Genomic DNA, 50,948 nt, shown 5'->3' with positions numbered 1-50,948 from the left:
CGTGCGGGGGGGGGGGGGGGGGGCCCCCCCGCTAAACCCCCCCGCCCCCTGCGGCAGCGGCGGGGCGGCCGGCGGGGGGGGGGGGGGGGGGCGGGCGCCCCCCCCCCACCACGTTCTTGATCTAACTCGTGTAACCTCGGAGATGGAAGAAGGCACGACAGCAGGCTCGAACCCACCGCAAGGAGCGTCAAGGGACGTCATGGCAGAAGAAACCCCCGTCCCCGCCTCGATCACGAGCGCCGATGTGGCGCGCCTCGCCGGGGTGTCCCGCGCCACCGTCTCCTTCGTACTCAACAACACCCCGGGCCATCGGGTCAGCGAAACCACGCGTGCCCGCGTCCTCGACGCGGCCGACCGGCTCGGATACGTCCCGCACGCCGCCGCCCGGTCCCTGCGCGCCGGTCGCAGCAATCTCGTCCTCATGCCCGCCTCGATCTCCGCGATCGGCCGACTCGTCAGCGACTGGGTCGACGACCTGCACAGCGAACTCGACCGCCACGGCTACACGGCCGTCCTCCACGCGGGACGCTTCAGCGACCCCGTCGACGCCGCCCGCGCCTGGGCGGAACTGCGCCCGGCGGCGGTCGTCGCCCTCGACGGCGACCGTCTCACCACGCAGGCCGCCGAGCTGCTGCGCCGCGCCGGAGTGCGCGGACTGCTGGCGTTCGCGTCCCGCCCCGTGCCCGGCGTCCACACCATCGGCTTCGACCACGCCCTTATCGGCGCCACGGCCGCCGAGCATCTGATCGCCCGTGGCAGGAGCCGTATCGGCGTCGTCATGCCCCAGGAGCGCGGCCTCGACGCCTTCGCCCGACCGCGCCTCGCGGGAGCCGAGTCGGTTGCTGCCCGGCACATGGCCACCGTCACTCCGGTGGAGCTCGCGTACACCAGGGAGTCCGCGGCCGCGCTCGCCGGCCGCTGGGCGAGCCTGGACCTCGACTCCGTCTTCGCCTACAACGACGAGTACGCCGCACTGCTCCTGCACGCGCTCAAGGTCGAGGGCATCGCCGTGCCGGACGAGGTGGCGATCGTCGGCTCCGACGATCTCGTCCTCTCGGCATTCCAGCAGCCCGCGCTGAGCACGATCCGCCTGGACCTGGCCTCACCGGCTCAGATCGCGGACGCCCTGCACGAGCTGATCGAGACCGGTTCGACCGCGCCGCTCCCCGCCATAGAGGCCGTACTCGTCCACCGCCAGACCTCCTGAGTTCCATCCCCGCCAAGGACCTGCGGCCCCCTGTCCGCGGCATCATCTCCGCCGGGCCGGGCGGAGGCTCACTTGAAATGCGGCGGCTCCCGGTCCGTGGGTTCACGGGCCGGGAGCCGCCGCATTCGGCTACGGCACAGCAGGTGCTGCGTCCGGGGTGGTCGCGGCCGCCCCCCGGCGGTCGCGGAGCGATTCCCGGGCGAGCGCGGGTGCGCAGAGCCACCACGCCAGCAGACCCGCGCCCGCGCCGGCGGCCGCTCCGGCCGCGGTGTCGGTGAGCCAGTGCGCGTGCAGCCAGGTACGGCTCCACATCATGGCCAGCGTGAACACGGTGCCCCCGAGCCACCAGGCCCGTCGCCGCGCGGCCGGGACCAGCAGTACCCCGACGAGTACGACGAGCAGCGCCGCCCCCGCCGCATGGCCGGACGGGAACGAGCCGTGGTCGACCCGGACCAGCGGGTTGGCCGGACGCGGTCGGTCCACCAGGTGCTTGAGCCCCTGGACGACGAGCAGATTGCCGGCGAAGTAGACGCCGAGCAGAAAACCGACCGAGGCCCAGCGCCTGCGCAGGAGCAGGAAGAACAGCAGGGCGAGCGGTACGACGACGCCCAGCGGGCCGCCGAACCAGTTCAGGGCCGCGGCCAGTACGGCGTACGGCCCGTCGTGCGGGCCGCCCATCCAGGCCAGCCACTGGTCGTCGAGGCCCTGGAACGGCGGGTTCGTCGGGTTCGGCCGGACGACGAAGGCCGGCAGCGTGGCGATGCCGAGCAGCAGGAGCCCCGCCACGAGGACACCGGTGCGGCGGCGTGGGGCCGCCGTGGAGGCGGGCGGTCTTTCGGTGAGGGGGGAGGGGGTGGCCGAATTCGTGGACATGGGTGCCTCTCGCGACCGCGGGGGATGGGTCCGCGGGCCTTGGATGGTCGACGTACCCGAGGGGCCCGGACGGGCCGGGCCCCTCGGCGGAACGGGACTGCGACAGAACGGGACAGCGACGGAACTGGAGCGCGTCGGAAGGGGGGATGGAGCCGGCAAGGGGACCGGCTGTGGGTGGGGGAGCGGGGGCAGGGGCCGGGCGGGAGCCTCAGACCCCTGGGCTCAGGTGCCGGGCCAGGAACGCGACGCTCTCCGCGACGATCTCCGGGATGTCGGGGGAGCCCAGGAAGATGTGGTCGGCGTCCTCGACGGGCCGCAGGGTCACGTCTCCACCCGCGCCCACCAGGGCTTCGGCGAGCACCTCGCTCTGGCTGAACGGGACCAGTCCGTCCCGCGTGCCGTGGATCAGCAGGAACGGCGGCGGGGTCGAGTCCTGCGCGTACGTCACCGGGCTCGCGGCCAGGGCGAGCGCCGGGCGCTCCGCCTCGGTGCCGCCGAGCAGAGCGTCGTACGGGTCGGGGAACTCGCCGCCCGGGGGCATTCCCGGCAGTGGGTGCCCGGCCAGGGCGGGGAGGTCGGAGACCCCGTACCAGTCGACGACGGCCCGGACGCCGGTGTCTCCGGTGGCCACCCCGTGCGCGCCCTCCAGCGCTTCGGCGTTCGCACTGCCCGGGCCGACGAGGCCGGCCAGTGCCGCCAGGTGACCGCCCGCCGACTCGCCCCAGACGGCTATCCGGTCCGGGTCGATGCCGAGTTCGCCGGCGAAGCGGCGGACGTACCGGATCGCGGCCTTCACGTCGTGCAGCTGGGCCGGGAAGGGGGCTTCGAGGCTGTGCCGGTAGTCGATGGAGACGAGCGCGAGCCCGGCGGCCAGGACCGATCCGTGCAGCAGCGCGGCCGGCACGGTCGGCGGCGGGTAGCGCCGGTCGCCGTCCAGCCAGCCGCCGCCGTGGATCCAGACGACCGCGGGGAACGGCCCCTCTCCGGCCGGGACTTGGACGTCGAGAAGCCGGGGACGGTAGCCGGGTGTGGTGGCGTAGGTGACCCCGTCGAAGCGGCGCACCCCGTGCTCGTCCGTCACTGGCGGTACCGGGGGGTGGTAGGGCGGGGGCGGCCAGGTCATGTCGGCCAGATCGAGCTCGGCCGGGTGGGATTGCGTCATTGCGGCCCTTCTGCCGGACCCGGGGTTCGTAGCGCTTTGTCCGAAATGCTTGCGCGTGGCGCCCGGGGAGACGTAACGTGTTACACGTGTTATCAAAACTCTAGCGACGCATTTCCGCTGACGACAAGCCCGACAGCTCTCTGATTCTTGGGTTAGTTACACGAGTGACCAGGCGGTTGCGTCGCGTGTCCCCCTCTGGGAGCGCGTCATGCTCACCGCCACCGCTCATCCCGCACCCCATGTTCCGGTCCCTGCGCAACCGTCGGCCTCGGGCTGCGTCCAGGGGTGCGGCGCGGATCACGCTCCGGTCCCAGCTCCCACCCGGGCCTTCGTTCGCTGGGTGCCCGAGCCCACCGCGGCAACCGTTCCGCTGGTCCGTACGCGCGTCCGCGTCCTGCTCGAGGGCTGGCGGATCGCCGCCGACGTCGCGGACACCTTCCTTCTGGCCGTCAGTGAGCTCGTCGGCAATGTCGTCCAGCACGCCGCTGCCGCGACCGGTCGGATGCGAGTCGGCGTCACCTGCGGTGGGGGCTGGCTGTGCCTACAGGTCGCCGACGGGGTGGCTGCCCTGCCTCAGCTGCCCGATCCCGCCGTGGAGGTCGATCCGGATGCCGAGGGCGGTCGAGGTCTGCTTCTGATCGAGCTGATGGCCGCCGAGGTGGGCGGTGAACTCGCCGTACTAGCACATGGGTTGGGCAAGTGCGTGCGAGTGCGGGTCCCCCTCGCCTGAGCTGTTCGGGTGGCGCTGCGGGACTTCGAGATATCGCGGAAATTGGCGGCCGCCAAATTATCGAGATACTTGCCTCATCTCCCCGCTGCTCCCTGATTGAGGTGCCGCCCCAGGGAGCTCTCCCCTTCGGCGCATGCCGATTCCTTCTGACGTGACCGGCTTCCCGACTTCGCCCTCTGGCCTCAACTCCACTTCGATCTGCTGGAGTTGGACTATCCCGACCGGATCAACTGCGCCCGCCGCCTGCTCGACGACGCCGTCGAGCGCTGGGGCCCCGACCGTCCCTGTCTGCTGACCCCGACCGAGCGCTGGACCTACGGCGAGCTCCAGCAGCGCGCCGACCAGGTCGCCCAGGTGCTCACCGAGGACCACGGGCTCCGGCCCGGAAACCGCGTCCTGCTGCGCGGCCCCAACAACCCCTGGCTCGTGGCCGCGTGGTTCGGCGTTCTCAAGGCCGGCGGTGTGACTGTCACCGCTATGCCGCTGCTGCGCTCCACCGAACTCGCCGAACTGTGCGAGATCAGCTCTCGCCATCGTCATCGGCCGCACCGCCTCCCGGGTGAGCGAGGAGGACGCGTACGACCACATCTTCGGCTTCAGCATCGTCAACGACATCAGCGCACGCGACCAGCGCCGCTCCGGCCAGTGGTTCTTCTCCAAGGGGCAGGATTCGTACGCGCCTTTCGGCCCGGTGGTCGTCACCGCCGACGCGATCCCGGATCCCATGACCCTGGACCTCTCGCTGCGCGACAACGGCGTCACGAAGCAGAAGTCGAACACCCGGCACATGCTCTTACCTGGACCCGGGTCTGCCCACCGAACTGCTCCCGACGGACTGGAACGCGGTGGCGGCCCGCCAGGTCTTCCAGCAACTGCACGGAATCCTGCTCGACCCGAGCCTACGCCACGTGGGCGAGGTCACGGGGCTGCGCGCCTAGCGCCCGGGGCTCCGCCGCCGCAAGGCGCTGCCGACCTGGGGACACTCGGGTTCCTCCGTATGCGGGGTGCGCGGCGTACGGAGGCGGCGCGTCGGGGTGCGCAGCGTCGGGTGGTTGGTGAGACTGGAGCCCATGACGATCATGGCGGCACTTGTGGGCGGGCCGGACGACCTGGCGGAGCGGGTCGTGCCGGTGGCCGAGCCGGGCGAGGATCTGAAGATCCCACACCGTGGCGGATACGAACACTTCAAGGCCACTTCACGGGTTCAGAACGGCCCGGAAGGTGAGCTCTCCGTCTACGAGTGGTGGGAGCGCACGGAAATCGCCGAGTGACAGCGGCGACTCCGGGGGCAGGGTCCGGGCGCGCCGCTGGTGGTGGCGGGTAGAGCGGCGTCGCTCGAGCCAGGGCTGGTCGTGCCGGACTCCGCGCTCGCCTCGGAGCCGATCCCATCGACAACCGTACAGGCACTGAACCACCAACTCCCGCTGTCGCGGGTCGACTTGGCCGGCCTCGAACACGCTGCGCAGGAGTCGTGCGCGCTCGGCCGGTCCGGGCAGGCCGTGCCCGCGCTCGTACCGGCCCCGCCGTCAACGTCGCGGTCACCAGCATCCCCACCGGCGTCGCGGTCATCAAGCGTGCCTAGTCAGGCGTTCGAATAATGCGATGCCGCGCCGGTCGGTGGGCGTGCAGACTCGCTTCATGGTGGACATGTGGGCGTTCCGGGATGCGGTCGATCGATGGGCGGCGGGCGGTCCCGGCGGACCGGCGAGTGAGCTGGCCAGGCAGCTGGGGCTGCGGACGGCGGTGCTGCTGGAAGGGCTGAGTGACCTCGCGGCCGTCGAGACGCTGGCCGTACGGCGTGGCCGGGACCTCGCCGCCGAAGGAGTGTGCGTCGTGTCGATGGGCGGGGCGATGAACGTCGGCCGCTACGCCGGCCTTCTCGGGCCGCCCGGTCTCGGCCTGCGTTTGACAGGACTGTGTGACGAGCGCGAGCAGCGCTATTACGAACGCGGCCTGGAGCGGTCCGGGGCGCCACGCGCGGGTTTCTTCGTGTGCGTGGCCGACCTGGAGGACGAGCTCATCCAAGCGCTCGGTACGGCGAGGGTCGAGGAGATCATCCGGGCCGAGGGCGACCTGCGCCCTTGGCAGACCTTCCTGAGCCAGCCGGCACAGCAGGATCGGCCCCGTCACCAGCAGTTGCGGCGCTTCCTGGGCACGAAGAAGGGTCGCAAGATCCGCTACGGCGGTCTCCTGGTGGAGGCCCTCGGCCCCGCGCAGGTACCGGCCCCGCTCGACGACCTCCTCAAGAGTCTTTGACCTCCCCCTCGGGCGGGACCGCTGAGGGCCGGTCGCCTTTGTGTGCGAGGTCGCCCTGGTTGTGCGAAGAATCGTGCGGAACGGCTGTTACGCAGGCCCCTCCGCCAGTTGGGGGAGTGTGCCGGGCGACGCGGCGGTCCGCGCTCCGGAGCCGGTAAGGGCTTGCCGTTGATCATTGAACGGGTGGGTGTAGCGGGCAGCGAATGCCAGGGCCACTCTGCGGCATTTGCGTGCTCTGTGAATCTGATAGTTACAGAAATGTCCGCATTTGGTAACTGGGTCCGGTCGGCCTGTCGACGTGTCCGAAAAGGCCGCAGAGTTCGGGTCCTCGGCCACACCGGACCGAGACAACCCAACCGCATCCACCAGCTCGAATGGCTGGTGGGGCACTGCTCTTGAGGGGACATCACCCATGTCTGCTTCTTCGACCACCCGCCGCATCGCGGCGACCGCGCTGGCCGCCGGCGCCATCGTCTCGGCCACAGCTCTGCCGGCCGTCGCCGCTCACGACGACGACCGCCACCGCCAGCAGCCGAAGGTCGAGATCAGTCGCGTGCAGGCCGACAGCCCCGGACGCGACAACCGCTCCAACCGGTCGCTGAACGCCGAATGGGTCGAGATCACGAACAACAGCCGTCGCGCTGTGAACCTGGACGGCTGGACCCTGCGTGACAACGACGGCAACCGCTACCGGTTCCGCGACGTCCGCCTCGCCGGCCGCTCCACGATCCGGATCCACACCGGCGAGGGCCGCGACAGCCGCACCGACCTCTACCAGGACCGCCGCAACTACGTCTGGGACAACGACCGCGACAAGGCCACCCTCCGCGACGACCACGGCCGCACCATCGACACCAAGTCCTGGGGCAACCACCACCACGACCACCACCGCGACCACCGCCGCGGCTGACACCACCCGCAGGTGACGGTCCGCCGGACGACGGTGGCCAGGCACCTGGAAGGGACCCCTGAACGGTGTGCGCCGGGCTACTTGACCCGCTCGGCGCACGCACCCCTCCGCTCGCAACCAGGCGATGCGGCAGGGTGGTGACAAGCATGACGAAGCGCCCCTCCCAGCCAGGTGAGGGGCGCTGCTCGTGTGACAGTGCGGCGGTGCAGCTTCGCCCGAAGTACAGGTGGCGTGACCGGACATCCGGTCGTACGTTCGCCTCGGCGTAGAGCCGTACCGCCGTCACCTGGTCGCACGGTCAGCACCCTGGAACGCGTGGCGTCCCTCGGGATCCGGCTCCGAACGTGAACCCCTACGCGACCCAGCAGTACACGTCCTGGCCCCGGCGCCGGGCAGTGCTGACGAGAGCGGCCAGATCCCCCAGGATCACGCGGGCGATCTCCGTGTCGATGACCTCACCGTCTTCCGCGCGCTGCAGGGACCACGCGACAGCCACGTTCTGCAACCTGGAGTGATCGGCTTCGGCGAGTGCGGCGGACAGACGTGGCGAAAGGGCGAAGACGACGCACCCGCTGTCGTCCTGGGCGACGCTGCGAGGCTCACCCGCCTCGACGAGTTCCTCGAAGCTGCCGTGCGCGAGAAGGCACTCCCACTCGACCACAGCTTCGTCGGCATCGAAGTTGCCGAAGGACAGCGACTCGAATGCGCGTCGTGGCCCGGTCCGAAGGGCCAGAGCCGCGGACGCGTCATCCGGCGCCACGAAGAACTCAACGATGCTGCTCACCCAGGCATCATGCCTGACCGTCCGTGATCAAGATCGACGGGGCGGAAGCCTCGATGCGCCGGCGCTTGCCCGCAACGCCCGCATCGCGGTGGCGGCGTTTACCGCGCACGCTTCGACCGGGCCGTCGGCGAACTCGCTGCCGCGCTTCAGCGCTCAGTGTGCCGGGGTGGCTGAGATCCGATGCATGAGGTCCGTACGAGTTCCACGAACGCCACGGATGGATAGGCTCGGTACATGGCTGGTGACGGTGAGTTCAAGCGGGACAGGAACTACATCACGACACGGATCACGGCCGACGGCCGCGACGGCTATCCCGTGGAACCCGGGCGCTATCGCCTGATCGTTGCCCGGGCCTGCCCGTGGGCGAACCGGGCGGTGATCGTCCGGCGCCTGATGGGCCTCGAGGACGTGCTGTCGATGGGGGTCGCCGGGCCGCTGCACGACGAGCGGAGCTGGTCGTTCCATCTGGACCCGGGCGGCAAGGACCCGGTGCTCGGCATCGAACGGCTGCAGGAGGCGTTCTTCGCGCGTCAGCCCGGCTACCCGCGTGGCATCACGGTGCCCGCGATCGTCGACGTCCCCACCGGTGAGGTGGTGACCAACGACTTCGTGCAGATGACGCTCGACCTGGGGCACGAGTGGGCCGCCCACCAGCGGGACGGCGCGCCGGACCTGTACCCGGACAAGTGGCGCGACGAGATCGACGACGTGGCCGGCAAGGTCTTCCAGGACCTGAACGACGGTGTCTACAAGTGTGGCTTCGCAAGCTCGCAGGAGGCGTACGACAAGGCGTACCAGCAATTGTGGGAGCGGCTGGACTGGCTGGAGGAGCGGCTGAGGAGCAGGCGCTACCTGGTGGGCGACACCATCACCGAGGCCGACGTCCGGCTCTTCCCGACACTGGTCCGGTTCGACGCCGTCTACCACGGCCATTTCAAGTGCAACCGGCAGAAGCTGACCGAGCTACCCGCCTTGTGGGCCTACGCGCGGGACCTGTTCCAGACGCCCGGATTCGGCGACACGATCGACTTCGAGGAGATCAAGGCCCATTACTACGTGGTGCACCGCACCATCAACCCCAGCGGGATCGTCCCGAAGGGCCCGGACACCAGCGGCTGGCTGACCCCGCACGGTCGGGAACACCTCGGCGGGCGGCCGTTCGGTGATGGCACACCGCCCGGTCCGCCACCGCAGTCCGAGCGGGTGTCGTCTCTCACCTGATCCGACCGGCATCGGCGGCCCGTCGGATCTGGTGCCAGGAGGTTCCTTCCGCCACCGACGACCCTCGTGCCGAGGGCGATCCGAGCACCTTCCCGGTGCGGCGGGGCAGCGCCCCGTCGGGCAGGAGCACGCCGGCACGCAGGAGCCGGGCCGGGTGGACGGCCCACGCAGGAGCCGGGCCGGGTGGACGGCAGGCTCCTGCGTGCTCCATGTCGGATGTCAGATCCGGGTCAGCAGGAGTTCGACGGCTTCTGCCGTGGCGGGGTGACGTCCCACCAATGCCGATCCGGAGGGAGCACTCGTGGCCGGCTCCCAAGGCCCCTCGCACCCGAGCAGCGCGGCGACCGCATCGCAGGTCGCGGGATGGGCGTCGAGCAGGATCGCGCGGTCGCCGCCTCCCGGGGCGGACGTGGCGCGGTTGCGGACCGGCTGGGGCGTCTCCCGCCACGGCGGGATCCAGCTGTCCAGCGCCCCGAGCCGTGAGGGGAAGATCCGTCCGGCCTCGCGGATGAGGAGCGGGGCCAGCTCCGCGCCGCTGGATCGCAGGGTGGTGATCAGGGTCGGCAGCCAGGGCAGGAGTACCGGGTCCGGAAGCCGGCCGAAGGCGTTCGACACCGCTTCCACGACGAAGTCGGTGAGGCCGGGCGCGGGCTCCAGGGCGTGGAGGAAGCCGCTGAGATAGCGGGGGTACGTCGGCAGGGCCAAGGGGTTGGTGAGGAGGTCGTCGCAGCGCTCCCTGAGCTCGCTCCGGCTCATGGTTCCGAGCTGGGTCTGCGAGGCCCACAGGAGCGCGGTCTTGGACGGGTCCTCCGGGTGGGACTGGGCGACCGCGAGTTCGAGCTGGGTGCGGTCGCAGCCCAGGGACAGCGCCAGTGACTCCATGCTGAACAGGAAGCCGAGCATCGCGGCCACCTGCCGCACGCCCGCGTCCTCGTCGGCGAACGCGGTCGGCAGCAGTGTGCAGTAGTGCGCGTAGCCCGTTTTCACGAAGGATTCGATCCATGGGGGCAGCACCGGCTCGCTCGTCCGGTAGTACGCCAGGAGCCGGCGCACGCGGCGGAGTACCTCGGGCGCTCCGTCGACGCTCCGCTCGGCCGCGAGCACCTCCAAGGCGCGCGTGCCCAGTTCGTCGGCGAGGCGACGGCTGCGCAGATGGAGGGTCGCGTCCTCGACGGCCTGGAGAACGGTGGCGGCGGTGGCCTGCGGACCGTACGCCGCGCGGCGCAGTCGTTGTTCCAGGACCTGTTCCACGCTGACGCCCTCGTAGCCGAGTTCGATGAGGGCGCGTTGGTGGGTGCCGAGCGCGAGGTCCCACGACTCCTGGATCGGGCGTTCGCCGAGGGTCCGCTCGCCCATGATGGGGCGAGCGGCTCCGTGGGGCATCAGGTACCGCAGCATCCACAGCACATCGGAGCAGCGCTCCAGCTCGGGGCGGCCGGCGATGTCCAGCAGCGCCCGCTTCACCCCTCGTGCCTCGAGCTTCAGCCCGAGCGGAGCGAGACGGTCGTGGACGTCGCGGGCGAGCGGCGGCAGGGCTTCGTAGCCGACCTGACCGATCCGGTCCCCGCCCATCATGATCTCCACGAGGCGGCGCACGTCGCGCCGCCCGGGCACGGTGTCCTTCTCGATGCAGGTGACGGCCGCGTCCTGGAAGTCGTACGGGGTGGGCTTGGCCCGGTCCCGCATCCCGGCGAGCAGGATCGACGTCTCGAAGACGGCGATGGCGTCGGCGGTGGAGGCGAGGTATCCGTTACGGCGGGCGGCGCGCACGATGTCCACGGACCAGCCGAGCAGTTCGGCCTCGTCCAGACGGTCCAGGACCGGCGGCCTCCGAAGGAAACCGGTGAGCATGTCCGCCGGCTCGGCACTCGTCACGCTCGCCACGGCCGAGGTCTTCTTCGGCCGCGTCTTCTTCGCTCCTGCCTGTCCCGCCAGCCGGAAGGGCTCGACACGCGTGCGCTTGAGGTTCTTCGCCCACACGGTCGCCGCGATCGACACCGAGCCTGCGGCGAGCCCGAACTGCGCCTCGATCGCCGCGTGGCTCGAGGGGATCAGGCCGTACTGCCAGGTGGTGCCGGTGCGGGGGCTGATCTCGAAGGTGTCGCCGCCGTCCACGCCGAACTCCGCCACGCGGCTGGCGGCGTGGAAGGCGCCGCAGACGTACATGCAGTCCGCCGGGTCCGTGCCGGTCGCGGCCAGGTGCTCGCGCATCCGCGTCCACATGTAGCGCTCGCGGTCCTCGTCGACCCGGACGCGCTCCGCGTCCCCGGGGGCCAGACGCCGGAAGAGGCTCCCGATGAGGAACATGGCCTGGCGGTACGTGTCGTGGTCGCTGTCACCCAGCGGCAGTTCGACGTACTGGTGCCACCACTCCGACCAGTGCCGCACCCTGCCGTGCCGCAGCAGGTGCTCCTCGAGTTCGGCGAACCGCGGCCGCAGGTCGCCGATCTCCACGCCGACCGCATCTCCGTGCAGCGCGGCCTCCTCCTCGGCCGTCGGCGCGTCCGCTTCCGCGTTCTCCGTCCGGCCGCGGCGCGTGTCCCACTGGAAGACATGATCCGAGGAGCGGTCCACGAGGACGAGCTCCACCCCCGGGGTGTCCAGCGCGTACGCGATCGCCTGGTACTCGGCCGACGCCTCGGTGATCGGGGCGACCACGGACAGCGGTGCCCACTCCTCCGGGAAGCCGTCGAGCCGGGACGCGAACGCCTGGACCGCGACGGGGAGCCTGCAGTTACGCAGTTCGGTGAGCAGGGGGGTCATGTCCTCGCACAGCTCCAGGTACACGACCTTCGGCTGCTTCTCCCGCAGCCGGCGTGCCATCGCGAGCGCGGAGGCGGGGGAGTGGTGGCAGACCGGGAAGATCTCCAGCGGCTCGCGCGCGGCGCGGTCGACGTCGTCGACGAGGCCGAGAAGGATGCCCTCCAGGGCGGCCGGTCCGTCGGCGAACGCGGCTGCTGCCTCCTGGAGTTGGACGCGGAGTGCCTCGAAGGTTCCTTCCTGGTGGCCGCTCACGACAGGCTCGCGATCGCGTCGCGGCCGCCGTCGAGGAACTCCGGCCACAGGCCGCCTTCCTCCTTGCCGCGGGGCTCGACGACGCCGTGCAGGTACTTGTTGAGGATGGCCAGGTCCTCGGGCTCGCGGCGGGCGAGGGAGCCGACGAGGGAGGAGGCGAGCGTGCGGGCGGTGAGGGCGCGCTCGCCGAAGAAGTTGGAGTGCAGGATGGCGTCCTCCAGGACGCCGATCTGCTCGGCGGTGGACAGCGCGGACTCCAGCTTCTCGTCGTCGCTGGTGGCAGCGGTCGCCGAGGCGCGCAGGTCGGCGAAGCTCTGCAGCAGGACATCCAGCAGGTTCGGCGGGACGTCCAGTTCGATCTGGTGGCGGCGCAGGAGTTCCTCGGTGCGGAAGCGGACGATCTCCGTCTCGCTCTGCTTGTTCGTCACGACCGGGATTCGGACGAAGTTGAAGCGGCGCTTGAGCGCCGAGGAAAGGTCGTTGACGCCCCGGTCGCGGCTGTTGGCGGTGGCGATGATCGAGAAGCCGGGCTTGGCGAAGACGATGTTCTCGCCGTCCGCGCTGTCGAGTTCGGGGACCGAGATGTACTTCTCGGACAGGATCGAGATGAGGGCGTCCTGTACGTCGCTGGTGGAGCGGGTGAGCTCCTCGAAGCGGCCGATGGTGCCGGTCTCCATCGCGGTCATGATCGGCGAGGGGATCATCGACTCACGCGACTGGCCCTTGGCGATGACCATGGACACGTTCCAGGAGTACTTGATGTGGTCCTCGGTCGTGCCGGCCGTGCCCTGCACGACCTGAGTGGAGTTCCGGCTGATCGCGGCGGACAGGAGTTCGGCGAGCCAGCTCTTGCCGGTACCGGGGTCGCCGATGAGCAGCAGGCCGCGGTCGGAGGCGAGGGTGACGATGGAGCGCTCGACGAAGCTGCGGTCGCCGAACCACTTCTGCGGGATCTCGCGGTCGAGGCCGTCGGCGCGCTCGGAGCCGAGGATGAACAGCCGGACCATCTTCGGGGACAGCCGCCAGGAGAACGGCTTGGGGTTGTCGTCGATCGACTCCAGCCAGTCGAGTTCCTCGGCGTACTTGATCTCGGCGGGAGCGCGCAGCAGGTCGGACATGTTCGGTGCCTTTCGTGCAGGTCTGAGGCGGCGCGGGGCCGCAGGTCTCGGGGCGCGCCGCCGTCGTGCGGCGCAGGAAGAAGTGGTCAGGTGAGGAAGGTCTTCAGCTCGTGGACGAGCTTGCGGATGTGGCCGGAGAGCACGGGGGTGCCCTGATCCTTGAAGCGCTCCCGGAACCACGGGTTGACGCTGCCTCGGCCGGCGCTGGTCACCGAACCGACCGGGATGAACTTGGCCCCGGAGCGATGCACGGCCGCCATGGAGGCGAAGAGTTCCTCACCGCGCCATTCGTAGAAGTCGGAGATCCACACCACGACGGTGTTACGGGGCTCGGCGATCTTCGGCTGGGCGAGCGCCATGGCGACAGTGCCGTCGGTGCCGCCGCCGAGCTGGGTTCGCAGAAGGGTCTCGAACGGGTCGTGCACCCAGGGAGTGAGGTCGAGGGCCTGTGTGTCGTAGGCGATGAGGTGGACGTCCACCTTCGGCAGCCCGGCGAAGATCGAGGCGAGGATGGTGCAGTTCACCATCGAGTCGACCATCGAGCCCGACTGGTCCACGACCACGATCAGCCGCTGGGGCGTCGTCTTGCGAGCGGTGTGCCGGTAGTAGAGGCGGTCGACGTACAACTGCTCCTCCTCCGGGCTCCAGTTGGTCAGGTTCTTCCAGATCGTCCGGTTCACATCCAGGTTCCGGAACACCCGCTTGGGTGGGATCGAGCGGTCCAGTTCCCCGACGGAAGCCTTCTCCACCTGCGTACGCAGCACCTCGGCGACCTCGTCGACGAACCGTCGGATCAGCGCCTTGGCGTTCGCGAGCGCCACCCCGGAGAGGTTGTTCTTGTCCCGCAGCAGCTGCTCGATCAGCGACATGCTGGGCGTGAGCCGGGACGCGAGCTTCGGATCGGCGAGCACCTCTCGCAGGTGCATCCGCTTGACGAGGTCCGCCTCGATGGCGCCGAGCTCAGGCCCGATCTGCGGAATCAGCCGGCTCAGGTCCGGCGTACGGCCGCGCCCGCCCGTGCCGTACGGGCTGACGCCGGGCCCGCCCGTCCCCGCCCCGGCGCGACCCCCGCGGAGGTCACCGGGCCGGCACCCGAGGGCACGCTCCAGCCAACCCGCGTCGGACTGCCAGCCGGCGAGCTGCCCGGCGCTGACGGATCCGGACGGGGAAGCGAACACGTTGAGCAGGACCTTCGACAGCAATGCCGCGCGGCGTACCTCGGCCGCTCGGTCGCGTGGTTCGTCGCCGTCCTCGGGCACCATCAGCCCGTCGAACTCGTCTGCCAGTTCGGGGTGGCGCTGCACGACGGAGTCGACGGAGGCCTGCGGATCCAGCAGGCCCGGCGGCAGTCCGATGTCCTCGACGACGGCGAGGCTCGCGGATTCCAGACCCGGCTGCTCCTCCGGGTCGAAGAGGCGGGCCAGCAGCCGCCAGTACAGCACCTGGCGCCGGTTCTCATCCGCGTCGGCCGGCGGGGTCTCGGTCTCGGGAGTGGGGTCGGTCATGCGCGCAACAGCCTTCCCGCTCGCTCCCGCAGCACGGCCACGGCGTCGGTGGCGGCCTTCTCGGCCTTGACGCCTGCCTTGTCGGTGGTTCCTCCGGCCCAGGATCCGGCGTGGATCGCCAAGGTCTTCTTCCGCACGGTCGTCTCGACCGCGAGAGGCTGTACGCGGAACGCACCGGCGTCCCAGCGCAGGAGGCCGATGCACGCCCGGGACGCGGCGACGTTCTCCGGGGTGAGAGGGCCGGCGGCCGGAATGCGGTCGGTGTCGACGGTGAGCGGATGTCCGGCGACGGTGAACGTCAGCACGTCGTCGTCCTGGGACGTGACGTAACCCTCGAGGAACACGGGGGTCGCGATCCGGGCGGGGTGCCGGTCCAGGGGAGCGGGGACGGCGTCGGCCGCCGTGGGAAGGACGACCCGCGCGGTGACGAAGGGATCGGCCGGCTCGCCCGCGCGGGCCAGGGCGTCGTCCCAGATCAGGTCACCCTCGGCCGTGACGGGCATCCCGACCAGATCCATCGTCCCGCCCTCGCCGACAGCGGCGAGAAGCGACATGTGGGGGCGGAGGAGTTGCCACAGACCCGCACCGACGACGGTGTCCGGCTTCGGTGCCGAGACGGAGGCGCGCACCAGTCGGGCGCTGCCACCGTCGGCCGGCTCCAGCACGGCGTGGACCTGCGCCTGTACGGCCGTGGCGTGCTCGTGCAGATCGACGCCGAGAGGGAGAAGACGACCGGTCACCGTGTCCGTGGTCGCCGCCACGGCCGCTCCGGGCAGTGTCAGCAGCAGAGCGCGCGACCACAGGTCGGCCCAGCGGCGCTCCGGGATCCGCTCGAGCGCGGTACCGGGGCAGCTGGCCGCAAGCTCGGTGGCGAAGCCGTCGAGCAGGACAGCCAGGCGGCGCAGAGCCGGGTCCGGCAGCATCGCCGAGACGACGGGGGCCGCCCCGGACACGATCTCGTGGTCCAGTCCCCGCCAACCGGTGCGCGCGAGATCGCACAGCCATGACCGGGCGGCGGCCAGCACGTTGACCGGCTCGCCGCTGGGCACCGGCCGGGGTGCGTCATCGGCGCTCGCCCGGCCCGTTGCCGCGTGCACCCGCGCGACGAGCGCGTCGTGGACGGAGCCGAAGAGGGCGACGCGGGCGGCGGCGAGGGCCAGGAAGTGCTCTTCCCCGGCGGCGCCCGCCGCGGCCTTCTCCGCCGCCTCGCCGACTCGGGTGGCCAGCGGGGTGCCCGCGACGGCATGGGCGAACGCGATCAGATCACCGGTCTGAGCGGGCCGGGGCCGCAGGAGCCCGTCGGTGAGAAGGGCGTCGAAGCCGTCGACGGCGGCGAGTGCCTCTTCGAGGCCCGGAACCGGCTCGGTGAGCAGGTCGGCATGCATCAGGCCACCTCTCGGGTGGGCGGGAACCACTGCATCTCGGGCAACGGATCGGTCGACGGCTGGAGTTCGAGGTAGGACAGATGCCGCAGGAACCGGCTGAACACCGGTGCGGCGGCCGCGGTTCCGCCGGCCGCGGCCGAAGGGCGGGTGGCGGACATGGCGCTGGTGACGCCCGCCGCGTTCAGCTGCTCGTCGGCCGTTTCGACCTTCAGATACCGGGCGACGCGCTCCGCTCCGTACTGCAGCACCGCCTCACCGATGAGGGCGCGGATGTGGTTGCAGAAGGAGCCCCGAGCACCGCCGCAGGGCCGGTTGTTGTTGGTGCTGCACGAGAAGGCGTAGTCGGCGACCGCGACCGACGAAACGTAGACCCGGGCGATGTCCGATCCGCTGGACACCACACCCTGCAGGCGCCCGTCGGCCAGCTCCACGAACGGAACCTTGGCCAGCTTCCGTGGGCGAGCGGGCTGCAGCACCCGCGTCAGACTCGAAGTCTCCCAGTGGGACAACGCAGATCTCCTCAGGGCATGGGAAGGGTAAGGGAAGGCCCACGCCTGAACGGCGGGACATGTAAGAACCTAGTGGCGACCACTGACATCGCACCGTGCGCGGCCTGTTGGGGTGGCGCGCTGACCGGCGGCTGGAGGGGGTCCGAGTCCCGGGGTGATGGGGGCGGCCGGCCCGGGGGCGCCTGACGTCAGGTGGGCGGCGGCGGTCGGCCCGGGAGCGCGGCGGGGCGGGTCCTGGGCCTCAGATGGCCAGGCGCCCGGTCGGATCCGCAGTCCAGGAAGCTGTCGGACGGCGCTGAAACACGCCACTACGCCGGCGTCAGCAGCAGCTACACGCTCTTCAAAGCCTTGATCACGTGGTCCAGTTCCTCCGGCATGACCGCGATCAGGATGTCGCCGTCGGACGAATCGATTTCCACGATCCGGGATCGCGGGTTGAGCGCCACCGCCTCGCGGAGTGAGGTAGAGCGGGACCCGGACTGACGTGGCTCGGCCGGGAGAGCGTATTCCTTCCTGCCCAAAGAGGACTTCCAGACCAGGGGACCCCCACCCATCAGCAGGCGTCTTGCCCTCCAGCGAGATCCCTGTCCCGGCCTCTTGAGCAGGCAGGGCACTCCGGTTCGTTCTCCCGCGGCGACCGAGGTCGACCTCTGCTGCCGCTTGCGGCCCATCAGCCATACGGCGAGAGACGCAACCACCGCAAGGAACGCAAGTTTGATCACGGATGCCTCCGGTCGGCTACGACGACCGCTGATCGGCCGCCTCGGCGGCCCCGATGCCGGTGATCAGCGCGTCGAGACCGCGCTTGATGCGGTCCACGTCCCAGCCGCGCTCGGTGCGCTGATGGTCGAACAGGCCCGGCGTATACGCCATGAGGAGCAGATCCGCCAGGTAGGGGGCGTCCGCGCCGGGCGCGAGTTCGGTGACCATGCCGACGATCTGCTCGTGGTGCCGGCGAAAGGGGGCGCTGCGGTAACGCCCTGCCGGCGCGCTCGCCTCCGCAAGGAGCAGCAACTCCCGGTTGTCGTCCACGAGGTCGGCCATGCCGTGCAGAAAGGTGCGCAGCCGGTCATGTGCCGACGGGGCCTCATCCTCGCAATGCCGCGTGAACGCCTCCTGGAAGCGCGTCTCGTTGTCCTCGATCAGCGCGTAGACGAGCCCCGGTCGGTTGTGAAAGCGCCGATAGACCGTGCCGACCCCGACTCCGGCCTCCTTGGCCACCGCGTCCAGGGACAGTTCGGCGAAGCCGTCCGTCGCGAGGAGGTGTCGGGCGGCGTCGAGGATGCGGAGGCGATTGCGGGCGGCGTCGGCGCGCTCGATCGGGGCGGTCATGCGGAGCAGCGTAGCGGACGTAGCGGAGACCCCTCCGGTTAACTCTTGAAAATCGGAGAGCTCTCCACTTAGTGTTCCGGCAAGTCAACCGGAGAGCTCTCCGGTTGATAATTGGGTATCCAACATGCCTCGCTCGCAAGGAGATTGACACCATGACGTCCACCGCCAACTCCTCAGTCGCCCTCCTCAACGGCCAGACGATCGGCATCGCGTACCACGCGATCGCCGCTGTGCGGGACCGGCTCCTCGCCGCCTCGGGCCTGACCTTCCACCAGTCCGTGGCGCTCAAAGCCGTCTCCGACGGGCTCGACCGTGCCGGTGCCGTCGACCGCGTGACCGCGACGCTCAAGATCGGCGAGCCGGAGGCACTCGCCTTGCTCGACGAACTCGCCGATGCCGGCCTGATCGACGGCCCCCGACTGTCCATCACCGACAAGGGTGCCAGCCTCCAGCGAGGGTTCACCGGCGTCGTGGCCGGGCTGGCCGAGCGGCTGTACGGAGACCTCCCGGCGACCGAACGCGAGATCGCGGCCCGCGCGCTCGCCCACGTCACAGCCAGGGCGAACGCCGAACTCGCCGCCCAGTAGGTGACATGTGTCAGCCCGGACGGAAGCCGCGGCAGCAGCCGATCGTCGGGCGGGGGTGGTAGGTCATGCGGAGCTGTCTCCGAGGGCTGCCGACCTGTTGATCGGCAGCCTCGAATGCAAACTACGGTGCCAGCCGCTCCGCCTGCAGCTGTGGTGCCAGGCGCTGTGCTGATGTGGCGAACTGGAGTGAGGAACCGTCACTTCCGGTGGCCTGGTTGGCCTCGAGGCCGACCTTGTCACCGATGTTCAGACGCATGATCGTGGACACGTCCTGCGAGTTGCCGAGGTTGCCCCCCAAGTCCGCGGCGTCCGAAAAGTCATAGGCGGCCTTGATGCCGTTGACGGTGATGGACAATTCGCGGAACCCGCCGTCGGGCGAAGCGGCGAGGCTCCACAGGATCCTCGCCTTGAGGAGGTACCGGCCGGGAGTCTTGACCACCAACGTCGATGTCATCGGATCGAACATCGCGTCCGTGTCGTAGGCCGCGCCATCGAAGGTGATCTGAGTGGGCGTGCCGCTGGGGATGACCTGGCTGGTGGTGGAGTAGATGCTCGCGCCGACGGTGACCGCGGTCCCGGCAGGTCCGGTTGCACCGGTTGCGCCCGTTGCGCCCGTTGTGCCTGTTGCCCCGGTTGCACCCGTGGGGCCGGCCGGCCCGGTGGTGCCTGCGGGGCCGGTGGCGCCGTCCGCTCCCGGTGGCCCGGTCGGGCCCGTGGCTCCCGCAGGGCCCGTCGCCCCGGTCGCACCCGAGGCGCCCGATTCGCCGGTCGCGCCCTGAGGTCCGGTTGCACCTGTTGCACCTGTGTCGCCTGTTGAGCCCGTCGGACCGGCTGGGCCCGCCGCGCCCGCCGGCCCCGCCGGGCCCGTGGGGCCCACGACGCCGACCCCGTCCTCGCACTCGTCGTGGTGCCCGTGCTCCCGGCAGTGATGGGGGTCTTGGCCTGCCTGGCCGACCGTGACCGCCGGCCGGTGCGCAATGGTCGCCAGGGCGGGGCTGTTGAAACCCAGCATCACGACGGCGAGCGACGCCATCGCGCCACCGACAACCCACCTCCCGCTTCTGGGGAGCGGGCCGAGAACCGACCGAGATCTGCGCTCAGGGCTCATGCATAGCTCCTTCGAAGACCCAAGATGCTGCTTTCGGAATGATCTTCATTCCCTTGCAGGTATCGGTTGTCGGATGAACCGACTTAAGGGTGTCGCGGCAGGATCAACCCATTGGCGCATCGGCAAGGTCCCCACCGCGTCCCCGCTGTCGGGGCCTGCGCATCCGCGGATCCGTGATGCCTGAGCGGCCGAAGTTCACCGATGCGGCACAGGTCCATACCAAAACCCTTGACGCGCCTCTTAGTTCACTCCTTAAATCATGGGTGCAACAAAGTGATCCGGCGTCCCGCGCCGTCGAGGCGCTCCGCCCGTTGCCGCTGAGTGTCATGAGCATGACTTTCAGTGCGTCCCCCACACCCGACGGAAGAGAGAGTCATGCACTCCTCCCGCTCACCACGGCACCTGCTGTCCTCCGCCGTGACGGCCCTCGCCCTCGCGGCGCTCGGCCTCGGCCTCGGTCTCTCCGGTCCCGCGCCGAGCCTCTCCGCATCCTCCGACCCGCGCACCGCGCTCCGGCCCGCCGCCGAGGCGGCCGCCGTCACCTTCTCCGACGACTTCGACGGGCCCGCGGGCTCCGCGGTGGACGGATCCCGGTGGCAGATCGAGACCGGCGACAACGTCAACAACCATGAGCGGCAGTACTACACGGCCGGCAACCGCAATGCCGCGCTCGACGGTCAGGGGCACCTGGTCATCACCGCGCGGAAGGAGAACCCCGGCAACTACCAGTGCTGGTACGGCCGATGCGAGTACACCTCGGCCCGGCTCAACACCGCGGGCAAATACACCGCGCAGTACGGCCACGTGGAAGCCCGGATGAAGGTCCCCCGCGGGCAGGGCATGTGGCCCGCGTTCTGGATGCTCGGGAACGACCTCGGCCAGGTCGGCTGGCCCGACTCGGGTGAGATCGACGTCATGGAGAACGTCGGCTTCGAACCCTCCACCGTCCACGGCACTCTCCACGGCCCCGGATACTCCGGAGCCGGTGGCATCGGCGCCGCGTACACGCTGCCCGGCGGGCAGGCATTCGCCGACGCGTTCCACACCTTCGCGGTCGACTGGTCGCCCGGCAGGATCACCTGGTCGGTCGACGGCAACGTCTACCAGACGCGCACCCCGGCCGATCTCGGCGGACGGAACTGGGTCTTCGACAAGCCGTTCTTCCTGATACTCAACCTGGCGGTCGGCGGCTACTGGCCGGGAGACCCCGACGGCTCCACCGTCTTCCCCCAGCAGCTCGTCGTCGACCACGTCCGCGTCACCACGGCCGACAACCCCACCACCGGCGGCCCCATCACCGGGATCGGGGGCAAATGCGTCGACGTGGCCGCCGCCGGGACGGCCAACGGCACGGCGGTCCAGTTGTACGACTGCAACGGGACCGCCGCCCAGCGGTGGACCGTCGGAACGGACGGAACGATCCGGGCGCTCGGCAAGTGCCTCGACGTCGCCTCCGGCGGCACCGCGGACGGCACAGTCGTCCAGCTGTGGGAGTGCAACGGAACGGCGGCCCAGCGGTGGGACGCCAACGCGGCCCGGGACATCGTGAACCCCCAGGCCGGCAAGTGCCTCGACGCGAGCGGCAACAGCTCCGCCAACGGCACCCGGCTGCAGATCTGGACCTGTACCGGCGGCGCCAACCAGAAGTGGACGGTGACCCGATGACCGGCCCCTCCCGGGACGAAGGCGCCCCACGGCACCGGCACCGTACTTCCCGTCCTCTGACGGCGCTGCTCGGCGCCGCGGCCGCCGCCTGCGCGACTTTGGCCGTCCACCCCGCCGCCACGGCTGCCCACCCCGCCGCGACGGCGGCCCACCCCGCCGCCACGGCTGCCCCGGTCGCCGACGTCGCGGCCGCGCCCCCGACAGGCTGGGTCACCGTCGTCAACAGCGGCAGCGGCAAGTGTCTCGACGCGCGGGCGGCCGCCACGGTGAACGGCACCGCCGTGCAGCAGTACGCCTGCAATGGCACGACCGCGCAGCAGTGGACCATCACCCCGACCGCCGACGGCCATGTGCGGATCGCCAACCGCAACGACACGGCCCAGGTCGTCGACGTCAGTGACGTGTCCGCCGCCGACAACGCCGCCGTCCACCTCTGGACGTACGGAGGCGGGAACAACCAGCAGTGGCAGGCCGTGGACGAGGGCGGGGGAGCGTACCGATTCGTCAACCGGCACAGCGGCAAGTGCCTGGACGTGCCGGCCGCATCGACCGCGGACAGCGTCCAGCTGGTGCAGTACACCTGCAACGGCACGGCCGCCCAGCGCTTCCAGGTGACCCCCGTGAGCACTGCTCCCGGCGATGTCGATCTCGGCCCGAACGTGGCCGTGTTCGACCCGTCCATGCCTTCGGCCACCATCCAGAGCCGGCTGGACACGATCTTCCGGCAGCAGGAGACGAACCAGTTCGGTCCGCAGCGCCACGCGGTGCTGTTCAAGCCCGGCACCTACAACAACGATGTCAACGTCGGCTTCTACACCCAGGTCCTCGGCCTCGGCCAGTCCCCGGACGCGGTGACCATCAACGGGGCTGTCCATGTGGAGGCCGACTGGTTCCCGCCGCAGAACGCCACGCACAACTTCTGGCGGGGCGCCGAGAACCTTTCGGTGAACCCGACGGGCGGCACCGACCGCTGGGCCGTCTCGCAGGCCTCCTCGTACCGCCGGATGCATGTGCGCGGCAATCTGGAGCTCAGCGACGGCGGGTGGTCGAGCGGCGGGTTCATGGCCGACACGAAGATCGACGGGCAGGTGCGCTCCGGCACCCAGCAGCAGTGGCTGACCCGCAACTCCCAGCTCGGCAGCTGGACCGGCTCCAACTGGAACATGGTCTTCGTCGGTAGTCAGGGCGTCCCGGGCACCACCTTCCCCAACCCGCCCCACACGACCGTCGACCGCACGCCGACGATCCGTGAGAAGCCGTTCCTGTACGTGGACGGCGCCGGCGCCTACCGGGTGTTCGTACCCGCTGTGAGGGCCGACTCGACGGCCACGACCTGGGCCGCGGGCAGCGCCCCGGGGACCTCGCTTCCGATCGACCGGTTCCACATCGTGAAGCCGGGTGCGACCGCTGCGCAGATCAACGCCGCGCTGGCCGAGGGGAAGAGCCTGCTCGTCACCCCCGGCGTCTACCGTCTCGACCAGACCCTGAAGGTGACCCGGCCCGACACCGTCGTGCTCGGTCTCGGCCTTGCGACCTTCATTCCCGAAGGCGGCGTCACGGCCATGACCGTGGCCGACGTGGACGGTGTGAAGATCGCGGGCGTCCTCTTCGACGCCGGGACGGTCAACTCCCCGACCCTGGTGGAGATCGGGCCGCCGGGATCCGCCGCGTCCCACGCGGCCAACCCGACCTCGCTGCACGACGTCTACTTCCGGGTCGGCGGCGCGGCGGTCGGCAAGGCCACGACGAGCCTCGTCGTCAACAGCGACCACGTCATCGGCGACCACATGTGGATCTGGCGCGGTGACCACGGCACCGGCATCGGCTGGAACACCAACACGGCCGACACGGGCCTGATCGTCAACGGCGACGACGTGACCATGTACGGCCTCTTCGTCGAGCACTACCAGAAGCACCAGACCATCTGGAAGGGCAACGGCGGCCGGACGTACTTCTACCAGAACGAGATGCCCTACGACCCGCCCAACCAGGCGGCCTGGATGAACGGTTCGACGCAGGGTTACAGCGCCTACAAGGTCGCGGACTCGGTGACCAGCCATCAGGCGTACGGGCTCGGGAGCTACTGCTTCTTCAACGTCAACCCCGGTGTGGTCGCGGAGCGTGCCTTCGAGGCGCCGCAGCACCCGAACGTCCGCTTCCGCAGCATGGTCACGGTCTCCCTCGGCGGCACGGGGACCATCCGGCATGTGATCAACGACTGTGGTGGACCGTCCAATTCCACGACCAACGTCGCCAACCTGGTGAGTTACCCCTGAGACGCGCCGGGGCGCCTCGAGGCGCCCCGGACCGGGTGACCGACACAACGTCACCGACTTAATGAAAGACCTAAGAAAAGTGAGGTCGGAGTCATTGACCCCGGCCGGACCGGCGGGCAAGGTGCGGGAGAGCGCTCTCTCGCGCCTTCTTCGTTTCTTCCAACTCCCTTTACGAGGAGGCTTCTTCATGCCCGCAGTCGGCATACCCGTGGCGACACCGCCACACGGACGACGCCCTGCCGCAGCCTGCCGCGGCATCGCCGCCACCGTCGTGACCGCCCTCGTCGCAGCGCTGCTCGCCCTCCTCCCGGCCCCCGCCGCCCAGGCCGCCCCGGTGCTGCTCTCGCAGGGGAAGCCGGTCATCGCCTCCAGTCAGGAGAACGGCGGCACGGCCGCGGCCGGCGCCGTCGACGGCGACCTCGGCACGCGCTGGTCCAGCGCCTTCTCCGATCCCCAGTGGCTCCAGGTGGACCTCGGCGCGCCCGTGGCCCTCGAGCGCGTCGAGCTGCGCTGGGAGGCCGCGTACGCGACCGCCTACAGGATCGAGACCTCCGTCGACGGCGCCACCTGGTCGACGGTCCACTCCACGACCACCGGCGCCGGCGGCACCGAGACCGTCGCCGTCTCGGGCACGGCCCGCCACGTCCGGATGCAGGGCCTCACCCGGGCCACCCCATATGGCTACTCCCTCTGGGAGTTCCAGGTCTACGGCGCCACGGACGGCGGCCCGGTGCTGCCCGGAGGCGGTGACCTCGGCCCGAACGTGCACATCATGGACCCGTCCACGCCCGGCATCCAGGCCAAGCTCGACCAGGTCTTCCAGCAGCAGGAGTCGGCCCAGTTCGGCAACGGCAGGCACGCCTTCCTCTTCAAACCGGGCACCTACAACGGCCTCAACGCCCAGATCGGCTTCTACACCCAGATCGCCGGTCTCGGCCTGCGCCCCGACGACACCACCTTCAACGGCGACGTGACCGTCGACGCCGGGTGGTTCAACGGCAACGCGACGCAGAACTTCTGGCGCTCGGCCGAGAACCTGGCGCTCAACCCGGTCAACGGGACCAACCGCTGGGCCGTCTCCCAGGCCGCCTCCTTCCGCCGTATGCACGTCAAGGGCGGCCTCAACCTCGCCCCGAGCGGGTACGGGTGGGCCAGCGGCGGCTACATCGCCGACAGCAAGATCGACGGCACGGTCGGGCCCTACTCGCAGCAGCAGTGGTACACCCGCGACAGCACCGTCGGCGGCTGGACCAACGGTGTGTGGAACATGACCTTCTCCGGCGTCGAGGGCGCCCCCGTGACCAGCTTCCCCGACCCGCCGTACACCACCCTCGACACCACCCCGATCTCCCGCGAGAAGCCCTTCCTCCACCTCGACGGCAACGAGCTCAAGGTCTTCGCGCCCGCCAAGCGCACCAACGCCCGCGGCGTGAGCTGGGCGAACGGCACGCCGCAGGGCGAGTCGATCCCGCTCGACCGCTTCTACGTCGTCAAGCCGGGCGCCACGGCGGCCACCATCAACGCCGCGCTCGCCCAGGGCCTTCACCTGCTCTTCACCCCGGGCGTCTACCACGTCGACCGGACCATCGAGGTCGACCGGGCGGACACCATCGTGCTCGGTCTCGGCCTCGCCACGATCATCCCCGACAACGGTGTCACCGCCATGCGGGTCGCCGACGTCGACGGCGTCCGCCTCGCCGGCTTCCTGATCGACGCAGGCCCGGTCAACTCCCCGACGCTGCTGGAGATCGGCCCGCAGGGCGCCTCCGCCGACCACGCAGCCAACCCGACCACCGTTCAGGACGTCTACATCCGCATCGGTGGCGCGGGAGCCGGCAAGGCGACCACCAGCATGGTCGTCAACAGCGACGACACGATCGTCGACCACACCTGGGTCTGGCGAGCCGACCACGGCGAGGGCTGGGGCTGGGAGACCAACCGGGCCGACTACGGCGTCCGCGTCAACGGCGACGACGTCCTGGCCACCGGCCTGTTCGTCGAGCACTTCAACAAGTACGACGTCGAGTGGTACGGCGAGCGCGGCCGCACGATCTTCTTCCAGAACGAGAAGGCGTACGACGCGCCCAACCAGGCCGCCATCCAGAACGGCTTGACGAAGGGCTACGCCGCCTACCGCGTCGACGACTCCGTCGACGTCCACGAAGGCTGGGGCCTGGGCAGCTACTGCTACTACAACGTGGATCCGACGATCCGCCAGGACCACGGATTCAAGGCCCCGGTGAAGCCCGGGGTGAAGTTCCACAGCCTGCTCGTCGTCTCGCTCGGCGGCAACGGCCAGTACGAACACGTCATCAACGACATCGGCTCACCGACCTCGGGGACCGCGACGATCCCGTCCACGATCGTCTCGTTCCCCTGACCTCCGCCGCACGGAGAAGGCCCCGCCCACCGGTCGGATCCGGTGGGCGGGGCCCTTTGCCGTACGTCTGGCTCAGCTGCCCGCGCTCGCCTCCCGGTGGGCCCGGATGATCTCCGCGTACCGGTGTCCGCTCGCCTTGATCGTGCGAGCCTGGGTCGCGTAGTCGACGTGGACGAGGCCGAAACGCTTGTCGTAGCCGTAGGCCCACTCGAAGTTGTCCAGCAGGGACCAGGCGTAGTAACCCGCCAGCGGTGCGCCCTTGCGTACGGCCCGGGCGCAGGCCGCGATGTGCTGCTCCAGGTACCGGATCCGGTCAGGGTCGTGCACGGCGCCGTCGGGGCCCACGGCATCGGGGAACGCGGAGCCGTTCTCGGTGACGTAGAGCTGCCGTACCCCGTAGTCCTCGGTCAGCCGCAGCAGCAGCGCCTCGAGCCCTCCGGCGTCGATCTGCCAGTCCATGCCGGTGCGCGGTACGTCGGGCAGACGCACTTCCTTCGCGTACGGGAGGGGACCTGTGGGGTCGTCCTCGACGGTCGCCGGGAAGTAGTAGTTGAGGCCGTGCCAGTCGAGCGGTGCGGCGATCGTCTCCAGGTCACCGGGGCGTTCCGGCAGCTCGACCCCGTACAGCTCGCGCATGTCGACCGGGAAGCCGCGCCCGTAGACGGGGTCGAGCCACCAGCGGTTGGTGTGCCCGTCCATCCGGACGGCCGCCGCGATGTCCTCGGGGCCGGTGGAGGCGGCCTCGATTGTGGAGTGGTTGGTGACGAGACCGATCTGCGCGCCGGGCGCGGCCGCGCGCAGGGCCTGCGTGGCCAGACCGTGGCCCAGCAGGAGGTGGTAGGAGGCGCGGACGGCGGCGGTCAGATCGGTCAGACCCGGGGCCATCCGGCCCTCCAGGTGGCCGATCCACGCCGAGCAGAGCGGCTCGTTGAGGGTGGCCCACTGGGTGACGCGGTCCCCGAGCCGGCCGGCGACGGCGGAGGCGTACGCGGCGAGGTGCTCGGCGGTCTCGCGCGAGGTCCAGCCGCCCCGGTCCTGGAGGGCCTGGGGAAGGTCCCAGTGGTAGAGGGTCACCGACGGTGTGATGCCGGCGGCGAGGAGCCCGTCGACGAGCCGGTCGTAGAAGTCGAGGCCGGGGGTGTTGACCGGTCCGTCGCCGCCGGGGACGACGCGCGGCCAGGCGACGGACAGCCGGTAGGCGTCGGTGCCGAGCCGCTTCATGAGCGCGAAGTCCTCGGGCCACCGGTGATAGTGGTCGCAGGCCTCGTCGCCGTGGTCGTCGTTGTCGACCTTGCCGGGAGTGTGGGAGAACGTGTCCCAGATGGAGGGGGACCTGCCGTCCTCCGCCACGGCTCCCTCGATCTGGTAGGCCGAGGTGGCCGTGCCCCAGACGAAGTCCCGGGGGAGGGCGGCGAGGTCTGTGGGTAGGGAGTCGGTCGCTTCGGACACGGAGATCCTCTCAAGGCGTGCTGATGGAGGGGGACTACTTGACCGCTCCGGCGGTGAGTCCGGTGACGAGATAGCGCTGAAGGAGGAGGAAGCCGGCCACGACGGGCACGCTCACGACGAGGGAAGCGGCCATGACCTGGTTCCAGTACACGTCGTTCTGGGTCGAGTAGCCCTGGAGGCCCACCGCGAGGGTGCGGGTTGCGTCGTTGGTCATCACCGAGGCGAACAGCACTTCGGCCCACGCCGTCATGAAGGCGTAGACGGCGACGGCGACGATGCCGGGGATCGCGGCGGGCACGATCACCCGGAAGAGCGCGCCGAGCGGACCACAGCCGTCGACCTTGGCGGCCTCGTCCAGTTCGCGGGGCACCGAGTCGAAGTACCCGATGAGCATCCAGATCGAGAACGGCAGGGAGAAGGTGAGATAGGTGAGGATCAGGCCGCCGCGTGAGCCGAACAGCGCGATCCCGGTGGCGTTGCCGATGTTGACGTAGATGAGGAACAGCGGCAGCAGGAAGAGGATGCCGGGGAACATCTGGGTCGACAGCACCGTGACCGTGAAGACCCGCTTGCCGCGGAAGGAGTACCGGCTGACCGCGTAGGCGGCGAAGACTGCGATGACGACGGAGCAGACGGTCGCCGAACCGGCCACGATCAGCGAGTTCATGAAGTAGTCGGCGAGCGGGACCGTCTCCCAGATGTCGACGTACGGCCGGATCGTGAGCTCTGAGGGGATCCACTGGAACTTCCCCGAGACGTCCTGCAGCGGCTTCAGCGAGCTCGAGATCATGACGTACACCGGCAGCAGGACGAATCCGGTGAGGAGAGTCAGAAAGATCCGCCTGCTCCACAGGAAGGACCGCGGCGGGGCCATGGGGGAGCGGGGCGGGCGGCGTGCGGTGGTCTCAGGCATCGCCCGTCTTCCTTCCGCGGGAGGTGGCCAGGAGGTAGACGCCCGTCACGACGAGCAGGAAGAGCAGCAGCAGGACCGACATGGCCGCGCCCGTGCCGAAGTTCCAGGTCTGGAACGACGACTGGTAGATGTGGATCGAGATCACGTCGGCCGCCTCGGGGGCCGCCTTGCCGAACAGTACGAACGGCGTGTTGAAGTCGTTGAACGTCCACAGGAAGAGCACCAGGACGAGCACCTGGTTGACCGGGCGCAGCGAGGGCAGCGTGATCCGGCGGATCTGCTGCCAGACGCCCGCGCCGTCCAGGGCGGCGGCCTCGTAGATCTCCCGGGGGATGTTCTGCAGACCGGCCATCATGATGAGGAAGGCGAAGGGCCAGCCCTTCCACACCGATACGACGAGCAGCGTGACGAAGCTGTTCTCGCCGATCAGCCAGAACGGCGGGCTGTCGGTGAGCCCGAGCTGGTCGTGCAGTACGTGGTTCACCAGGCCGTTGTCCCGTTGGAACATGAACGCCCAGGTGATGACGGCGGCGTAGACGGGCAGGGCGTAGGGGACGAGGAAGATCGTCCGCAGTATGCCCCGGCCACGGAAGGTCTCCTGGAGGAAGATCGCGGCGGCGGTGCCCAGCAGCCAGCACAGTCCGACGGAGAGCAGCGTGAACAGGCAGGTGGTGAGGAAGGAGTTCAACAGCGCCTGGCCCACCGGGGCGTCGAAGTCGACCGTGAGGGCGTAGTTGTCGAAGCCGGCCCACGGAGCGGTGCCCCAGTCCCGGATGTAGAACTGGGTGAGTTCCTTGAAGCTCATGACGATGCCGATGACCATCGGCACCAGGTGGACCAGGAGCTCAAGGACGAGCGCGGGGAGCAGCAGCAGGTACGGCAGCGAGATGCGGCGGAGCCGCCCGGGAGGGCGCGGGCTCCGCGCCTTCCCGGGGGTGAGCTTCGGTGCGGTCCGTCCCGCCGGTTCGATGGCGGTGGTCGTCATGTCGGTGTCCGTGCTCACTTCTTGGGCATCTGCTGCTGGGCCTTCTCGAGCTTCGCTCGCACCGACTCGGTGGTCACCTCACGGCCGGCGGCCGCTTCGGCGAAGAGCTCCTTGACGGCGGTGCCGACGACCGTCTCGAACTGCGACTCCTCCGGCACCTGGGGGAGTGCGGCGGCGCTGGTGGCGAGGGTTTCGCGCAGGACGGCGAGGGCCGGGGTGTTGAACGCGGGGTCCTGCTGGGCGGAGGAGACCGGCGGTATCGACCCGTAGGCCTTGTTGAGGATCTTCTGCTCCTCGTCACCGGTCATGAACTTCACGAACTTCATGGCGCCGTCGATGTTCTTGGTGTTCTTGAAGACGGCCATGTTGATGCCGGCGACCATGGAATTGGTGGACTTGCCCTGCCCTGGAGCTCCGGACTGCACGGGAGCGGGCGCGACACCCCACTCGTCCTCCTTCATGCCCTGCGAGGCGAAGGTGGCGGAGGCGGTCTGCCACAGCACCATGGCGGTCTTGTCGTTGGAGAAGTCGCCGAGGGACTGGTTCTGCGCGTACTCGGCGTTGCCCGGGGCGACGATCTTGTGCTCGGCCATCAGGTCGACGTACTGCTCGACCGCGGCCACGGCACCGTCGGAGGTGAAGTCGGCCTTGCCGTCGGGGGTGAAGAAGTCCGCCCCGTGCTGCTTGCCGAGGACGAAGACCTGGTGGATGTTGTTCGCGAGGTTGGAGCCTTCTACGCCGATCGCGGACTTGCCGTCCTTGCTGAGCTTCTTGCCGGTGGCGACCAGTTCGTCCCAGGTGGCCGGCGGCTTGGCGATACCCGCGTCCGCGAACATCTTCTTGTTGTAGTAGAGGGCGTACGCCATGGAGTACAGCGGGACGCCCGCGGGGTCCTGGCCCTGGACACCGGTGGAGTCGAGCGCCGACGCCACGAAGCGGTCCTTGCCGCCGATCTTCTCGAAGTTCTTCGCGTCCCAGGGGAGCAGGGCGCCGCTGGACTGCAGGGAGGCGCTCCAGGTGTTGCCGATGTTGAGGACGTCGGGGCCCTGGCCGGAGGTCGTGGCGGTGAGGATGCGGTTGAGCAGGTCGTTCCAGGGGACGACCTCCAGCTTCACCTTGATCCCGGTCTGCTTCTCGAACTTGTCGAGTTCGGGCTGGAGGACCTTCTTGTCGACCTCGATACTGGCGCCCTGGTTGGACGCCCAATAGGTGAGCGTCTTGGGGTTCTCGTTGGACCCGGCACCGCCGGAGGTGCCGCCGCCGCAGGCGGCCGCCGAGAGGACGAGGGAGAGGGTGACGGCGCCGACGGCTGCAGCTCGGGTTCTGCGCATGACTCCAGGGGCCTTTCGTGGAGTGGCGGATCGCCCGCGAGGGGGAACGGCGCATGGTCCCGCGTTCAGTTCCCGAACGACCTCAGGGCTTAATTTAGGATGTGAGTTAAACCTCAAGCGAAGGTCGCGTCAAGAGTCGTGACAGCGGTATGTTGCTTGCAAGAACATGACGACGAGGGGGCAGGGTGACAGTGCGCAGCGGCCGTACAGTGCGTGACCTGCGGCGGGAGAACCGCACCGCGGTGTTGCAACGGTTGTATTTCGACGGGCCGTTGAGCCGCTTCTCGCTCGGGCCGGTCACCGGCCTGAGTTCGGGGTCCGTGAGCAACGTGGTGGCCGAACTGGTCACCGAGGGCCTGGTGGAGGAGGCGGGCAGCGTCGACTCCGCCGGCGGCCGCCCCCGCACGCTGCTGCGCATCAGCCCCCACAGCGGGTACATGATCGGGGTGGACGTCGGCGAGACCCGGGTGCGGATCGAGCTCTTCGACCTGGCGCTGACCGAACTCGCGCGGGTCGAGCGGCCGTTGGAGACGAAGGGGGAGCGGCGGGTCGACCGCTACGACGTCGGGGTCGTCGTCGGCCATCTCCGAGAAGGCATCACAGAGGTTCTGGAGCGGGCCGGTATCGCGGCGGAGCGCCTGCTCGGTGTCGGCATCGGCGTGCCGGGCATCGTCGCCAGGACCGGCGACGACGGCGCCGTCGTGCACGGGCAGACCATCGGGTGGGACGCCGTACCGCTGGAGCGGCTGCTGCGTGAGTCCCGGCTGCTGCCCGACACCGTCCCCTACTACATCGACAACGGCGCGAAGACGCTCGGCCAGGCGGAGATGTGGTTCGGAGCCGGCCGGGGCGCGCGCAACGCGGTCGTGGTCCTCTTCGGCTCGGGCGTCGGTGCCTGTGTCGTCGCCGACGACATGAGACCGGGCCGGGCCGTGGAGTGGGGCCATCTGACCGTACGGGTACGGGGCCGCCGCTGCCGCTGCGGCGCCCAGGGCTGCCTGGAGGCGTATGCGGGGGCGGAGGCGCTGCTCCAGCGCTGGGCCGAAGCGGGCGGCCGCCCACCCGCGGACGCGGACGAGGAGACCGCGCTGACCGCGATGCTCGCCGCCGCCTACCCGGCACCCGCCGCCGACGGTGTCGTACCGGAGGCCGACGACACGGCCCTGGCCGTTCTGGAGGAGACCGCCGAGTACCTCGGCGCCGGGTTCTCCGACCTCATCAACCTCTTCCAGCCCGAGCGCATCCTCGTCGGCGGCTGGGCCGGCCTCCAACTCGGCGCCCGCTTCCTGGACTCCGTACGGGCCTACGCCACCTCCTACGCCCTCTCGTACCCGGCCGCGCACGTACGCATCGACCTCGGCACCCTCGGCCCGGACGCCGTCACCGTCGGCGCGGCGATCCTGCCGCTGGCCGACTTCTTCACCCGCGGCGGCCGCCGCGCGGAGACGAACCAGGAGGAGCAGCCTCCGGCCTGGCAGACCACCCTTCAGGAACGGGCGGCGCAGTAGGGGGCGGCCGGGGTCGGTGAGGGGGGGCCGGGCTCGTACGTCGTCACGGTCGGTTGCCGGGGCCTCGCCGGCTTCGGACGGCCGGGCTGTCCTGCCGACCGGCAGGAACGGCCGCGACCGTTCCCACTCGGCATCCGTGGGAGCACTACGCGTGCGGTGACCAGCGGCAAAGGGCAAGGATCGTCATGGGGCATCGCGCAGCGTGAGAATGTACGCGGCAGTGAGCGCAACGCCACGGTCTTCGTCATGCGACAGATCCGCAAGGGCACGTGACGCCGTGAGTCCCGGGATGTCCGCGAGTGCCTGAGTCAGCCGTCGACGTGCGGACGGACCGCTGGTGCCGCGGGCGAGGAACTCGACAAGCCTGGTGGCGATCTGATCCGCCAGCACGGGATCACGCGCCAGCACGCTCAGTGCATCGGCCGCATCCACGTCATTCGTCTCCTCGAAGACCATGTCGATGAGCGTCGGAACCGCGTCGGCCACTCCACGTACCCCGAGCGCCACAGCCGCACATCTGCGGACCGTGATGTCGGAGTTCGTCAGGGCATCCCGCAACAGCGCGGTCGCCCCATCGCTCGGAATCTCGGCGATCGACCTGACCGCACGCTCCCGCACCTCGGCCGCCGGCGAGCCAAGGCCCTCCGCCAGCAGCGTCAACCCTCCGTCGCCCGATTGCGCCAGAGCCCATCGAAGGGCTCCGGCGACGTTCGGGTCCGACTCGCCCAACGCCGCCTCGGCCAGCGCTTCCACGGGTACCGGAACCCCTTCGACCGAGGACAGGGCCGCGCGCTGACGTTTGCCGGCACTCTCCGACCCCAGGGCATGGAGGAGTGCGACGATCTGGAGCACGTCCTCCCAGCCGTCGGGTTCCGCGGCACCGATCCGACGGAGCCGCGTGAGCAGCGCCGTCTCAGCGGCGATGCGTTCGCGGGTCTGGCGGATGAGATCGTCGACGAGCGCCGAGGGCTTGAAACCGGGATCATCCAGTGCGCTGCCGACTTCACGCAGCGACAGCCCCAAGGAGCGCAGGCTCTCGATGTGGAAGATGCGCCGGATGTCCTCGGCCGAGTACTCGCGATAGCCCGCCTCGGTACGGCCCGTCGGCCGCACGAGGCCGAGCGACTCGTAGTGTCTGAGCATCCGGGCGCTGACCCCGGACCGTCGTGCCACATCACCGATCAACACGTCCTACTGCCCCTCCTGGCCCTTCCCGCCGAGCGCTACGACGCGCTTCGCCTCCTCGATCGCGAACTCGAACCCGGCATCCGGGTCGCGCAGAAACCGCTCCGTGGCGATCGCGTGTTCACGTACGCGAGGATCCGGATCCGTGCTCGCAGCCCGAAGAGCCGGCAGGATCACCTCGCCGAGCGCGATCAGCGCCCGGCTCAGGCTCAACCGCGTCTCACGGTCGCCGCGCCCGAGCTGAGTCGCCAGCACGCCGGCCAACTCGGGCTCCTCCTCAGCGGGTACGAGCACGACGGCTGCCCGCCAGGCGCTCCGCGCCACCTCGTCGTCGGCGTCGGACAGAAGCCCCCGTGTGATCGCCGGCCACGCCTGCCGGTCCCCGATCTTGGACAGCGTGTGCAGCGCCTGGCTCCGTGCCTGCGCCCGCTCCGACCGGACTTCGTGGAGAAGCCCTGGAACCGTCACCGATGACGAGTGTCGGGTGAGTGCCCACGTGAGCATCTCGCGCACGTAGAACTCGGGCTCGACCGCGCAGCGCTCGATCAGTTTGTCGACGAACCGCGCGTCGGGGGTCGTGCCGACCGCCAACGCTGTCCGCAGCCGCACCGACGAGCGGCCGTCCTCCAGCCCCTGGAGGGCTCGCGTCGTATCCGTGTCCTGTTTCGCCATGGTCATCGGGACCACCTCCTCGGCCACAGTGAAGACCTTGTCACCGTGTCAAGGTCAAGCCGGTGCGGCGGGCGCTGGTCAGCCGGGCGGATGCGGCACGGCGGGGTGCTGTCCGGCCGGCGGATGTGTGCGGGCGCGGCGCCCGTACCCACCGGCTGGCCTCCCCATGGATCACACGGCGACCACGGGCGAGACGCGCTCGACGGCGCGGAGATAGTCACGGCCCTCCAGCGGTTCATCCATGAGGAACCGCATGCCCAGGTCCACGAGCTCCACCGGTCGTTCCACGGGCAGCATGTGGTCGGCGTCGGACACGACGGCGAGTCGGCTGTCGGCGCAGGTGGCGGCGAGGTCGCGGCACCGGTCGGGCGTCGTGAAGCTGTCGTGCTCGCCGGACGCGACCAGAACGGGCATCGGCGGCGGCTGGTGCAGGTCGAGCCCTTCGTGTCGGAGCAGGCGCTGCGTGTTCGCGATGAACTGCTCCCTGTCGTGGGGGGTCAGGTTCTGCAGCCGGCGGCGGAGGAACCGCCGTACCCGCGTCCCCGCCACCACGGAATCGACCGTGTCGAGGTTCATGAGCATGCCGAGTGTCACATCGGTGAACTCTTCGATCCGCTCGGCCTTCAGCAGCTCGACACTCCGACGGATCGGGCCTTGTGCCTGTTCGGGGATGTGCGTCATGGTGCCGATGAGCACCAACTTCGCGACGAGACCGGGACGCTTCTGCGCGAGCCGGTAGGCGACGGCGCTGCCGTAGGACCCGCCGAGGAGATTCACCGAGTTCAGTCCGAGCTCATCGAGCATGTGCCCCAAGGCATCCGCGAGGAAGTCGGATCCATAGTGCTCGGGCAGGACGGGGCTGGCTCCCCAGCCGGGCAGGTCGACGGTCAGTACGTCGGCGAACTCCAACAGTTCGCGCTCCAGGCGGCCCCAACTCTCCTTCGTCTGGAACGCGCCGCCGACCAGGACCAGCGTCCCGATGCGCGCCGAACGGCCGCGGACGAACCGCGACTCACATCGGAAGCCACCCCATCGATGGCGCGTAACGGTCACCTCGCCGTGCCCCTCGGCCCGGCACGCTTCCCGAACCCCCGTCGTGGAACCTGTCCCCAAAGTCATGAAACCCGCCCAAACTCAACGAACTTTACGAGGTCATGTGAATCCAGCATGAGAACTGCCAACGAGCGCGGCGAGTTGTGTCCTGCGGCGACGCGATCGACGCCTATTGGCATACAAAATGACGAATAATCAAATAAGGCGCGCACTCGTCACTGATCCGCTTATTACGGATAGATTGCCGATCTTACCGCCCGCGCTACGGCCGAACTCGCCGCCGCCACGACGGCACGACGTCCCGTCCGGTCGGTCCCGCCCGGGCGGCCCGGCGCACCGCGCAGACCGCACGTACGCTCTTACGCCGTCCGCGTCAGACCTACCCGCCGCTTCGGCGGGTGGCAGGGGCGCGGACTTCGGCCGGGCGCCGGCGCGGTCGCCGGGTCCGATCAAGGGTGCTGGGATCGTTTCCATGCCCGGCTCGAACTCAGCGGACGGCCCGGGCTCTGTGCTCTTCTCGACGCCCGAGCCGGGCGTATGGAGTGATCTGCCTCACACACTGTCACAGTCGTTGATCGCGCGGTGTCTTGATGTCGCAGCCGATGAGACGGAGGAGATGCCATGACCGAGAACACCGATCGCGTCGTGCGCGGCAACGGAGATGCCAAGGTCATGGGGGCCAACCGCCCGGGGCAGCGGGACGACGTTTTCGTGACGTCGGCCACCGTGGAACTGGCAGCCTGAGCAGTCATTCGACAGGAAGAGACCGAGACATGACCGACCACGCCACCGACCCCGCGACCGACACGTTCGTGGCACACCGCAACCTGCTCTTCACCGTCGCCTACGAGATGCTCGGATCGGCGGCCGATGCCGAGGACGTCCTCCAGGAGACCTGGCTGCGGTGGGTCAAGGCCGACCTGAGGCTGGTGCGTGACCAGCGGGCGTACCTGGTCCGGATCACGACGCGGCAGGCGCTCAACCGGCTGCGCACCATGCAGCGTCGCAGGGAGGCGTACGTCGGCCAGTGGCTGCCCGAGCCGCTGCTGACCGCGCCGGACGTGGCCGAGGACGTCGAGCTCGCCGAGAGCATGTCGATGGCGATGCTGCTCGTCCTCGAGACGCTCTCGCCGACCGAGCGGGCGGTGTTCGTGCTGCGCGAGGTCTTCGACGTCGGCTACGACGAGATAGCCGAGGCCGTCGACAAGACCCCCGCCGCCGTCCGTCAGATCGCTCACCGTGCCCGCAAGCACGTCGACGCCCGCCGCCCCCGCAAGGCGGCGTCCGCAAGCCTGACCCGGGCCGCCGTGGAGTCGTTCCAGCGAGCCATCGAAACCGGGAACCCACAGGATCTCCTCGACGTGCTCGCGCCCGAGATCGTCCTGCTCAGCGACGGTGGCGGCGTCAAGCGGGCCGCGCTCAGGCCCATCATCGGCGCCGAGACGGTGGTCCGCTTCTACTTCGGCGGCTCCGCCAAGCCCCGAGCCACGATCACCTGCGAACACACCGTGCTCAACGGCAGCCCCGCGCTCGCCGTACACCTCGACGGCGAACTCGACGGCGTCATGGCCCTCCACGTGGAGGACACCCTCATCACCGGCCTCTACTACGTCCGAAACCCCGAGAAGCTCACCCGCCTCGGGACCGAGACCCCTCTGACGCTGCGATGAACACATCGGATTGCCGAGACACCATCCATCCCTGCCACATACCGAACGAGAGGGACCACACCATGGCCAGACAGGCGACGACCAAGCCGCGCGGCGTCACCTTCCTCAACGTCGCGATCGCCCTGCAGACCTTGACGCTCTTCTTTCAGGCAGCCACCGCCGGCATGCTGCTGACCTCGTCCCACGGCGCGCTGCTGCACGACGTCGGATCGCGCGTGATGTACGGCGCGTCCATGCTCTACGTACTTGCCGCGATCCTCGCCTGGCGGCCGGGCGGCGGCACGCCCCGCCCCATCCTGTACGCGACCGGCTTCCTCGTCCTCGCCTCGGTGCAGGTCGTCCTGGGCATCGCGCACATGCCCTCGCTCCATGTCCCCCTGGGTGTCCTGATGTTCGGCCTCAGCACCCTGGCACTCGGCCAGGTGCTGACCACCCATGTGTGGGGCCGTTCGCGCTACGCCTCGTAGCCGCTGCCGACCCCAGGTTGTTCCCGCACCAGCCCGGCGCCCGCGGTGGCGGCGCCGTCGCCACCTGGCTGCTCGAGCACACGTACTCGGCTCCGCGGATACCGAGGGCGCCGTGTAGGTCGAGCAGCAGGCGGACGTCTGCGTGCCACAGCCGGTGCGGGAACGACTCGCCGTCGATGGCATGGACGACGGTCGTTTCGTCACCACCCTGAGCAGCGGATACCACTCACCCGCCTGCTGCAGAGGGGGTGACGTCACATCATGCGACGGCGGTCCCCTCGAGCTCCACCATCTGGCCGGGGATCGCCAGTCGGTTCACCCCGAGCATCGTCGTGGCCGGCGCCACCCCGGCGGCGCCCAACCGCGCCGCCAGCCCGCCGTAGTGCTGGAAGAGCAGATCGACATCGGTCGTGTAGACGTTCAGCCGGACGAGGTTCGCGAGAGACATCCCGGCCTCGCCGAGCACGGCCTCCAGGTTGTCGATGCTCAGCGCCAACTGCGCCGCCATGTCACCGTCATGCTCAGGCTTGCCGTCGCCGCTCATCGCCGTCTGGCCCGAGATGTACAGGGTCCGTGTGTGGCCGGAGACGACCTCACCCTGGTTGAACCCCATCTCCACCGACCACGCCACCGGGTTGATCGCCGTTCGCTCCATCGCCACATCAGCTCCATTCGGTTCATTGGGCAGTACGGACGTCCATCGGCTCGGCAACCGCCGGCTTGGACGTCGTGTGAGCGAGCCTCCCAACAAATCACGACACCCTTGGTCATGTATTTCGTTAGAGTCCTCGCATGCGCGCCGACCGCCTGGTTTCACTGGTGCTACTGCTGCGCCGGCACGGTCGGATGACTGCGGACACGCTGGCCCGCGAGCTGGAGGTGTCCACCCGCACCGTGCTGCGCGACATCGAGGCGCTGTCCGCGGCCGGCGTCCCGGTCTACGCCGAGCGCGGGCGGCACGGCGGCTTCGGCTTGTTGCCCGGATTCAGGACCGAGCTCACCGGACTGAACCACGACGAGGCCCTTGCCTTGCTGACCGCAGGAGCGGCGCGCGGCGAGCAGGTGTTCGGCCTCAGCTCGGCGCTCGCTTCGGCGATGCGGAAGGTGGTCGACGCGCTGCCCGAAAGCCACCGGGCCATCGCGAGCGACGGGGTCCAGCGATTTCTCGTCGAGCCGGAGACCGACCTGCTCTCACGCCGGCTGGGTGCCGACGAGGTACCCGACACGACGATGATCGAGGTCCGGCGCGCGGTGCTCGCGGGACACAAACTGCGCATCCACTACGCGGCCACGGGCCAGACGCCACAGTGGCGCACGGTCGACCCGATCGGCCTGGTCACCGTACGAGACCGGGGCTACCTGCTGGCCACGAGATCCGGCGCGGACCGCACGTACCGGCTGTCACGGGTATTGGCCGCCGAGGAACTTCCCGAAGCGGCACAGCGGCCGAATCGGGTCGATCTGGACCGGATCTGGCGGGAACGCTCCGCGCAGTTTCTCTCCGATGGTCACCTCACCGTGCTGGTACGGGTGAACCCGGCGCGGCGGGAGGACCTGCTGGACACCGCGCTCGCCGTCCGCGCCGAAGAGCCCGAAGAGGACGGCCGGCTGCGGCTGGAGGTGACGTTCCAGGATGCACGACACGCCGAATGGGCGCTGTGGCAGCTCGGCACGGACGCGGAAGCCCTGGCCCCGATGTCGTTGAGGAGCTCCCTGCACGACCGCGCCTCCGCGATGGCGACTCGCTACAGAGATTCGTCCTGAGAGCGGGAAGCCATCTCCTTCGGCGATGTCGGTGGTCTGCGCGGCGCATTGATGAGCGGAGAGGGGTCGCCGTGTCGTCGCCGAAGAGGCTGCGGCCAGTCCATGTGGTCACTCACGTCGCGGCGGCTCAGGTCAGGGGAAGACGCATGATGGTGAGGTCGAGCCATCGGCCGAACTTGGTGCCGACCTCCGGCACCGTACAGACGTGGTGGAAGCCGAACCGTTCGTGCAGTCGGATCGACGCGGTGTTCTCGGCCTCGATGTCGGCGATCACCACATGGTGGCCCGCCTGGCGCGCCGAGGAGATGAGGGCGGCCAGCAACGCGGATCCGACGCCGAGCCCGTGCCGGTCCTCGCGGACGTAGACCGAGTTCTCCACCGTGTGGCGGAACCCGTCGAGATCCCGCCACGGTCCGTAGACCGCGAAGCCGGCCACCTCGCCCTCCACCTCCGCCGCGAACGCCGAGCCGCGCTCCACATGGGCGTGGAGCCAGGCGGCGCCTTCGCTGGGGGACTGAGGCGTGTCGGTCCACAGGGCCGTCGAGTGTTCGATCGCGTGGTTACGTATCGCCCGGATGGCCTCCGCATCGGCGGGGCGCGCCCGGCGCACCGTCACGACCTCGCTTCTCTCGTATATTGGATTCATGTCCAACATAGTAGACCCCTTGGTGGCGCAGATCGCGGACCGCGTCCGCACCGAGCGGGAGCGCCGCCGGTGGACCCTGGCCCAGCTCGCGGAGGCCTCCGGGGTCTCCCAGGCGATGATCAGCAGGATCGAGCGCGGCGAGAGCAGCCCCACCGCCGTCGTGCTGGGCAAGCTGTCCGCCGCCTTCCAGCTCAGCGTCTCCTCCTTGCTCGCCCTGGCTGAAGGAACACAGGACGAGACGGGTGAAGTCGCAGGAGTGCGACGGCGGGAAGACGCGGCCGAGTGGCGCGACCCCGCCACCGGATACCGGCGACGCCAGATCGCCGGCCCCCACTTCCCGGCGGAGATCGCCGAGATCCACCTGCCCGCCGGAGCCCGCGTGCCCTACCCGGCCGCAGCCTTCGCCTTCGTACGACAGGTGGTCTGGGTCCTCGACGGCCACCTGACCTTCCACGACGGCGACTCGGTCCACGAACTCGAAGCGGGCGACACCATCGAACTCGGCGAACCCACCCCGCGCGTCTTCGCCAACACCACCGACACCGAATGCCGCTACGCCGTCGTCCTGACCCGCGGCACACAGCCCTGATGCGCCCCCTTCCCCGAGGCGGCACGTTCCTCCTGGCCGCCATAGCCGGAACGGCGATCGCCAACAACTACGCACTCCAGCCCGCGCTCACCATCGTCGCCGCCGACCTGGACGTCCCTCTCTCCGTGATCGGCCTCGTACCGACCGCCGCACTCGCCGGCTGCATGGCCGGCTTCGCCCTCCTGCTGCCACTCACCGACCACCTCGCCCCCAACCGGCTCGTCGCCGCGCAGCTCACCGCCCTTGCGGCCGCTCTCGCCCTCGCCGCAGCAGCACCCGGCGCCACCGTGCTCCTGGCCGCCTACCTGGTCATCGGTGCCGCGGCCGGCGTCGCGGCCCAGGCCGGCAGCATCGCCGGCCGCCACGCCCCGCCCGGGCGCAGCGGAAGGAGCGTCGCCACCGTGGCTGCCGGCATGTCGGCCGGCATCCTGCTCAGCCGCATGGTGGGCGGCACGCTCACCGACCTCCTCGGGTGGCGGCGGATGCTGCTCGTCTTCGCCGCCCTCGCTCTGCTCGGGGCGATCGCCACCGCCGCGCTTCTGCCCGGGCAGCGCCCGCACTCCCGCCTCGGCTACCGCGCCACCCTCACCTCGCTTCCCCCGCTCCTGCGGCAACACCCGCAACTGCGCTCCGCGGTGGCCACCGGCGGGCTCTGGTACTTCGCCTTCAACCTCACCTGGGTCGCCCTCGGCCTCGCGCTGGCTCAGCCGCCCCACTCCCTCGCCCCGACCGCCATCGGCCTGTACAGCCTCGCCGGACTCCTCGGCTTCGCCGTACTCCCCGTGACCGGACGCCTCGTCGACCGGTACGGCGCCCACGCCGTCATCACCACCGCGGTACTCGCTGCCGCGGCCGGTACCGCCCTGCTGGCCACAGGCCTGAACTCCCCACCGGTCGTGGCGGCCGGACTCGCACTCTTCGACGCCGGCTGCTTCGCCGCCCAGGCCGCGAACCAGAGCCGCGTCATCGCCCTCGACCCCCAACGCTCCGGCAGCCTCAGCAGCGTCTATCTCGTCCTCTACTTCACGATCGGCGCCATCGGCACCGGCCTCGCCGCTCCCGTGCTCGACACCTTCGGCTGGCGGGGCACCACCGGCACCGCCTTGGTCGCGCTGCTCCTCGCCGCCGTCCTCGGCCTGAAGGGGCGGGGGAGCGGAAGGGACGGAGGTCCAGCGCGTGAGGTGCGAGCGGCGATGTCAGTGACGCCCCGTAACGTAGTTGCCATCGATCAGCACCACGGGGAGACCGACGCATGGGTACGCGTGTCGAAAAGAACGGCTACACCGCAGAACTGACGGACGATCTGGAGATCGTCTACCGCAATCCGCAGGGGCGGAGACTGAAGAGCTTCCCCGGCCCCATCGCCGGCGCACCAGGGCTGGATGCGCAGTTCGAGGCACGGAGGCATCTGAGGGAGCAGCGTGAGGAGTGCCGCCGGCAGGCTCGTGAGTGGGCCCTGGCCGGGGCCGCCGTGCCACGTGCACTGGCCGACGCCGATCCGCTGTGGCAGGAGGCGCTGGAGACGGAGGATGTCGACCTCGGCGACGAGCTGGGCGACGGCGGCCTGTGGGCCCGTACGTATGTCGGGTTCGACGGGCTCACACTGACGCAACTGCTTCCCGAACAACTCATTCCGTACCGCGACCGTTTGATGCGCGAGGAGCACTGGGAGCCGGACGGATGCTTCTCCACCGGCATACCGGACCTCTCCGACGGCGGGCTCCCCTTCCCCGAGCGGATCATCGCCGCCCACCCCGGCCTCGAGGAGCTGGTGACCCAGAAGCTCCTCAGCCTCCAGGGACGCACGCACCGGTGGAGTCTCGTCTACAAGCCCGATGTCGACAGCGAACTCCAAGGACTCGAGGAGTCGGCTCCCGCGCTGTTCATCACCCTTCTCGACGAGATGGCCGACCTGGCGCTGCGGCTGCGCGAGCAGCCGGCAGCCGCCGCCTGGTTCGGGCGGGCCCGCACCGCCGAACGCGTGCAGGCGCGCAAGGTCGACAAGGAGTGGCTGCTGGGCCGCTACCTCGCGTACGCCGACGGCCAGGCCCTCTCCGCCACGGTCCTGCGTGCCTGGGCCCGCGAGCTGGCCGTCAAGGGAGTGGCGACCGAGGCGGACCTCGTCCGCTTCCGCCTGGTGGCGATCCGCCGCGTCCAGGCGTCGTCCGAGGTGTACCCGCAACTGGCCGCCGACGTACGCAAGATCGCCAAGGCCGCCGGCCTCAACGCCGAGCGGGAACTGGCCACACTGCTCGGCGAGATACTCGAAGCAGACGGTGTGTCGCTGCGCGACGACAAGTTCTGGACCGACTGCCTCAAGGGCACGGCCTTGGACCTTCTGGGTGACCATGCACCCACAGCGGTCGACCGGGTGCTGAAGCTGCGTCCGCGTCACTTCGGAGACGACCCCACCCTGTGGCGGGCGCTGCTGGAGCGCACCGGCGCGCTGGCACGGCTCACCGGTGAGGCAGAGGGTCTGCCCGCGGGTGCGGCCGCGGTCTGGTTCTCCGAGTGTGTCCGGGCGAACAGCCACCACCACGGCCCCTCGCCCGTCATGTACGAGATCGCCGAGATGATCGCGCCGCGGCTGGCGGCCGATGGTGTTCCCGTGACGTTCCGCTATCGGCAGTTCGGTGACCGAAGCGACGCAAAGACGCCTCTCGACCTGATCGACCTCCTGCTGGAGCACGGCGCGCCCGTCGCAGACCCACCGGAACTCCTCGGCCCGTCGCAGCTGTACACCCTCCTGCTCGGTCGTCGGCCGAAGCTGGAGCATCTGCGGGCGGACGAGCGATTCGCCCGCGAGTTGCGGGCACGGGTGCGCGCCGATCTGGAGATGACCACCAAGGACCTGGGGGGCAACAGCTGGTACCAGCCTCACGAAACAAAGGGCTGGCAGCACATCCCCGAGCTGTTCGACAACCCGATCGGACACGAGGAGATCCGTGCCTGGTGCGACCGCGAGCGGGCGAAGCTGCGCGCGGGGGTCGACTTCGAGGAGCTGGTCCTGCTGCTCGGCCGCTTCGTCCACGTGGGCGTGGCGGTGGACCTGCTCCTCAAGAACGCGGACGCTGCCGCGGAGTTCGCGGCAGTGGATGTCATGACGCTGCTGATGGCCGAGCTGCCCGAGACTGTCACGCGGGCGCAGGTGGAGGAGGCGCTGGGCAAACTCCAGCCCTACGGCGTCGAGCGGGAGGGCGTCCGGGGCCCCAATCGCGGACCGATCCTGGAAGCGCTGCCGCAACTGGGCGAACCGATCAACAGCCTGGCCGCACGCTCCGTGGTGATGGCCGTCAACTGCCGCGCCGGCCTCGAGCGGCTCGTCCGCCGCCTCACCCCGGACATGGACGACGCGAAGCCGACCCCCGAGGCGGGGAGGGAAGCGCCCTACATCCAGATGGCCCGTCAGATGATGCGGTTCGCGGAGCGGGACACCGCCGTCTGGGACGGTGACCTCGCGCAGCCCAGCACCAGGTTCGACATTTCACTCCGCCACGACCTGTTCCACCGGCCGCACGCCCACGCCGCGCCACTCGCCCTGTGCGCCGTCTCCTCCAGGCCGGGCGGCCGGGCGGGCCAGTCGCTGATGACGTACACGACCCATCCCGTCGCCGCCGGTGAACCGGGTCGCTGGCGGATCGTCTACTGCGAGGCGCCCGAGGACCGCACCGGCGCCTACGCCCCAACCCAGGGGCAGGTCTTCCGGACGGCCACGTCCGTCGCCGTCGTGTTGGTCAGCCGAGGGACCAACCCCCACCGGATGCTGTGGGAGTACGCCCCCGACGGCTCCTTCGCCGAGGACGGCCCCCTGGCGGCCGCAGGAGTGAAGCTCACGCGTGCCCACGTTCTCGAGCCGGTGCGCCCTGCCGACTGGTTCGCACGCTTCGTCGCGCTGTACCGCGAGCGCGGCCCGGCACCGGCCCGTCCGGAGCTCGCCGCAGCTCTCGCCGAGCGTCTGGGCCTCTCGCCGGTGGAAGCCGCGGTGCTGCTGATGGCACACGTCTCCTGCGCGCCGCACCAGTTGGAAGAGGAGGACGACTACCTCTCCCATCACCCCTCCGCCGACCTGGAGGCATGGAAGATCCGACGCAGCGAGGCGGACGAGGCTGCCGCCGCCCTGACGTCCGTGCTCGGCTCCCGGTTCTTCGCGACGTTCTACGACAAGCTCCTCCCCGACGATCCCGAACAGCTGTGGAGCACGGGCCCCGACGTGGACCGCGCCGCCGAGTGGTGGCTGCAGGAGCTGGGCAGCCCCCTGCCCGTTCCCACCGCACTGCTGCCTCTCGCAACCAAGGAGATGCACCCTCCCAAGGGCGAGGCGGCCCTCGCCCGGTCGGAGCGCAGAGGCGAGCGCTGGTGGCCCCACCTGCGGCTTCCCTCTCTCCTGGGGTCCCTCGCCACCGGGGCGAACTGTCTCGACCACCACCGGGCCGGCCTGGCAGGTGAACCGCAGCCGTCGGCCCTGCCGAGGATCGCCGCCTGGACCGCCTACCGCACCCCGGCCGGCGATCCGCTGCGGTCCGTGGTCGCCGCGGCGATCTCCAGGATTCGCGACGACCTGGCCGCGCATCCCGGCCCGCTCACTCTCTTCTCATTGCACAGCAACTACCTGATGGGGGAGCCTCCTTCCACCGAGGCGCTCACCGCTCATCCGGCGGTCACGGAGGTGGCCGACACGAGCTTCGACATGCGTCATCTGCGTGTGGACCCCGCCGCGCTGAAGGGGCCGGACGATCCGCTGCTCGACACCCTGGACGCCTACCTCGACTCCGTACTGCCTTCCCAGTGGCTGCCCAGCCCCTCCGGGCTGCCCGCCCTCGCCGACCTGAGGCTGCTGCTGAGCGACGACTTCGCCGCGCTCGGCAATCACCTTGCCTCCGACGGCGAGCGGCCCCCGGGCTGGGAGCAGGACCCCACGCGCTCCGTACCGCATCTCGTCGAGGAGTGCGCCAAGGCCTTCGGACTGAGCGAGGACGCCGCCGCGCTCCATCTGATGCTGCTCGCCCTGCCGGACCCGACGGACCGCAACGTCAAGGCGTGGACCGGGTGGAAGCCCGCCCGCTTCAAGGAGGCCGAGGCCGAACTGGGAGCGTCGGGCCGAGTGCTGCGCGCCTCAAGGCCGCGAGCGGGCCGTTCCCTCTTCCTGCCGGGCGCCTGGCAGGAACGGAAGCCGCCCCGCCTCCCGATCGAGGTGGCCAAGCTCGGACTGCTGCCGCTGGCGAGGGAACACCGATCGACGTCACACATGGCGGCTGTGCCGTCGGCCCCCTTGCCCACGCTGTTCGCGCGGGCGTGGGAAAGGAGTCTACGTGGGTGACGGAGTGGGGTTGGGGGAGTGGGAGCGCGTTCCGCCACGCGAGGCTTCCCTGTCAGCACACGCCTGACCGTGCCGGCCGCCTCGTCACCGGCGCCCACGCAACCGATCGAGCAGCGAGCGCGCCTGGGCGCGCTTGCGGGGGTCGGTGGCGGCGCGCCGGGTCGAGGTGATGACCCGCTGTCCCTGCGGGGTACGGGTGAACTGCTTGATGCGCGTGATGAATCCGGACATGGTTCCTCCTTCGGGCTGTGCGTACCGCCCGCCTACCCCATGGGGGCGCGACGATGCCCGGTCGGGGTGTGTCCCCCTGGTACGGGACAGTCCGGAGGCTGCGGCCGGCAACACCTTCGGGTCGGACGGCGCTGCCTGGCCGCGGGGCCTCCCACGAGTCCGATCACGGGCCAGGCAGCCGGTGCCCGAAGTCGGAGCCGGACAGCCGGGCCGTGCCCCGAGACCGGCTCCGCCGGGTCAGGCCGTCTGCGTGAGCACCCCTAGGGCCGCCCGCTCCGCCGTGTCGCGGTCCTTCGCGACGAGGCCGATGCGGGTGCGGCGGTCGAGGAGGTCGGACGTGTCCAGTGCGCCTTCATGGCGGACGGCCCAGAGCAGTTCGGCGCAGGTGACCGGGTGGCCGGGGACGACGGGCTCGGCGAGGTCCGGGTTCTTGACGCCGAGGTCGTGCACGGCCGGTGCTTCGGTGCCGTAGCGGCGTACGAGGCGAGCCGGGACGTCGAGGTTGGCGAGGGCCTGTGGCCGGGCGGCTCCGACGAGGGGCACGGAGGCGGTGCGGCACGGGCCGGCGATGAGGGTCCGGGCGGCCACGGCGGCGTCGACGGCGTCCTGCGCCATGCGCCGGTAGGTGGTGAGTTTGCCGCCGACGACGGTGACGATGCCGTCGTAGGAGGTGAGGACGGCATGCTTGCGCGAGATGTCGGCGGTGCGGCCTCCCGGCCCACTGGTGTCGAGGAGGGGCCGCAGGCCTGCGAAGGCCCCGACCACGTCCGCGCGGTGGAGGGTGACGTCGAGGGCCGAGCCGAGGACGTCGAGGAGGAAGCCGATGTCGGTCTCGGGAACTTCCGGCACGTCGGGGACGTCGCCCTCGACAGGCTCGTCGGTGAGCCCGACGTACACCCGGCCGTCGCCCTGTGGAAGGACGAGGACGAAGCGGTTGGTCTCGCCCGGGATCGGGATGTGCAGGCCGGCGGAGAGGCGGCCGAGGTCGACGTCGCGCAGGACGAGGTGAGTGCCGCGGGAGGGCCGCAGCCGTACGTCGTCGACGAGGCCGCCCGCCCACACCCCGGCCGCGTTGACGACGGCCCGGGCGCGGATGCGCAGCTCCTGTCCGGTCGTCTCGTCGCGGACCAGTGCGCCGTCGCCGGTGAGCTCGAGGGCGCGGGTACGGGTGAGGATGCGGGCGCCGTGCGCGGCCGCGGTACGGGCGATCGCGGTGACCAGCCGGGCGTCGTCGGTGAGTTGGCCGTCCCAGGAGAGCAGCCCGCCGCGCAGTCCCGTGGTGCGCAGGGCCGGGGCGAGGTGGCGTGTCTCGACGGCGGACAGGGTGCGTGGTGCGGGGAGGGTGACGCGTGACGTACGGGCGGAGGCGCGCAGCAGGTCGCCTGCGATGAAGCCGGCGCGGGCGAGGGCGGCCTGGCCGCGGCTGACGAGCGGGGTGAGGGGCAGGACGAAGGGCTGGGCGCGGACCAGGTGGGGAGCGGTCCGTTCCATCAGGATGCCGCGTTCGACGGCGCTCTCGTGGGCGACGTCAAGCTGTCCGGTGGCGAGGTAGCGCAGTCCGCCGTGGATCAGCTTGGAGCTCCAGCGGGATGTGCCGAACGCGAGGTCGTGGGCGTCGATCGCGGCGACGGTGAGCCCTCGCGTGGCCGCGTCGAGCGCGGCTCCGGCTCCGGTGGCGCCGAGGCCGACGACCAGGACGTCGACCTCGGTTCCTTCGGCGAGTTCGGCGAGTTCGCGGCTCCGGCGCTCGGCGTTGAGCGAGGAGCCGGGCGGGGTGGGGCTGCTCTGGGGGTTCACGGGGCTCATGGGGTGAGGGTCCTCTCCAGCAGGGTGCGCAGTTCGTCGAGGAAGGCGTCTGCGCTCAGTTCGGGATCGGTCTCGTCGGTCATGGTTCGCAGCGAGAGCGTGAAGGACTGCACGACGAGCAGCAGTGACCGGGCCTGCAGGTCCGCGGGGGCGCGCCGTACGGATCCGTCCTCGTGCCCTTCGCCGAGCGCGGTGACGAGGAGGCGGAGGAAGGCCTCCTGGCTGGCGCCCCGGCGGTCGAGGATGTAGGGCAGCAGCAGTTCGGGGTCCACGTCGAGGATCTTGTGGAAGAGCGGGTGGTCTCGGAACGCGGCTGCCCCCGCGACGAGCCCGTCCACGATCCGCGACCGGACGGGTCGGCTGTCGTCGCCGGCCGGCATGGCGTCGGCGGCGACGGCGATCCACTCACGGGTCATCAGGTCTCCGACGAGGCTGCGGACGTCGGGCCATCGCCGGTACAGCGTCATCCGGGACACGCCCGCGCGCCGGGCGACGTCCGTGAGGGTGGTGCGCCGTACGCCGACGGCGAGCACGCAGTCGCGCACCGCGTCCAGCACGGGATCTGCCTCGGTACGGCTGCGGTCGGAGTGGCCGCGGTCCGAGTTGCTGCGGTCCGAATGGTTGTGACGAATGGGCGTCATCTGTCACAGTGTAATGCCAGTACGGGCCGAGCGGCAGCACCGTCCGTGAATCAGACCGAGAGGAACTTCTCGAAGTGGACATGTTGTGGAGCGGCTGGGGCGACCCGGCCAAGGCGGCCCCCCTTCCCGACGCGGTGACCGGCCTGCTGCGTGACCTGCTCGGCGTCACCCCCCGCGCAAGCGGCCCGTCGACCCTCGACGACATCGAGCTCCCCGCCCCGGCGCTGACCGGCGAGGCGCGCGCCGCGCTCACGTCGGCGCTCGCGGCTCAGGACGCGCTGCGCGACGACGCCGAGAGCCGTATCCGGCACACCCGCGGCAAATCGACCCCCGACCTGTTGCGTATCCGGGCCGGCGAGGTCGACGACATCCCGGCCGCCGTCGTACTGCCGGCCGACCATGACGAGGTGCTGGCCGTGCTGCGCGCCTGTGCCGCCCACGGCCTGTCCGCAGTCCCGTTCGGCGGCGGTACGTCCGTCGTCGGCGGCCTCGCGCCCGAGACGAAGCGGCCGTTCGTCGCCCTCGACCTGCGCCGCCTGGACCAGCTGCTCGCCGTCGACGAGGTGTCCCGCACCGCGACGCTGCAGCCCGGCCTGCGCGGCCCCCAGGTCGAGGCACTGCTGAACGAGAAGGGCTGGACCCTCGGCCACTTCCCGCAGTCGTTCGAGTGGGCAACTGTCGGCGGCTTCGCCGCGGCCCGCTCCAGCGGCCAGGCCTCCGCCGGATACGGCCGCTTCGACGAGATGGTCCTCGCCCTCACCGTCGCCACCCCGGAGGGCACCCTCGAGACCGGACGTGCCCCCCGCTCGGCGGCCGGTCCCGACCTGCGCCAGCTGATCCTCGGCTCCGAGGGCGCCCTCGGAGTCATCACGGCGGTGACCGTCCGCATCCGCCCCCTGCCGCAGAAGCGCGTCTACGAGGGCTGGCGCTTCGCCTCCTTCGAGGCCGGGGCCGCCGCCCTGCGCCGACTCGCCCAGGACGGCCCGCGCCCCACCGTGCTGCGCCTGTCGGACGAGACCGAGACCTTCATCGGACTCGCGCAGCCGGACGCCATCGGCGCCGCCGACACCCCGCCGAGCTCCGGCTGCATGGCGATCACCGGCTACGAGGGCACCGAAGCCGAGACCGAGACCCGTCGCGCCGCCGCGCGCGAGATCCTGCTCGACGCCGGCGGAGAGTACGTCGGCGAGGAGCCGGGTGACCGGTGGGAGCACGGGCGCTACAACGCCCCCTACCTGCGTGACGCTCTGCTCGACGCCGGCGCCTTCGCGGAGACGCTCGAGACCGCCGGATTCTGGTCCACGCTGCCCGAGCTGTACGCGGGGGTGCGCAACGCGCTGACCAGCGCGCTCACCGAGGCAGGCACCCCGCCGCTCGTCATGTGCCACATCTCCCACACGTACGAGAACGGTGCCTCGCTGTACTTCACCGTCGTCTCGGCGCAGGGCGAGGACGCGGTCGCCCACTGGGACCCCGTGAAGCGGGCCGCCAACGACGCGATCCTGGCGGCCGGCGGCACCATCAGCCATCACCACGGTGTCGGTACCGACCACCGTGACTGGTACGCCCGCGAGATCGGACCCCTGGGAGTCCGCATGCTGCAGGCGGTCAAGGCCGAGGTCGACCCGTCCGGCGTCCTCAGCCCCGGCGTCCTCATCCCCGTCCGCTGAACGCACCAGCCGACCCCACCCGTCCGCCGACTCTCCTTCTCCCGTCCGGAGGCCTGATCCATGCGACAGTTCACCGCCGTCGTCAACCCCACCGCAGGGGGATCCAGCGGCACGGCGGCCCTGCTCCCGCTGGCCCGGCTGCTGCGGGAAGCGGGCGCGCGCCTCGACACCGTGTACAGCCGCAATCTGGAACACGCGCAGGAACTCGCCCGCCGGGCGGGAGCACAGGGTCACGTCGTGCTCGCGGTCGGAGGTGACGGGATGGCCGGCTGCGTCGGTGGCGCGCTCAGCGGCACGGACACGGTGTTCGGCCTGGTTCCCGCAGGCCGCGGCAACGACTTCGCCCGCGCGCTGGAGCTGCCCACCGAAGCCCCGGGGCTCGCGCGGGTGCTGCTAGACGGCGAGCCGCGCGCGGTCGACACGATCGAGGTCGAGTCCGCGTTCCACGCGCGCGTCTCCGTCCTCGGAAGCGTGTACGCGGGCGTCGACGCGGTCGCCAACCGCCACGCCAACGCCTCGCGTCTGCTGCGGGGCGCGGCGTCGTACTACGCGGGCGGGCTGCGGGCCGTCCTCGCCTGGCGGTCGGCCGCGTACCGGATCACGGTCGACGGGGTGCTGCACGAGCGCGACGGCTACACCGTCGTCGCGGCGAACTCCGGCTTCTACGGCTTCGGCCGGAACGTCGCCCCCGGCGCGCGGCTCGACGACGGGATGCTCGACGTCGTGGTGATCGGAGACGCCCCCAAGCGCCACTTCTTCGCGACGATGAACGAGCTGAAGACCGGAGCGCACGTGAACCGCCCCCAGGTGGAGATCCTGCGCGGCAAGGAGATCCGCATCGAGGCGGACCGCCCGCTCCCGTACGGCGCCGACGGCGAGGTCGACGCGACCCTGCCGGTGACGGTACGGGTGCAGCCGGGGGCGCTCAACGTACTGAGCTGATCGCGCCGGGAACCGATGCGGTGCGTCCGCCGGGACGTCCACGGCGGGCACGGTGCCGCTCGGCGATGGGCCGCCCGCCCTCAAGG

Annotated in this window: 43 protein-coding genes and 2 pseudogenes; 23 read left to right on the top strand and 22 right to left on the bottom strand. The window is 70.3% G+C overall.

The window, feature by feature from the left end; genetic code table 11:
• Nucleotides 1-199: 199 nt before the first annotated feature.
• Nucleotides 200-1,207: a LacI family DNA-binding transcriptional regulator gene (locus ACFC0D_RS25155; protein ID WP_376440033.1), complete on the top strand. Its 1,008-nt coding sequence runs from the start codon at nt 200-202 to the stop codon at nt 1,205-1,207.
• A 129-nt stretch (nt 1,208-1,336) separates the two neighbouring features.
• Here ACFC0D_RS25155 and ACFC0D_RS25150 read toward each other — a convergent pair whose 3' ends face one another.
• Nucleotides 1,337-2,080 (bottom strand): phosphatase PAP2 family protein, encoded by a 744-nt coding sequence (locus ACFC0D_RS25150; RefSeq protein WP_376440030.1) that lies wholly within the window; start codon nt 2,078-2,080, stop codon nt 1,337-1,339.
• A 208-nt stretch (nt 2,081-2,288) separates the two neighbouring features.
• Nucleotides 2,289-3,242 (bottom strand): alpha/beta hydrolase fold domain-containing protein, encoded by a 954-nt coding sequence (locus ACFC0D_RS25145; RefSeq protein ID WP_376440028.1) that lies wholly within the window; start codon nt 3,240-3,242, stop codon nt 2,289-2,291.
• Nucleotides 3,243-3,582: 340 nt separating this feature from the next.
• Between ACFC0D_RS25145 and ACFC0D_RS25140 the strand changes: the two genes are divergently transcribed.
• From ACFC0D_RS25140 to ACFC0D_RS25110, 7 genes and pseudogenes are all read left to right on the top strand, one after another.
• Nucleotides 3,583-3,972: an ATP-binding protein gene (locus ACFC0D_RS25140; protein WP_376440025.1), complete on the top strand. Its 390-nt coding sequence runs from the start codon at nt 3,583-3,585 to the stop codon at nt 3,970-3,972.
• 207 nt (nt 3,973-4,179) lie between these two features.
• A pseudogene (locus tag ACFC0D_RS25135) lies at nt 4,180-4,431 on the top strand (AMP-binding protein); the annotation flags it as partial.
• A 100-nt stretch (nt 4,432-4,531) separates the two neighbouring features.
• Nucleotides 4,532-4,711: pseudogene (locus ACFC0D_RS25130) on the top strand (fumarylacetoacetate hydrolase family protein); the annotation flags it as partial.
• Between the two features lie 106 nt (nt 4,712-4,817).
• A complete protein-coding gene (locus tag ACFC0D_RS25125; protein ID WP_376440022.1) occupies nt 4,818-4,910 on the top strand; it encodes a hypothetical protein in 93 nt (30 codons plus the stop codon).
• Between the two features lie 132 nt (nt 4,911-5,042).
• Nucleotides 5,043-5,243 (top strand): DUF5988 family protein, encoded by a 201-nt coding sequence (locus ACFC0D_RS25120; protein ID WP_376440020.1) that lies wholly within the window; start codon nt 5,043-5,045, stop codon nt 5,241-5,243.
• Nucleotides 5,244-5,610: 367 nt separating this feature from the next.
• A complete protein-coding gene (locus tag ACFC0D_RS25115; protein ID WP_376440018.1) occupies nt 5,611-6,228 on the top strand; it encodes a TOPRIM nucleotidyl transferase/hydrolase domain-containing protein in 618 nt (205 codons plus the stop codon).
• Nucleotides 6,229-6,640: 412 nt separating this feature from the next.
• Complete coding sequence (locus tag ACFC0D_RS25110; RefSeq protein ID WP_376440016.1) at nt 6,641-7,138, top strand: lamin tail domain-containing protein; 498 nt, start codon at nt 6,641-6,643, stop codon at nt 7,136-7,138.
• A gap of 352 nt (nt 7,139-7,490) precedes the next feature.
• Here ACFC0D_RS25110 and ACFC0D_RS25105 read toward each other — a convergent pair whose 3' ends face one another.
• Nucleotides 7,491-7,922: a hypothetical protein gene (locus ACFC0D_RS25105; RefSeq protein ID WP_376440013.1), complete on the bottom strand. Its 432-nt coding sequence runs from the start codon at nt 7,920-7,922 to the stop codon at nt 7,491-7,493.
• A 234-nt stretch (nt 7,923-8,156) separates the two neighbouring features.
• Here ACFC0D_RS25105 and ACFC0D_RS25100 point away from each other — a divergent pair, with 234 nt between their 5' ends.
• Complete coding sequence (locus ACFC0D_RS25100; protein WP_376440010.1) at nt 8,157-9,143, top strand: glutathione S-transferase family protein; 987 nt, start codon at nt 8,157-8,159, stop codon at nt 9,141-9,143.
• Nucleotides 9,144-9,362: 219 nt separating this feature from the next.
• Here ACFC0D_RS25100 and ACFC0D_RS25095 read toward each other — a convergent pair whose 3' ends face one another.
• The 6 genes from ACFC0D_RS25095 to ACFC0D_RS25070 all read right to left on the bottom strand — a co-directional run bounded on the left by ACFC0D_RS25095 (nt 9,363) and on the right by ACFC0D_RS25070 (nt 18,007).
• Nucleotides 9,363-12,158, bottom strand: a complete 2,796-nt coding sequence (locus ACFC0D_RS25095) for a hypothetical protein (protein WP_376440008.1) — start codon at nt 12,156-12,158, stop codon at nt 9,363-9,365.
• Entirely contained in the window at nt 12,155-13,276 is a 1,122-nt protein-coding gene (locus tag ACFC0D_RS25090; protein ID WP_376440005.1) for an AAA family ATPase, read from the bottom strand. The genes ACFC0D_RS25095 and ACFC0D_RS25090 overlap by 4 nt, the downstream gene beginning before the upstream one ends.
• Nucleotides 13,277-13,362: 86 nt before the next feature.
• Complete coding sequence (locus tag ACFC0D_RS25085; RefSeq protein ID WP_376440002.1) at nt 13,363-14,781, bottom strand: VWA domain-containing protein; 1,419 nt, start codon at nt 14,779-14,781, stop codon at nt 13,363-13,365.
• A complete protein-coding gene (locus ACFC0D_RS25080; protein ID WP_376439999.1) occupies nt 14,778-16,196 on the bottom strand; it encodes a hypothetical protein in 1,419 nt (472 codons plus the stop codon). Before ACFC0D_RS25080 ends, ACFC0D_RS25085 begins: the two co-directional genes overlap by 4 nt.
• Nucleotides 16,166-16,675: a hypothetical protein gene (locus tag ACFC0D_RS25075; protein WP_376439996.1), complete on the bottom strand. Its 510-nt coding sequence runs from the start codon at nt 16,673-16,675 to the stop codon at nt 16,166-16,168. Before ACFC0D_RS25075 ends, ACFC0D_RS25080 begins: the two co-directional genes overlap by 31 nt.
• Before the next feature lie 738 nt (nt 16,676-17,413).
• Nucleotides 17,414-18,007 (bottom strand): TetR/AcrR family transcriptional regulator, encoded by a 594-nt coding sequence (locus ACFC0D_RS25070; protein ID WP_376439993.1) that lies wholly within the window; start codon nt 18,005-18,007, stop codon nt 17,414-17,416.
• Between the two features lie 152 nt (nt 18,008-18,159).
• Here ACFC0D_RS25070 and ACFC0D_RS25065 point away from each other — a divergent pair, with 152 nt between their 5' ends.
• Nucleotides 18,160-18,594 carry a hypothetical protein gene (locus ACFC0D_RS25065; RefSeq protein WP_376439991.1) on the top strand — a complete coding sequence of 145 codons (435 nt, stop codon included), beginning with the start codon at nt 18,160-18,162 and terminating at the stop codon, nt 18,592-18,594.
• A 121-nt stretch (nt 18,595-18,715) separates the two neighbouring features.
• On the opposite strand, the gene ACFC0D_RS25060 is transcribed toward ACFC0D_RS25065, so the two are convergent.
• The gene (locus ACFC0D_RS25060; protein WP_376439989.1) at nt 18,716-19,627 is read right to left on the bottom strand and encodes a collagen-like protein; all 912 of its coding nucleotides are present in this window, start codon (nt 19,625-19,627) and stop codon (nt 18,716-18,718) included.
• A gap of 450 nt (nt 19,628-20,077) precedes the next feature.
• Between ACFC0D_RS25060 and ACFC0D_RS25055 the strand changes: the two genes are divergently transcribed.
• The 3 genes from ACFC0D_RS25055 to ACFC0D_RS25045 all read left to right on the top strand — a co-directional run bounded on the left by ACFC0D_RS25055 (nt 20,078) and on the right by ACFC0D_RS25045 (nt 26,023).
• Nucleotides 20,078-21,367, top strand: a complete 1,290-nt coding sequence (locus ACFC0D_RS25055; protein ID WP_376439986.1) for a ricin-type beta-trefoil lectin domain protein — start codon at nt 20,078-20,080, stop codon at nt 21,365-21,367.
• Nucleotides 21,364-23,643 (top strand): RICIN domain-containing protein, encoded by a 2,280-nt coding sequence (locus ACFC0D_RS25050; protein ID WP_376439983.1) that lies wholly within the window; start codon nt 21,364-21,366, stop codon nt 23,641-23,643. The genes ACFC0D_RS25055 and ACFC0D_RS25050 overlap by 4 nt, the downstream gene beginning before the upstream one ends.
• Before the next feature lie 187 nt (nt 23,644-23,830).
• Entirely contained in the window at nt 23,831-26,023 is a 2,193-nt protein-coding gene (locus tag ACFC0D_RS25045; RefSeq protein WP_376439981.1) for a discoidin domain-containing protein, read from the top strand.
• A gap of 72 nt (nt 26,024-26,095) precedes the next feature.
• Here ACFC0D_RS25045 and ACFC0D_RS25040 read toward each other — a convergent pair whose 3' ends face one another.
• Genes ACFC0D_RS25040 through ACFC0D_RS25025 form a run of 4 tightly spaced genes read right to left on the bottom strand, consistent with a single transcriptional unit; the run spans nt 26,096 to nt 30,701 of the window.
• Nucleotides 26,096-27,472 carry a GH1 family beta-glucosidase gene (locus ACFC0D_RS25040; RefSeq protein WP_376439977.1) on the bottom strand — a complete coding sequence of 459 codons (1,377 nt, stop codon included), beginning with the start codon at nt 27,470-27,472 and terminating at the stop codon, nt 26,096-26,098.
• Between the two features lie 34 nt (nt 27,473-27,506).
• Nucleotides 27,507-28,346 (bottom strand): carbohydrate ABC transporter permease, encoded by an 840-nt coding sequence (locus ACFC0D_RS25035; RefSeq protein ID WP_376440039.1) that lies wholly within the window; start codon nt 28,344-28,346, stop codon nt 27,507-27,509.
• A 31-nt stretch (nt 28,347-28,377) separates the two neighbouring features.
• Entirely contained in the window at nt 28,378-29,370 is a 993-nt protein-coding gene (locus tag ACFC0D_RS25030) for a carbohydrate ABC transporter permease (protein ID WP_376439974.1), read from the bottom strand.
• A 14-nt stretch (nt 29,371-29,384) separates the two neighbouring features.
• The gene (locus tag ACFC0D_RS25025; RefSeq protein ID WP_376439970.1) at nt 29,385-30,701 is read right to left on the bottom strand and encodes an ABC transporter substrate-binding protein; all 1,317 of its coding nucleotides are present in this window, start codon (nt 30,699-30,701) and stop codon (nt 29,385-29,387) included.
• 185 nt (nt 30,702-30,886) lie between these two features.
• On the opposite strand from ACFC0D_RS25025, the gene ACFC0D_RS25020 reads away from it, so the two are divergent.
• A complete protein-coding gene (locus ACFC0D_RS25020; RefSeq protein ID WP_376439967.1) occupies nt 30,887-32,209 on the top strand; it encodes an ROK family protein in 1,323 nt (440 codons plus the stop codon).
• Between the two features lie 183 nt (nt 32,210-32,392).
• Here ACFC0D_RS25020 and ACFC0D_RS25015 read toward each other — a convergent pair whose 3' ends face one another.
• The 3 genes from ACFC0D_RS25015 to ACFC0D_RS25005 all read right to left on the bottom strand — a co-directional run bounded on the left by ACFC0D_RS25015 (nt 32,393) and on the right by ACFC0D_RS25005 (nt 35,119).
• Nucleotides 32,393-33,397 carry a MerR family transcriptional regulator gene (locus ACFC0D_RS25015; RefSeq protein WP_376439964.1) on the bottom strand — a complete coding sequence of 335 codons (1,005 nt, stop codon included), beginning with the start codon at nt 33,395-33,397 and terminating at the stop codon, nt 32,393-32,395.
• Between the two features lie 3 nt (nt 33,398-33,400).
• Complete coding sequence (locus tag ACFC0D_RS25010) at nt 33,401-34,072, bottom strand: HEAT repeat domain-containing protein (protein ID WP_376440036.1); 672 nt, start codon at nt 34,070-34,072, stop codon at nt 33,401-33,403.
• Nucleotides 34,073-34,237: 165 nt separating this feature from the next.
• Complete coding sequence (locus ACFC0D_RS25005; RefSeq protein WP_376439961.1) at nt 34,238-35,119, bottom strand: alpha/beta fold hydrolase; 882 nt, start codon at nt 35,117-35,119, stop codon at nt 34,238-34,240.
• 621 nt (nt 35,120-35,740) lie between these two features.
• Between ACFC0D_RS25005 and ACFC0D_RS25000 the strand changes: the two genes are divergently transcribed.
• From ACFC0D_RS25000 to ACFC0D_RS24990, 3 genes are all read left to right on the top strand, one after another.
• Entirely contained in the window at nt 35,741-35,863 is a 123-nt protein-coding gene (locus ACFC0D_RS25000) for a hypothetical protein (protein WP_376439958.1), read from the top strand.
• A 29-nt stretch (nt 35,864-35,892) separates the two neighbouring features.
• A complete protein-coding gene (locus tag ACFC0D_RS24995) occupies nt 35,893-36,789 on the top strand; it encodes an RNA polymerase sigma-70 factor (RefSeq protein ID WP_376439956.1) in 897 nt (298 codons plus the stop codon).
• A 62-nt stretch (nt 36,790-36,851) separates the two neighbouring features.
• Entirely contained in the window at nt 36,852-37,256 is a 405-nt protein-coding gene (locus tag ACFC0D_RS24990; protein WP_376439953.1) for a hypothetical protein, read from the top strand.
• Nucleotides 37,257-37,515: 259 nt separating this feature from the next.
• On the opposite strand, the gene ACFC0D_RS24985 is transcribed toward ACFC0D_RS24990, so the two are convergent.
• The gene (locus ACFC0D_RS24985; RefSeq protein ID WP_376439950.1) at nt 37,516-37,911 is read right to left on the bottom strand and encodes a RidA family protein; all 396 of its coding nucleotides are present in this window, start codon (nt 37,909-37,911) and stop codon (nt 37,516-37,518) included.
• Between the two features lie 137 nt (nt 37,912-38,048).
• On the opposite strand from ACFC0D_RS24985, the gene ACFC0D_RS24980 reads away from it, so the two are divergent.
• A complete protein-coding gene (locus ACFC0D_RS24980) occupies nt 38,049-39,020 on the top strand; it encodes a helix-turn-helix transcriptional regulator (RefSeq protein ID WP_376439947.1) in 972 nt (323 codons plus the stop codon).
• A 127-nt stretch (nt 39,021-39,147) separates the two neighbouring features.
• On the opposite strand, the gene ACFC0D_RS24975 is transcribed toward ACFC0D_RS24980, so the two are convergent.
• On the bottom strand, nt 39,148-39,666 hold the full coding sequence (locus ACFC0D_RS24975) for a GNAT family N-acetyltransferase (protein WP_376439944.1): 519 nt from the start codon (nt 39,664-39,666) through the stop codon (nt 39,148-39,150).
• On the opposite strand from ACFC0D_RS24975, the gene ACFC0D_RS24970 reads away from it, so the two are divergent.
• Genes ACFC0D_RS24970 through ACFC0D_RS24960 form a run of 3 tightly spaced genes read left to right on the top strand, consistent with a single transcriptional unit; the run spans nt 39,665 to nt 45,572 of the window.
• The gene (locus ACFC0D_RS24970; protein ID WP_376439941.1) at nt 39,665-40,255 is read left to right on the top strand and encodes a helix-turn-helix domain-containing protein; all 591 of its coding nucleotides are present in this window, start codon (nt 39,665-39,667) and stop codon (nt 40,253-40,255) included. The genes ACFC0D_RS24975 and ACFC0D_RS24970 overlap by 2 nt on opposite strands.
• On the top strand, nt 40,255-41,550 hold the full coding sequence (locus ACFC0D_RS24965; RefSeq protein WP_376439938.1) for an MFS transporter: 1,296 nt from the start codon (nt 40,255-40,257) through the stop codon (nt 41,548-41,550). Before ACFC0D_RS24970 ends, ACFC0D_RS24965 begins: the two co-directional genes overlap by 1 nt.
• Entirely contained in the window at nt 41,508-45,572 is a 4,065-nt protein-coding gene (locus ACFC0D_RS24960; protein ID WP_376439935.1) for a hypothetical protein, read from the top strand. The genes ACFC0D_RS24965 and ACFC0D_RS24960 overlap by 43 nt, the downstream gene beginning before the upstream one ends.
• An 84-nt stretch (nt 45,573-45,656) precedes the next feature.
• On the opposite strand, the gene ACFC0D_RS24955 is transcribed toward ACFC0D_RS24960, so the two are convergent.
• The 3 genes from ACFC0D_RS24955 to ACFC0D_RS24945 form a co-directional block, all read right to left on the bottom strand.
• The gene (locus ACFC0D_RS24955) at nt 45,657-45,803 is read right to left on the bottom strand and encodes a hypothetical protein (protein WP_376439933.1); all 147 of its coding nucleotides are present in this window, start codon (nt 45,801-45,803) and stop codon (nt 45,657-45,659) included.
• Nucleotides 45,804-46,040: 237 nt separating this feature from the next.
• Nucleotides 46,041-47,609 carry a glycerol-3-phosphate dehydrogenase/oxidase gene (locus ACFC0D_RS24950; RefSeq protein WP_376439931.1) on the bottom strand — a complete coding sequence of 523 codons (1,569 nt, stop codon included), beginning with the start codon at nt 47,607-47,609 and terminating at the stop codon, nt 46,041-46,043.
• Nucleotides 47,606-48,250, bottom strand: coding sequence for a TetR/AcrR family transcriptional regulator (locus ACFC0D_RS24945; protein ID WP_376439928.1), 645 nt, complete (start codon nt 48,248-48,250; stop codon nt 47,606-47,608). Before ACFC0D_RS24945 ends, ACFC0D_RS24950 begins: the two co-directional genes overlap by 4 nt.
• A gap of 74 nt (nt 48,251-48,324) precedes the next feature.
• Here ACFC0D_RS24945 and ACFC0D_RS24940 point away from each other — a divergent pair, with 74 nt between their 5' ends.
• Nucleotides 48,325-49,920, top strand: a complete 1,596-nt coding sequence (locus ACFC0D_RS24940) for an FAD-binding oxidoreductase (RefSeq protein ID WP_376439925.1) — start codon at nt 48,325-48,327, stop codon at nt 49,918-49,920.
• 60 nt (nt 49,921-49,980) lie between these two features.
• The gene (locus tag ACFC0D_RS24935) at nt 49,981-50,862 is read left to right on the top strand and encodes a diacylglycerol/lipid kinase family protein (protein ID WP_376439923.1); all 882 of its coding nucleotides are present in this window, start codon (nt 49,981-49,983) and stop codon (nt 50,860-50,862) included.
• The last annotated feature ends 86 nt before the right edge of the window (nt 50,863-50,948 follow it).

This window comes from Streptomyces sp. NPDC056222 (assembly GCF_042264065.1).
GTDB lineage: Bacteria > Actinomycetota > Actinomycetes > Streptomycetales > Streptomycetaceae > Streptomyces.
This window is presented reverse-complemented; position numbering and strand designations above follow the sequence as displayed.

What these genes read in the sequence shown, in the direction of transcription:
- ACFC0D_RS25150 (WP_376440030.1), bottom strand. Translation starts at nt 2,080, where the DNA reads ATGTCCACGAATTCGGCCACCCCCTCCCCCCTCACCGAAAGACCGCCC.
- ACFC0D_RS25065 (WP_376439991.1), top strand. Translation starts at nt 18,160, where the DNA reads ATGACGTCCACCGCCAACTCCTCAGTCGCCCTCCTCAACGGCCAGACG.
- ACFC0D_RS25025 (WP_376439970.1), bottom strand. Translation starts at nt 30,701, where the DNA reads ATGCGCAGAACCCGAGCTGCAGCCGTCGGCGCCGTCACCCTCTCCCTC.
- ACFC0D_RS24975 (WP_376439944.1), bottom strand. Translation starts at nt 39,666, where the DNA reads ATGAATCCAATATACGAGAGAAGCGAGGTCGTGACGGTGCGCCGGGCG.
- ACFC0D_RS25070 (WP_376439993.1), bottom strand. Translation starts at nt 18,007, where the DNA reads ATGACCGCCCCGATCGAGCGCGCCGACGCCGCCCGCAATCGCCTCCGC.
- ACFC0D_RS25145 (WP_376440028.1), bottom strand. Translation starts at nt 3,242, where the DNA reads ATGACGCAATCCCACCCGGCCGAGCTCGATCTGGCCGACATGACCTGG.
- ACFC0D_RS24955 (WP_376439933.1), bottom strand. Translation starts at nt 45,803, where the DNA reads ATGTCCGGATTCATCACGCGCATCAAGCAGTTCACCCGTACCCCGCAG.
- ACFC0D_RS24980 (WP_376439947.1), top strand. Translation starts at nt 38,049, where the DNA reads ATGCGCGCCGACCGCCTGGTTTCACTGGTGCTACTGCTGCGCCGGCAC.
- ACFC0D_RS25055 (WP_376439986.1), top strand. Translation starts at nt 20,078, where the DNA reads ATGCACTCCTCCCGCTCACCACGGCACCTGCTGTCCTCCGCCGTGACG.
- ACFC0D_RS25000 (WP_376439958.1), top strand. Translation starts at nt 35,741, where the DNA reads ATGACCGAGAACACCGATCGCGTCGTGCGCGGCAACGGAGATGCCAAG.
- ACFC0D_RS24990 (WP_376439953.1), top strand. Translation starts at nt 36,852, where the DNA reads ATGGCCAGACAGGCGACGACCAAGCCGCGCGGCGTCACCTTCCTCAAC.
- ACFC0D_RS25050 (WP_376439983.1), top strand. Translation starts at nt 21,364, where the DNA reads ATGACCGGCCCCTCCCGGGACGAAGGCGCCCCACGGCACCGGCACCGT.
- ACFC0D_RS25010 (WP_376440036.1), bottom strand. Translation starts at nt 34,072, where the DNA reads ATGACCATGGCGAAACAGGACACGGATACGACGCGAGCCCTCCAGGGG.
- ACFC0D_RS25030 (WP_376439974.1), bottom strand. Translation starts at nt 29,370, where the DNA reads ATGACGACCACCGCCATCGAACCGGCGGGACGGACCGCACCGAAGCTC.
- ACFC0D_RS25060 (WP_376439989.1), bottom strand. Translation starts at nt 19,627, where the DNA reads ATGGCGTCGCTCGCCGTCGTGATGCTGGGTTTCAACAGCCCCGCCCTG.
- ACFC0D_RS25100 (WP_376440010.1), top strand. Translation starts at nt 8,157, where the DNA reads ATGGCTGGTGACGGTGAGTTCAAGCGGGACAGGAACTACATCACGACA.
- ACFC0D_RS25115 (WP_376440018.1), top strand. Translation starts at nt 5,611, where the DNA reads ATGGTGGACATGTGGGCGTTCCGGGATGCGGTCGATCGATGGGCGGCG.
- ACFC0D_RS25155 (WP_376440033.1), top strand. Translation starts at nt 200, where the DNA reads ATGGCAGAAGAAACCCCCGTCCCCGCCTCGATCACGAGCGCCGATGTG.
- ACFC0D_RS25035 (WP_376440039.1), bottom strand. Translation starts at nt 28,346, where the DNA reads ATGGCCCCGCCGCGGTCCTTCCTGTGGAGCAGGCGGATCTTTCTGACT.
- ACFC0D_RS24985 (WP_376439950.1), bottom strand. Translation starts at nt 37,911, where the DNA reads ATGGAGCGAACGGCGATCAACCCGGTGGCGTGGTCGGTGGAGATGGGG.
- ACFC0D_RS25045 (WP_376439981.1), top strand. Translation starts at nt 23,831, where the DNA reads ATGCCCGCAGTCGGCATACCCGTGGCGACACCGCCACACGGACGACGC.
- ACFC0D_RS24945 (WP_376439928.1), bottom strand. Translation starts at nt 48,250, where the DNA reads ATGACGCCCATTCGTCACAACCATTCGGACCGCAGCAACTCGGACCGC.
- ACFC0D_RS24965 (WP_376439938.1), top strand. Translation starts at nt 40,255, where the DNA reads ATGCGCCCCCTTCCCCGAGGCGGCACGTTCCTCCTGGCCGCCATAGCC.
- ACFC0D_RS25085 (WP_376440002.1), bottom strand. Translation starts at nt 14,781, where the DNA reads ATGACCGACCCCACTCCCGAGACCGAGACCCCGCCGGCCGACGCGGAT.
- ACFC0D_RS24950 (WP_376439931.1), bottom strand. Translation starts at nt 47,609, where the DNA reads ATGAGCCCCGTGAACCCCCAGAGCAGCCCCACCCCGCCCGGCTCCTCG.
- ACFC0D_RS24995 (WP_376439956.1), top strand. Translation starts at nt 35,893, where the DNA reads ATGACCGACCACGCCACCGACCCCGCGACCGACACGTTCGTGGCACAC.
- ACFC0D_RS24935 (WP_376439923.1), top strand. Translation starts at nt 49,981, where the DNA reads ATGCGACAGTTCACCGCCGTCGTCAACCCCACCGCAGGGGGATCCAGC.
- ACFC0D_RS25090 (WP_376440005.1), bottom strand. Translation starts at nt 13,276, where the DNA reads ATGTCCGACCTGCTGCGCGCTCCCGCCGAGATCAAGTACGCCGAGGAA.
- ACFC0D_RS25120 (WP_376440020.1), top strand. Translation starts at nt 5,043, where the DNA reads ATGACGATCATGGCGGCACTTGTGGGCGGGCCGGACGACCTGGCGGAG.
- ACFC0D_RS25110 (WP_376440016.1), top strand. Translation starts at nt 6,641, where the DNA reads ATGTCTGCTTCTTCGACCACCCGCCGCATCGCGGCGACCGCGCTGGCC.
- ACFC0D_RS24970 (WP_376439941.1), top strand. Translation starts at nt 39,665, where the DNA reads ATGTCCAACATAGTAGACCCCTTGGTGGCGCAGATCGCGGACCGCGTC.
- ACFC0D_RS24960 (WP_376439935.1), top strand. Translation starts at nt 41,508, where the DNA reads ATGGGTACGCGTGTCGAAAAGAACGGCTACACCGCAGAACTGACGGAC.